The sequence below is a fragment of the Aliiglaciecola sp. NS0011-25 genome (assembly GCF_040370605.1).
GTDB lineage: Bacteria > Pseudomonadota > Gammaproteobacteria > Enterobacterales > Alteromonadaceae > Aliiglaciecola > Aliiglaciecola lipolytica_A.
In genome coordinates, this window is the sequence record NZ_BAABWR010000023.1 from 1 (window position 1) to 57,671 (window position 57,671).

49 protein-coding genes and 1 other RNA gene (1 of these 50 running past the window's edge) are annotated in these 57,671 nt (G+C 41.5%); 23 read left to right on the top strand and 27 right to left on the bottom strand.

Annotation, left to right across the window (positions count from 1 at the left end; translation table 11 throughout):
• Nucleotides 1–11: 11 nt before the first annotated feature.
• From ABWV72_RS17555 to gcvT, 4 genes are all read right to left on the bottom strand, one after another.
• Nucleotides 12–2,216, bottom strand: coding sequence for a hypothetical protein (locus tag ABWV72_RS17555; protein WP_353372097.1), 2,205 nt, complete (start codon nucleotides 2,214–2,216; stop codon nucleotides 12–14).
• A 260-nt stretch (nucleotides 2,217–2,476) separates the two neighbouring features.
• Nucleotides 2,477–5,377 carry an aminomethyl-transferring glycine dehydrogenase gene (gcvP, locus tag ABWV72_RS17560; RefSeq protein ID WP_353372099.1) on the bottom strand — a complete coding sequence of 967 codons (2,901 nt, stop codon included), beginning with the start codon at nucleotides 5,375–5,377 and terminating at the stop codon, nucleotides 2,477–2,479.
• 161 nt (nucleotides 5,378–5,538) lie between these two features.
• Nucleotides 5,539–5,928: a glycine cleavage system protein GcvH gene (gcvH, locus tag ABWV72_RS17565; protein ID WP_216047182.1), complete on the bottom strand. Its 390-nt coding sequence runs from the start codon at nucleotides 5,926–5,928 to the stop codon at nucleotides 5,539–5,541.
• Nucleotides 5,929–6,002: 74 nt separating this feature from the next.
• On the bottom strand, nucleotides 6,003–7,082 hold the full coding sequence (gene gcvT, locus ABWV72_RS17570; protein WP_353372101.1) for a glycine cleavage system aminomethyltransferase GcvT: 1,080 nt from the start codon (nucleotides 7,080–7,082) through the stop codon (nucleotides 6,003–6,005).
• A gap of 154 nt (nucleotides 7,083–7,236) precedes the next feature.
• On the opposite strand from gcvT, the gene ABWV72_RS17575 reads away from it, so the two are divergent.
• Complete coding sequence (locus ABWV72_RS17575) at nucleotides 7,237–8,085, top strand: LysR family transcriptional regulator (RefSeq protein ID WP_216047184.1); 849 nt, start codon at nucleotides 7,237–7,239, stop codon at nucleotides 8,083–8,085.
• Nucleotides 8,086–8,544: 459 nt separating this feature from the next.
• On the opposite strand, the gene ABWV72_RS17580 is transcribed toward ABWV72_RS17575, so the two are convergent.
• Nucleotides 8,545–9,825 carry a M24 family metallopeptidase gene (locus tag ABWV72_RS17580; protein ID WP_353372104.1) on the bottom strand — a complete coding sequence of 427 codons (1,281 nt, stop codon included), beginning with the start codon at nucleotides 9,823–9,825 and terminating at the stop codon, nucleotides 8,545–8,547.
• 253 nt (nucleotides 9,826–10,078) lie between these two features.
• Here ABWV72_RS17580 and ABWV72_RS17585 point away from each other — a divergent pair, with 253 nt between their 5' ends.
• Nucleotides 10,079–11,278: a hypothetical protein gene (locus ABWV72_RS17585; protein WP_353372106.1), complete on the top strand. Its 1,200-nt coding sequence runs from the start codon at nucleotides 10,079–10,081 to the stop codon at nucleotides 11,276–11,278.
• 35 nt (nucleotides 11,279–11,313) lie between these two features.
• Here the strand turns inward: ABWV72_RS17585 and ABWV72_RS17590 are convergent, their stop codons facing one another.
• From ABWV72_RS17590 to ABWV72_RS17605, 4 genes are read right to left on the bottom strand one after another with little or no spacing between them, the layout of a single operon-like run.
• Complete coding sequence (locus tag ABWV72_RS17590; protein WP_353372108.1) at nucleotides 11,314–12,543, bottom strand: FAD-dependent oxidoreductase; 1,230 nt, start codon at nucleotides 12,541–12,543, stop codon at nucleotides 11,314–11,316.
• On the bottom strand, nucleotides 12,530–13,795 hold the full coding sequence (gene ubiH, locus ABWV72_RS17595; RefSeq protein ID WP_353372110.1) for a 2-octaprenyl-6-methoxyphenyl hydroxylase: 1,266 nt from the start codon (nucleotides 13,793–13,795) through the stop codon (nucleotides 12,530–12,532). Before ubiH ends, ABWV72_RS17590 begins: the two co-directional genes overlap by 14 nt.
• A 5-nt stretch (nucleotides 13,796–13,800) precedes the next feature.
• Nucleotides 13,801–15,120, bottom strand: a complete 1,320-nt coding sequence (gene pepP, locus ABWV72_RS17600) for a Xaa-Pro aminopeptidase (RefSeq protein ID WP_353372112.1) — start codon at nucleotides 15,118–15,120, stop codon at nucleotides 13,801–13,803.
• Nucleotides 15,120–15,689, bottom strand: a complete 570-nt coding sequence (locus ABWV72_RS17605) for a UPF0149 family protein (protein ID WP_216047189.1) — start codon at nucleotides 15,687–15,689, stop codon at nucleotides 15,120–15,122. Before ABWV72_RS17605 ends, pepP begins: the two co-directional genes overlap by 1 nt.
• Before the next feature lie 241 nt (nucleotides 15,690–15,930).
• Between ABWV72_RS17605 and ssrS the strand changes: the two genes are divergently transcribed.
• From ssrS to ABWV72_RS17650, 9 genes are all read left to right on the top strand, one after another.
• A non-coding RNA gene (ssrS, locus tag ABWV72_RS17610) (6S RNA) lies at nucleotides 15,931–16,112 on the top strand.
• Nucleotides 16,113–16,376: 264 nt separating this feature from the next.
• Nucleotides 16,377–16,802: a hypothetical protein gene (locus tag ABWV72_RS17615; RefSeq protein ID WP_342804992.1), complete on the top strand. Its 426-nt coding sequence runs from the start codon at nucleotides 16,377–16,379 to the stop codon at nucleotides 16,800–16,802.
• 171 nt (nucleotides 16,803–16,973) lie between these two features.
• Nucleotides 16,974–17,870, top strand: a complete 897-nt coding sequence (locus tag ABWV72_RS17620) for a ribokinase (protein ID WP_216047192.1) — start codon at nucleotides 16,974–16,976, stop codon at nucleotides 17,868–17,870.
• A gap of 30 nt (nucleotides 17,871–17,900) precedes the next feature.
• Nucleotides 17,901–18,842 (top strand): nucleoside hydrolase, encoded by a 942-nt coding sequence (locus ABWV72_RS17625; protein ID WP_216047193.1) that lies wholly within the window; start codon nucleotides 17,901–17,903, stop codon nucleotides 18,840–18,842.
• A 224-nt stretch (nucleotides 18,843–19,066) separates the two neighbouring features.
• On the top strand, nucleotides 19,067–19,651 hold the full coding sequence (locus ABWV72_RS17630; RefSeq protein ID WP_342804993.1) for a 5-formyltetrahydrofolate cyclo-ligase: 585 nt from the start codon (nucleotides 19,067–19,069) through the stop codon (nucleotides 19,649–19,651).
• Nucleotides 19,652–19,762: 111 nt separating this feature from the next.
• Nucleotides 19,763–20,419, top strand: a complete 657-nt coding sequence (gene rpiA / locus ABWV72_RS17635) for a ribose-5-phosphate isomerase RpiA (RefSeq protein ID WP_353372116.1) — start codon at nucleotides 19,763–19,765, stop codon at nucleotides 20,417–20,419.
• A gap of 124 nt (nucleotides 20,420–20,543) precedes the next feature.
• On the top strand, nucleotides 20,544–21,773 hold the full coding sequence (serA, locus tag ABWV72_RS17640; RefSeq protein WP_216047196.1) for a phosphoglycerate dehydrogenase: 1,230 nt from the start codon (nucleotides 20,544–20,546) through the stop codon (nucleotides 21,771–21,773).
• A gap of 232 nt (nucleotides 21,774–22,005) precedes the next feature.
• Nucleotides 22,006–22,650 (top strand): methylamine utilization protein, encoded by a 645-nt coding sequence (locus ABWV72_RS17645; RefSeq protein ID WP_342804994.1) that lies wholly within the window; start codon nucleotides 22,006–22,008, stop codon nucleotides 22,648–22,650.
• Nucleotides 22,651–22,796: 146 nt separating this feature from the next.
• On the top strand, nucleotides 22,797–23,930 hold the full coding sequence (locus ABWV72_RS17650) for a hypothetical protein (RefSeq protein WP_353372119.1): 1,134 nt from the start codon (nucleotides 22,797–22,799) through the stop codon (nucleotides 23,928–23,930).
• A 70-nt stretch (nucleotides 23,931–24,000) separates the two neighbouring features.
• On the opposite strand, the gene ABWV72_RS17655 is transcribed toward ABWV72_RS17650, so the two are convergent.
• The 3 genes from ABWV72_RS17655 to ABWV72_RS17665 form a co-directional block, all read right to left on the bottom strand.
• Nucleotides 24,001–24,768 (bottom strand): DUF481 domain-containing protein, encoded by a 768-nt coding sequence (locus tag ABWV72_RS17655; RefSeq protein ID WP_216047198.1) that lies wholly within the window; start codon nucleotides 24,766–24,768, stop codon nucleotides 24,001–24,003.
• Between the two features lie 144 nt (nucleotides 24,769–24,912).
• The gene (locus tag ABWV72_RS17660; RefSeq protein ID WP_342804996.1) at nucleotides 24,913–25,716 is read right to left on the bottom strand and encodes a DUF481 domain-containing protein; all 804 of its coding nucleotides are present in this window, start codon (nucleotides 25,714–25,716) and stop codon (nucleotides 24,913–24,915) included.
• 182 nt (nucleotides 25,717–25,898) lie between these two features.
• Nucleotides 25,899–26,729 carry an HDOD domain-containing protein gene (locus tag ABWV72_RS17665; protein ID WP_353372122.1) on the bottom strand — a complete coding sequence of 277 codons (831 nt, stop codon included), beginning with the start codon at nucleotides 26,727–26,729 and terminating at the stop codon, nucleotides 25,899–25,901.
• Between the two features lie 212 nt (nucleotides 26,730–26,941).
• Between ABWV72_RS17665 and ABWV72_RS17670 the strand changes: the two genes are divergently transcribed.
• From ABWV72_RS17670 to ABWV72_RS17680, 3 genes are read left to right on the top strand one after another with little or no spacing between them, the layout of a single operon-like run.
• Nucleotides 26,942–28,390 carry a WS/DGAT/MGAT family O-acyltransferase gene (locus tag ABWV72_RS17670; RefSeq protein WP_342804998.1) on the top strand — a complete coding sequence of 483 codons (1,449 nt, stop codon included), beginning with the start codon at nucleotides 26,942–26,944 and terminating at the stop codon, nucleotides 28,388–28,390.
• Nucleotides 28,391–28,427: 37 nt separating this feature from the next.
• Nucleotides 28,428–29,231, top strand: a complete 804-nt coding sequence (locus tag ABWV72_RS17675) for a lipase family protein (RefSeq protein ID WP_303501347.1) — start codon at nucleotides 28,428–28,430, stop codon at nucleotides 29,229–29,231.
• Nucleotides 29,232–29,233: 2 nt separating this feature from the next.
• Entirely contained in the window at nucleotides 29,234–30,133 is a 900-nt protein-coding gene (locus ABWV72_RS17680; protein ID WP_353372125.1) for an alpha/beta fold hydrolase, read from the top strand.
• Nucleotides 30,134–30,171: 38 nt separating this feature from the next.
• Here the strand turns inward: ABWV72_RS17680 and ABWV72_RS17685 are convergent, their stop codons facing one another.
• The 8 genes from ABWV72_RS17685 to ampD form a co-directional block, all read right to left on the bottom strand.
• A complete protein-coding gene (locus ABWV72_RS17685; protein WP_216047203.1) occupies nucleotides 30,172–30,417 on the bottom strand; it encodes a DUF1289 domain-containing protein in 246 nt (81 codons plus the stop codon).
• A 116-nt stretch (nucleotides 30,418–30,533) separates the two neighbouring features.
• Nucleotides 30,534–30,944, bottom strand: a complete 411-nt coding sequence (locus ABWV72_RS17690; RefSeq protein WP_353372127.1) for a GFA family protein — start codon at nucleotides 30,942–30,944, stop codon at nucleotides 30,534–30,536.
• A gap of 168 nt (nucleotides 30,945–31,112) precedes the next feature.
• Nucleotides 31,113–32,534 (bottom strand): dihydrolipoyl dehydrogenase, encoded by a 1,422-nt coding sequence (gene lpdA, locus ABWV72_RS17695; protein ID WP_216047205.1) that lies wholly within the window; start codon nucleotides 32,532–32,534, stop codon nucleotides 31,113–31,115.
• A 151-nt stretch (nucleotides 32,535–32,685) separates the two neighbouring features.
• Nucleotides 32,686–34,680: a dihydrolipoyllysine-residue acetyltransferase gene (aceF, locus tag ABWV72_RS17700; protein ID WP_342805000.1), complete on the bottom strand. Its 1,995-nt coding sequence runs from the start codon at nucleotides 34,678–34,680 to the stop codon at nucleotides 32,686–32,688.
• Between the two features lie 15 nt (nucleotides 34,681–34,695).
• Entirely contained in the window at nucleotides 34,696–37,368 is a 2,673-nt protein-coding gene (aceE, locus tag ABWV72_RS17705) for a pyruvate dehydrogenase (acetyl-transferring), homodimeric type (protein WP_216047207.1), read from the bottom strand.
• 134 nt (nucleotides 37,369–37,502) lie between these two features.
• Entirely contained in the window at nucleotides 37,503–38,258 is a 756-nt protein-coding gene (pdhR, locus tag ABWV72_RS17710) for a pyruvate dehydrogenase complex transcriptional repressor PdhR (RefSeq protein WP_216047208.1), read from the bottom strand.
• 287 nt (nucleotides 38,259–38,545) lie between these two features.
• Complete coding sequence (gene ampE / locus ABWV72_RS17715) at nucleotides 38,546–39,370, bottom strand: beta-lactamase regulator AmpE (RefSeq protein WP_303501359.1); 825 nt, start codon at nucleotides 39,368–39,370, stop codon at nucleotides 38,546–38,548.
• 72 nt (nucleotides 39,371–39,442) lie between these two features.
• On the bottom strand, nucleotides 39,443–40,018 hold the full coding sequence (gene ampD / locus ABWV72_RS17720) for a 1,6-anhydro-N-acetylmuramyl-L-alanine amidase AmpD (protein WP_342805001.1): 576 nt from the start codon (nucleotides 40,016–40,018) through the stop codon (nucleotides 39,443–39,445).
• Between the two features lie 57 nt (nucleotides 40,019–40,075).
• Here ampD and ABWV72_RS17725 point away from each other — a divergent pair, with 57 nt between their 5' ends.
• The 8 genes from ABWV72_RS17725 (at nucleotide 40,076) to yacG (ending at nucleotide 46,303) form a co-directional block, all read left to right on the top strand.
• Nucleotides 40,076–40,600, top strand: a complete 525-nt coding sequence (locus tag ABWV72_RS17725) for a retropepsin-like aspartic protease family protein (protein WP_216047212.1) — start codon at nucleotides 40,076–40,078, stop codon at nucleotides 40,598–40,600.
• Between the two features lie 60 nt (nucleotides 40,601–40,660).
• Nucleotides 40,661–41,500: a carboxylating nicotinate-nucleotide diphosphorylase gene (gene nadC / locus ABWV72_RS17730; protein ID WP_353372132.1), complete on the top strand. Its 840-nt coding sequence runs from the start codon at nucleotides 40,661–40,663 to the stop codon at nucleotides 41,498–41,500.
• A gap of 205 nt (nucleotides 41,501–41,705) precedes the next feature.
• Nucleotides 41,706–42,116, top strand: a complete 411-nt coding sequence (locus ABWV72_RS17735) for a pilin (RefSeq protein ID WP_342805003.1) — start codon at nucleotides 41,706–41,708, stop codon at nucleotides 42,114–42,116.
• An 81-nt stretch (nucleotides 42,117–42,197) separates the two neighbouring features.
• Nucleotides 42,198–43,406 carry a type II secretion system F family protein gene (locus tag ABWV72_RS17740; protein WP_353372134.1) on the top strand — a complete coding sequence of 403 codons (1,209 nt, stop codon included), beginning with the start codon at nucleotides 42,198–42,200 and terminating at the stop codon, nucleotides 43,404–43,406.
• A gap of 117 nt (nucleotides 43,407–43,523) precedes the next feature.
• Nucleotides 43,524–44,402, top strand: coding sequence for a prepilin peptidase (locus tag ABWV72_RS17745; RefSeq protein WP_353372136.1), 879 nt, complete (start codon nucleotides 43,524–43,526; stop codon nucleotides 44,400–44,402).
• Nucleotides 44,399–45,016, top strand: a complete 618-nt coding sequence (coaE, locus tag ABWV72_RS17750) for a dephospho-CoA kinase (protein WP_216047217.1) — start codon at nucleotides 44,399–44,401, stop codon at nucleotides 45,014–45,016. The genes ABWV72_RS17745 and coaE overlap by 4 nt, the downstream gene beginning before the upstream one ends.
• Nucleotides 45,017–45,301: 285 nt before the next feature.
• A complete protein-coding gene (gene zapD / locus ABWV72_RS17755) occupies nucleotides 45,302–46,054 on the top strand; it encodes a cell division protein ZapD (protein WP_303501372.1) in 753 nt (250 codons plus the stop codon).
• Between the two features lie 15 nt (nucleotides 46,055–46,069).
• Nucleotides 46,070–46,303 carry a DNA gyrase inhibitor YacG gene (gene yacG, locus ABWV72_RS17760; RefSeq protein WP_353372139.1) on the top strand — a complete coding sequence of 78 codons (234 nt, stop codon included), beginning with the start codon at nucleotides 46,070–46,072 and terminating at the stop codon, nucleotides 46,301–46,303.
• Here the strand turns inward: yacG and recJ are convergent.
• From recJ to ABWV72_RS17795, 7 genes are all read right to left on the bottom strand, one after another.
• Nucleotides 46,293–48,020, bottom strand: coding sequence for a single-stranded-DNA-specific exonuclease RecJ (gene recJ / locus ABWV72_RS17765; RefSeq protein WP_353372141.1), 1,728 nt, complete (start codon nucleotides 48,018–48,020; stop codon nucleotides 46,293–46,295). The two genes, yacG and recJ, sit on opposite strands and share 11 nt — an antisense overlap.
• Before the next feature lie 87 nt (nucleotides 48,021–48,107).
• Complete coding sequence (locus tag ABWV72_RS17770) at nucleotides 48,108–48,941, bottom strand: thioredoxin fold domain-containing protein (RefSeq protein WP_353372143.1); 834 nt, start codon at nucleotides 48,939–48,941, stop codon at nucleotides 48,108–48,110.
• Nucleotides 48,942–49,166: 225 nt separating this feature from the next.
• Nucleotides 49,167–50,072 carry a site-specific tyrosine recombinase XerD gene (gene xerD, locus ABWV72_RS17775; protein WP_353372145.1) on the bottom strand — a complete coding sequence of 302 codons (906 nt, stop codon included), beginning with the start codon at nucleotides 50,070–50,072 and terminating at the stop codon, nucleotides 49,167–49,169.
• Between the two features lie 22 nt (nucleotides 50,073–50,094).
• A complete protein-coding gene (locus ABWV72_RS17780) occupies nucleotides 50,095–52,785 on the bottom strand; it encodes an SEL1-like repeat protein (RefSeq protein ID WP_353372147.1) in 2,691 nt (896 codons plus the stop codon).
• 1 nt (nucleotide 52,786) lies between these two features.
• On the bottom strand, nucleotides 52,787–53,641 hold the full coding sequence (djlA, locus tag ABWV72_RS17785; RefSeq protein WP_216047224.1) for a co-chaperone DjlA: 855 nt from the start codon (nucleotides 53,639–53,641) through the stop codon (nucleotides 52,787–52,789).
• Nucleotides 53,642–53,643: 2 nt separating this feature from the next.
• Complete coding sequence (gene murU / locus ABWV72_RS17790; protein ID WP_342808310.1) at nucleotides 53,644–54,309, bottom strand: N-acetylmuramate alpha-1-phosphate uridylyltransferase MurU; 666 nt, start codon at nucleotides 54,307–54,309, stop codon at nucleotides 53,644–53,646.
• 8 nt (nucleotides 54,310–54,317) lie between these two features.
• Nucleotides 54,318–55,319: an aminoglycoside phosphotransferase family protein gene (locus ABWV72_RS17795; protein WP_353372149.1), complete on the bottom strand. Its 1,002-nt coding sequence runs from the start codon at nucleotides 55,317–55,319 to the stop codon at nucleotides 54,318–54,320.
• Nucleotides 55,320–55,496: 177 nt separating this feature from the next.
• Between ABWV72_RS17795 and ABWV72_RS17800 the strand changes: the two genes are divergently transcribed.
• Nucleotides 55,497–57,671 carry the 5' portion of an LPS-assembly protein LptD gene (locus ABWV72_RS17800; protein WP_342805011.1) on the top strand. It continues 48 nt past the right edge of the window, so 2,175 of the gene's 2,223 nt are visible here — the first part of the coding sequence; it begins with the start codon at nucleotides 55,497–55,499; its stop codon lies beyond the right edge, outside the window.

Genomic DNA, 57,671 nt, shown 5'->3' on the forward strand with positions numbered 1-57,671 from the left:
ATTAAGACCATTTAAAAATCCATCTCAAGCACATCCTTAACAAAAAGTTCAGAATTGCCGCTCGACAAGACTCTTTCTCCGTTGTATTTGAATTCTCTGAATGCTCTTAAAATTTCAGTCTCCCGCCTTCTGGCGTAAACTCCAACTTCATAACGCCATAAACGCACTACTTTTATTTTTTCGAGATCAAAGTTCGTAAAGCGCTCATTTACCGTGCGATTAGTAATGCCAATTTTGTATATGTACTCGCGGGGTGAAAACTCAACTCTAAGATAGTATAAAATTCCAGATTTCGTGCTATCAAATCCTGTTATTGCGCAGCCGGGGCAGCCAGTTCCTGCCCAATAAGTACTGGGAGAAGTCCAGTTTTCACCATGTTTTGAACATCTATGAAGCCGCGGAATCAAAGCACCTTCATAGTTGCCGACCGGCGGGTAATATTTGAAATTTGGAGAACTTGAGTCTCTAAGTGTGATTTCTTCAAAAGTAAGAATACGACCTTCCGCATTCCTTTTAATACCACAGATTTTGCAGCCAGTTCCCGACCAGAAACTACATGGTGCAGTCCAGTTTTCTCCATGGTCGGCACACTTATGAAGACGAGGTGTCAATGCATTCGTGTACCCTCCAACCGGCGGGTATTCACTAAAGTATGTTGATGCAATATCTTTTTCTCTAATCTGCTCACTTGAGAATACATGTAATAATGCGATTCGTTTTTCTGCACATTTTGGGCACCCTACGTCTTTTTTCCAATAGTTGTAAGGAGACATCATGCCTGTAAAGTTGCAATTTGGTGTGGTACACATATGTTTGCGTTTTACATCTATTCCTAAGTATTTCTGGCCATTTATCGGCGGGTAAGTAGTTGCGTGAAGTGCTTCGCTGTCTCTTCTAAAAGCCTCTTTCTCACCTATTTGGAAGTTGCAGTTATTGCAACCAGTTCCGCTCCAAAAAAGATTAGGTGTCATTATGCCTAAGTGGCCACATTCATTGCACTCATGAAGACGATGAATGTTTGTTCCTTCAAATCCAGTTTGAGGTGGGAAAGTGCTGAAATGAGTAGATTTACGATCTCTTTCTTTGACTATTTGAGCCGAAAGCTTTCGACTATTGCATTTAGGACACCCTTTTTTCTGTTGCCAAAATTCTTTTGGTGTCAATTCCCCCAAATGACCACACGCCTTACACTCGTGGATCCGAAAAGTATGATTGTTGAAGTATTCTTCACACTCAGCAGGAGGATATGATTCGGCATACTTTGCGTTTTCATCGCGCTCTAGGACAGTCTCAAGTGCTAAAGTAGATCTTCTTTTTCTTGAAGTTACTTTTCTCTCTTGTTTTGAACATATAGGGCATCCACCGCCACGCCAAAATTGATCTGGTGTCATTTTTTTTTCAATATGGCAGATTAAGCAGCTATGCTTTCGATGAATTTTTATCGCATCATAAGGTCCTACAGGAGGAAAGGTCAGATAGTGCAAAGCGTTTGAGTCTTTATGCGCAACAATTTCGGGATCTAATTTCTGACGCAGTACTTGTATAACCTTACTGCATTTGGGGCAACCTGTATCAGATCTCCAATAGCTAGCTGGCGTCAGCCTTCCCTTGTAGCCACAAACCCTGCACTCGTGAAGTCTTTTGGTGTGCAATCCATGATACAAATCTAGCGGACAATAGGTGTCAGCATACTTTGCGTTCTTATCGCGATTCGATATTTCATCCGATGTTAGCTTTCGTTGGTCACCTCGACTAGCCTTAGCACATTCTGGACAACCTGTACCATTGCTCCAATACGCTGATGGGGCCAAATACCCTTTATACCCGCACTCTGAGCAGCGATGTAATCTCTTAGTGTGATTTCCCGAGTATTTTCCTACAGGAACATAAGATTTTGATTTGGCAGCACGGTCCCGTTCTTCTACTTCTTTTTGTGTTAATGACTTTGAAACTCCGCGTCTACTTGGTCCGCATTTAGGGCAGCCTCTTCCAGAACCCCAATACTTGTGAGGTGTTAAATTTCCTTTATGCCCACAATCCGCGCAATGATGAATACGAGCAACAGTTACTCCTTCAAATGGAGTAGTAGGTTTGTAATTTTTTGCTGTAGCTTGCGAGTCTCTGCTCGCTGCCACCTCTGAGGTGATCCGCATTAACAGGCTTTTTGGACTAAGTTTATAAGGTAAATAATTTTCATCGCATAATAAATTCCGCATCAATGTTCTGCGATTTAGTAGGTTCGATTCAGTTTAAATTTATTTGATATTATCTTCCCATGTACAAACGATATCAACCCTTACCAGCGCTGTCGTAAAAACTGTGAAATATTCGATAGTATATAGATCCCTTAAATCAGACATAAAATAAAGAAAAGCCCACATCAAAGTGGGCTTTTAGCATCCTCGTAAACATCTTATTTACTGTAAACGTCTTATTTAATCCCCGTAAACACTTTATTTACTGAAAACAAAAAAAATCAATCTTCCATATAGGTCTCAATGCTTGGGCATGAGCAGATCAAGTTACGATCGCCATATACGTCGTCGATGCGGTTAACGCTTGGCCAAAATTTATTTCTAGCCACTGACGGCACTGGGTATGCGGCAGTTTGTCGGTCGTAGGCACGATTCCAGTCGCTGTCGCAGATGTCGTCTAGGGTGTGTGGAGCGTTGTGTAATGGGTTGTCGGTTGCATCCCATTCGCCGCTTTCCACTTTTGCCATTTCAGCGCGTATGCAGATCATGGCTTCGATGAAGCGGTCTAGTTCTGCTTTTGCTTCAGATTCTGTTGGTTCGATCATCAGCGTACCAGCTACTGGGAAGCTCATAGTTGGCGCGTGGAAACCGTAGTCGTTTAGGCGTTTAGCCACATCCATTTCAGTTACACCTGAGGTTTCCTTAGCTGGACGCAGGTCGATAATACATTCGTGAGCAACACGATTGTTACGACCTTTGTAAAGCACCGGATAATGCCCTTCGAGTTTCTGGGCTACGTAGTTGGCATTTAGCATTGCCACTTCGGTGGCTTTTTTGAGGCCTTCGCTGCCCATCATTTTGATGTACATATAGCTGATTGGCAGAATCGATGCACTTCCCCACGGCGCGGCTGAAACAGCGCCGTTTCCAGCAGTGGTATTACCGGTATCGACTACTTTGTGATTCGGCAAAAATGGGGCTAAGTGGGCTTTTACGCCGATAGGTCCCATACCTGGGCCACCGCCACCGTGTGGAATACAGAAGGTTTTGTGCAAGTTTAAGTGCGACACATCACCACCAATTAATCCAGGTGAGGTTACCCCAACTTGGGCGTTCATATTGGCACCGTCCATGTAAACCTGACCACCAAACTCGTGCACAATGTCGCACATTTCTTTGATGGTTTCTTCGTAAACACCGTGCGTAGATGGGTAGGTGATCATTGCACAGGACAGATTTTCAGCCACTTCTTCGGCTTTCTTGCGCAAGTCAGCTAAATCGACATTACCGTTTTTATCGCAGTTAACCACCACTACTTTCAAGCTCACCATTTGCGCTGAAGCAGGGTTAGTTCCGTGGGCTGAGCTTGGGATTAAACATACGTTTCTGTGCCCTTCCCCACGACTTTCATGGTAATTTTTGATGGCGATTAGGCCAGCATATTCACCTTGCGCACCAGAGTTAGGTTGCATCGACATCGCATCGTACCCGGTGATGTTAATTAACCAATCGCTCAGTTCGTCAATCATCTGCTTGTAACCTTGCGCCTGTTCAATTGGCGCAAATGGATGCAGTTTGCCAAATTCTGGCCAAGTTACCGGGATCATTTCCGCAGTCGCATTCAATTTCATGGTACATGAACCAAGGCTTATCATTGAATGGTTTAAGGCTAAATCTTTGTCTTCCAAAGATTTAATATAACGCAACATTTCGGTTTCTGAGTGATAAGAGTTAAACACTGGGTTAGTTAAAATCTCATCAGTGCGCAGTAAATGCGTGGGTAATGATTTCGAACCTTGGGTGGTAATTTCTGCGTCCATCATTTCAATATTGAAACCATGAGTATCACCACAGAATAAATCGATAAGCGCTTTTAAGTCGTGACGGGTGGTGGTTTCATCAACAGAAATTCCCACTTCGTTTGCAGCTAGATCTGAACGTAAATTCATACCCGCTTGTGCAGCACGAGCAATAAGGGCGTCTTTGTCTTCAACTAACACAGTGATGGTGTCGAACCAGCTATTATGCTTTAACGCATAACCATGACGGGTCAATGCTGCAGCTAATAAATCGGCAAAACGATTAATCCGAGTGGCAATGGTTTTCAGACCTTTAGGACCATGATAAACCGCGTAGAACGAGGCCATGTTTGCAAGCAATACTTGAGCTGTACAAATGTTTGAGTTAGCTTTTTCGCGGCGAATATGTTGTTCACGGGTTTGCAACGCCATGCGCAGTGCAGGACGTCCGCGAGTATCTTTAGATACACCAATGATGCGGCCAGGTAGCGAGCGTTTATAAGCATCGCGAGTGGCAAAAAAGGCGGCATGTGGACCACCGTAGCCCATTGGAACGCCAAAGCGTTGAGCAGAACCTAGAACAACATCCGCGCCCATATCACCAGGCGACTTTAGTAAGACTAAGCTCATAATGTCTGCGGCTACCGAGACTATCGCTTTGTTGTCATGCAGGGCGCTGATGATATCGGTCAGATCTTTGACTTCACCAGTAGTGCCTGGGTATTGCAACAAGGCGCCGAATATATCGTGAGAAACGGCCTCTGAGTCTTTGCCAACGATAACATCAAATCCGAACATTTCTGCACGGGTTTTAATCACATCCAATGTTTGTGGATGCACGTCGTCTGCCACAAAAAAGCTATTGGCTTTACGGTTTTTAGATACACGCTTAGCAAGCCCCATGGCTTCTGCAGCGGCCGTTGCTTCATCTAATAAAGAGGCAGAAGCAAGTTCTAATCCGGTTAAATCAATTGTCACTTGTTGATAGTTCAACAGCGCCTCTAAACGACCTTGGGCGATTTCAGGCTGATAAGGCGTATATGCCGTGTACCAACCTGGATTTTCCAATACATTACGTAAAATCACATTTGGCGTGATGGTATCGTTATAACCCATGCCGATAAAACTGCGTTTAATCTGATTCTTACTCGCAATTTGCTTGAGCTCTTGTAATGCTTGTACTTCGGTTATGCTGTCGCCAATGTTTAAGGATTCTGGTAAACGGATCCCAGCAGGAACAGTCTGCTTCATCAAGTCGTCTAATGACTCAGCGCCAACAAATTCGAGCATTTCTGCCATTTCGCTTTCGCTTGGGCCAATATGACGCCTTACAAAATCTTCGGTCTGTTCTAACTGAGCGAGTGAAAACGGAGTATTAGCCATGAATGAGTGCCTTTAATTTGAACAATGTGATACTGGAAATAGAAATGCAAAAGCTCTCTATATATTTGAATTCAATACAACTTGTTTGCTATCAATAGATAATACTCGCCACCTGTAATTACGAATAATTACAGTTGCGAGCATTCTACTGATAACGAGTATTAGTCTTCGTCGATACTGTTTGAGTAACCTTCAGCATCTAACAAAGATTCCACTTCAGCTGGATCTTCAGCTTCTATGCGGAACAACCAACCGTCGCCAAAAGCGTCACTATTAACAAGTTCTGGTGTGTTTTCCAAATCTTCGTTAATGGCTACGATCGTTCCTGTGATAGGTGCATAAACATCAGAAGCTGCTTTTACTGACTCAGCTACAGCTACGTCGTCTCCAGCGCCTACCGCGTCGCCAACTTCTGGCAACTCAACAAATACCATATCACCCAAAAGCTCTTGAGCATGCTCGGTGATCCCGACGGTAAAAGTGCCATCACTTTCAGGTCTAACCCATTCGTGAGTTGATGCATAACGTAATTCTGATGGAATGTTGCTCATAATCGTTCCTAAATATTGGTTTTTATTAAACTACTTAATCGAAATTTCATTTAAGGTGATGTTATCTCACCTTTTTAAAGAACACTTTTTCCGTTTCTAACAAAGCTAGGTTTAACGATGTTAACGGTTACCCACTTTTTACGCATTTCTACTTCAGCGGTGGTATCTGCAGTAGCAGGCAATCTTGCCATGGCAATACTATGTCCTAGGGTTGGAGAAAATGTACCGGAAGTAATCACGCCTTCCCCTTCAGACACCTTCACTTTTTGACCTGTGCGCAAAACACCTTTGTCAGTCATCACCAAGCCCACTAACTTCTGAGTGCCTTCAGCCTTCTGTGTTTCAAGTGCTTTACGGCCCATGAAATCACGATCTGCTGGTTCCCAAGTTATAGTCCAAGCCATGTTTGCGGCTAGCGGAGAAATCGTTTCGTCCATGTCTTGGCCATATAAATTCATACCTGCTTCCAAACGCAAGGTATCACGAGCACCTAAGCCGCATGGAGCAACACCAGCTTCGATCAGACGTTGCCAGAAATCACCCGCCATTTCGTTAGGCACCATAATTTCGTAACCCGCTTCGCCAGTATAACCGGTCGTAGCGATAAACAAATCTTCTGCTTGCACACCAAAAAACGGCTTCATTCCAGCAACAGCCTCTTTTTGTGCGTCTGAAAACAAAGTCGCGGCTTTTTGTTTAGCGTTCGGGCCTTGCACAGCGATCATTGCATAATCAGGGATTTCAGTAATAGTAACCTCAAAACCATCAGCTACGCTGTTCAACCAATCCATGTCTTTTTCACGAGTGGCTGAGTTAACAACCAAGCGATAATTTGTTTCGTCGAAGTGATAAACAATCAAATCATCTACCACACCGCCTTCTTCATTTAACATACCGCTGTAAAGGGCTTTACCTTTTTCGGTCAATTTGGCTACATCATTAGCCAATAGTTTGCGTAAATAGCCTTTAGCTTCACTGCCTTTTACATCCACAATCGTCATATGCGACACATCGAACATGCCAGCATCTTTTCTCACTGAATGATGTTCTTCAATTTGTGAACCATAATTAATCGGCATTTCCCAGCCATGGAAGTCCACCATTTTTGCGCCAGCTTCAATATGCTTGGGGTGTAAAACTGTTTTGTTGGTCATTTACCTTCACCTGATTGAGTCACTTAGAATTAGCAGTATAGAAATCACTCGGCGCTGGGACAAATTGATAATTCAAATGCTTACATAATTTTTTTAAATGTATTAAATTACTTAAATTAGTAATCCTAATGAATTTATAAGCTGAATATCTTTTATGAGACAACTGTCTTTAGACCAATTGCGTACTTTTGTAACTGTCGTAGAGCTAGGCGGCTTCGCTAAAGCGGGTGACATGCTGGGCCGTTCGCAGCCGGCAATCAGTTTACAAATTAAGAAATTAGAAGAACAACTTGGACGTCGCCTATTTGATAAAATTGGCCAGCGCCAGTTAGTCAACCAAGATGGTCAGGCGCTATTGCAACAAGCTAGAACCATGCTGAGTATCAACGACGACATATTCCGTCAATTCGAACAATCGTCTTTACGAGGCCGACTGCGACTAGGCATACCTAGCGAATTTGCTACTACCCTACTCCCCAGTATCATCGGAGAATTCAGTAAACAATATCCAGATGTCGCCCTAGAAGTCACCTCTGAACTGAGCCGTAGTTTACTCAATGATAAAAATCACCGTGACTTTGATTTAGTGCTGGCACTAGTGCATCCAGATCAACAAACCGAAGGTGAAGTGGTGTTAGAAGATGAGTTAATTTGGGTGGGCGATGCAAATAAAGCCATAAGCGCTAACAAAGTAGCACTGGTTTTAGCTCCAGATGGCTGTGTTTATCGCTCCCGTGTAATTGAAAAACTTAAACAACAAACCACCAGCTGGCGAATCACCTATACCAATGCCGATCTTTATGGGTTGATAGCAGCAATACAACAAGGTTTAGGCATCACCGCGTTAGCAAGGTCTAGTTTACCCAGTGCCTTACAGGAAATTCGCCATAAGTCGTTGCCACAATTAGGCAAAATCAAAATATGCCTATTCAACCTCGATACCCAACACCCGCAAATTAGTCGCGCCTTAGCCGATTTCATCATGGCCAGGTTGAAATCGTAAGCCCCGCGCAAAATCCACCCTGTAGGCGGTGGCTTTAGCCCCGCGTTAGGGGAATTCCATGGCCTAAAGACCATGCTACAACCTGCGCGAAAACCTCGTTGGGAGGTTAACCATCTCCCATGACCTAAAAACCATGCTACAAATAAGATGATTTCCCCTACCCTGTAGGCGGTGGCTTTAGCCCCGCGTTAGGGGAATTTCATGGCCTAAAGGCCATGCTACAAATAAGATGATTTCCCCTACCCTGTAGGCGGTGGCTTTAGCCCCGCGTTAGGGGAATTTCATGGCCTAAAGACCATGCTACAACCTGCACGGAAACTTTGGTGGGAGGTTAACCACCTTCCATGGCCTAAAGGCCATGCTACAAATAAGATGATTTCCCCTACCCTGTAGGCGGTGGCTTTAGCCCCGCATCATCGGAACATAACAACAGGCTGAAGCCCGTCCTACAGTGGTGGATTAAACCGAAAGCGGGACTAATCGACCTAGTGGTTCGTCTAATGATTTAGGGGGTTCGGTGAACCAATGGGCTTGTTTATCCCCCATGTAAAGACAATCCTCTAAACGCACACCAAACTCGCCGGGGATATAAATTCCGGGCTCATTTGACAAGCACATACCTTTATTTAGTGGCGTTGTTTCACCTTTAACAAAGTTGACACTTTCATGACCTTCCATGCCGATGCCGTGCCCTGTTCGGTGTGACAAACCAGGTAGCTTGTAAAGTGGCCCATAACCTTGTTTTTCGTAATACGCTCTCACCGCGTCGTCCACTTTACCCGCAGCAGTGCCAACTAGAGCGGTTTCGTATGCTATTTGCTGGCCTTTTTTGACCGTTTCCCAAACTGCGCGCTGCTTTTTAGATGCTTCGCCAAAAACCAAGGTTCGACTGATATCTGATTGATAACCATGCACACTGCAACCGCTGTCCATTAAAATGACTGAGCCTTGTTTAATAACCTGCGACTGCCCAGTGCCATGTGGATATGCACTTGCTTCATTAAACAGCGCTAAACACCAAGTATTTGTGCCGCCAAGCTGTGATTGAGTAGCGTCCATCAATTGTTTTACATCGTGTTGCGTCATGCCCAGTTGAAGCTGAGAAAACACATGTTCATAGGCCATCAAGGTCACTTCATTGGCTTTATGCATAAGCGTCAATTCATGTGCAGATTTATACATGCGGCAAGCTAAGGTGACCGGTTCGGCGCTGACGTGATTCATATCAGGTAGCAAAGCCATTACGCCATCAAGGACGAAGTATCTAAGCGTAGACTCAAAACCCAACTTGCCTTTTCTTATGCCTCGGTCTTGCAAAACCTGTTTGATTAGCTCAAAGGGACTTTCATGCTCTTGCCAAACTCGAACATCATCACCAAGTTTTAAAGACTCACGAATACTTGGCTCTTCAAAAAAGGGACAAACAACGGCAATATCACCGCTTTGAGGAATGACAACGCCGGTAAGCCTTTCACTTCGCCACCACTGAATTCCAGTAAAGTAATCCATAGCCGCACCAGGCTCTAGAATAATGGCATCTATTTTTTGTTCTGCCATATGCTTCTGCGCCGCAGCAATACGCAGCTTTCTCTCTTGCACTGAAATCGGTTGAACGTTGCCAGTAACCTTTGACAGTTTGGTTGATGTAACAGGTGATGCCGCGGTCTCCAACGACAAACCATTGAATGCTATAGATGCCATTCCGAAAGAGGATAATTTTAAGAAAGTTCTTTTTTGCACAATGATATAAGCCCAAGACGTTTTTAATTATAATATGTGCAAAAAACACGCAACACAATATTGCTACTCTAGACTTCCTTCAATCTCTATCGCGAAGCCCTGCTATGAAACGTTTAAGGCAAATAACTTATCGAAAAGCATACGGTCTACAATATTTGAAAACGATTCAGTCATGTACAAAGCATAACTTTATCGGCAAACTCAATTAGGTACACCTAAAATTAAAACTAAAAACGTAAAATGGACTTATTTTATGAACACTGATTCAATCTCAAAAACATATGCATTTTTTATTAAAAATACGTTTTTCATTCTTCTGTTAAGCGTATTTTCAAATTTGAGCAACGCCCAACAAATGGGTGGGAACAACGAAAACTCGGTTTTCGCACAACAATCCGCACAGAGCGCCATTAAATTTGCTGAAGCACTGAATAATCACGATATAGATAGTTTAGGAGAAATGACCGACACGAAAAATTTAGGGCAAATTGTTGGCAGTGCGTTATTTTCCAAACAAAGTGAAATAAATGATTTTGTGCGTGGATTTTCGGCGGAACGCACACGGAAAACCTTAATCAATAATCTTTTTGCACAATTTTTCAATGAAGAATCAAGCTCTAGCTTTATACGCATGCTTGACGAGCAAGGTGCCCTGCGCCCCCTTGTCCGCATCGACTACGCGACAGGTGGGCATGAATACCTCATTTTATTTCTCAACGAAGAACAAAAAGTTTTTGATTTCCATATCGCCAGCAAAGGCGCTCAATTTAGTGACTCCTTAACCCAAGCAACGGCATTGATGATATCTACTGATGATTCTTTTTTTGGCAAAATGTTTGGTAAAGAAAAAATTAACAAAGATGTGGTGGAGAAATTCCAACGAATTGGCAGCTTACGTCAATCAGGGCAATTTCTAGAAGCTTATAAATTGCTTTTAAGTATGCCGGAAGATATGAAAAAGCAACGAGTCATGATTGATACTGGTGTTGGCCTTGCGCAAAATATTAATGATCAAGAATATCTCGCACAACTTAGTTTGTTAGACAAATACTTTGGTCACCTACCCTCTACCCAATTTATGCTGCTAGATTATTATGTGATGACCGAGAATAACGTCAAAGTCATGCAAGCGATGGAGAACGTCATTAAACGCTTTGGAATGGATGGAGCCCTTGGCGAGCTGAGTGCAAATTTATATTACAACGCGGGAGAAATGAATGAAGCATTAAAATATGCCTACCTAGGTGTCAATGCTGAGCCAAATTTTGAACCTCCCTACTGGACCTTGTTAACCATTTATAATGAACAACAAAACTACCAAGGAGTAGCTGATACATTGAATCTGATCAGTGAACGATTGTATTACGAATTTACTCCTGAGAGTTTGGGAAGTGAACCCGCGTTTGCCGGATTCCTAGCCTCAGAAGAATACCAAGTGTGGTTACAAAACTAACTAAATAACCGATAAAAACAGCAAATTAATAAGTACTAACTTGCTGAATCTAAGCTGGTATCTATATTTGCCAGCTTAGGTAAATTGCCCTCAATTCCAACTGCTTGTTTAATAATATCGTTTTTTAACGGCGATAACTGATTTGTCGCTGATAACCCTATATCTCTGATCAACTTTTTCACCGGGTTGGCACCACTAAAAAGTCGCTTGAAGCTCTCCATGACGGCAATCATTTGCAGTGCTTCTGATTTACGCCAACGCTCAAATGAACGCAGGTTTTTAGCCAAACCTATATCTTTATTTTGCTGTTGCAATTCAACCAGCACTTCGGCTAATGCAGCTGCATCAGCAATACCTAAGTTTGCGCCCTGCCCTGCTAAAGGATGTATGGTATGAGCAGCATCTCCAATCAAAACAATACGGTCACTCACCCACTTGCGACAATAACGCATTTTTAACGGATAACTGGCTCGTTTACTCACAAGCTTCACTTGTCCTAAACGCGTGTCACTGGCGGCACTCAAGGCATGATTAAATGCTCGATCATCCAATTTTAACAGAGACTCTGCCTTTTCGACTCTTTGTGACCAAACAATTGAGCACAAGTTTTTTTCATACAATGGCAACAACGCCAGAGGTCCGTCAGGGGTAAACACTTGTCGCGCCACATTTTCGTGCGCGAATTCTGTTTCAATAGTGGCAACGATAGCAATCTGATCGTAATCCCAAAAAGTCAGCGGTAAATTTGCCACTTTACGCACCAACGAATTCGCGCCATCAGCACCAACCACTAGTTTACTGCTGACATGATTGCCATTTTCTAGACTAATAAAACTTTCTGATTGACCAATGGAAATATTGGCGATTTTGGCACTAGCCGCAATTTCTACATTCGCGACTTGTTTGAGTTGTTGCATCAAACCTAAGCGGATGGCTTGATTTTCAATAATACTCCCTAGGTGTGTTTGCTGAATATCCGATGCCCAAAAATCAATTTTGGCAAAACTATCCTGTTCCCACACTTGCATGTGTTGATAAGGCTGCAATCGTTGCTCGCAAATGCCTTGCCAAGCCCCTAAATTGCAAAAAATGTTCTGACTAGCAAGATTAATTGCACTTACTCGTAACTCTGGTTCTTGACCCAGAGGCTGATCCGCCGGCTCAGAATCGATAACCACAACACGCAAATCAGTATTCTGCAACGCCAGTGCAGCCGTTAAGCCAATAATGCCTGCGCCAATAATTGCTACGTCATAATTTTGCATGGAGTTTTCCTGATGTGCCGTGAAAGCCCATGGCATGGTGAGCTAAAATTTGTTTTATCCTAGGATGACAATCTAAAATACCAAGGGCTAGATTACGCCCTAAAACTAACGGAGGATAAAGATTAGAAAAAGTATGAACCAATAAATCCGTTGCACTAATTAAGCGGCCTTGGTCATTTTTGCGATTTTGTTGGTAGCGCTGTAGAGTTCGATATTGACCGATATCCAGAGTTTCTTCAGCTAATATAATATGCACAAGTTCATCAACATCTCTTAGCCCCAAGTTCAATCCTTGCCCTGCAATGGGATGTAAGGTTTGGCAAGCATTTCCCAATAACGCGGTGCGATGGTGAATGTGTTGTAACGCTTTACTTTGAATCAATGGAAAAGCACTGCGCCTACCGACGGCTTTTATTTTCCCTAATCGATAACCGAACTCATCTTGTAAACGCGCAATAAACTCCTCATCGCTTAACGCCAATACGTCCTCACATTGCTTTTGCGACAACGTCCAGACTAACGAACTTCGATACGAATCGGCTTGTTGCAATGGAGTCGTTAAAGGTAACAAAGCCAAAGGGCCATATTGGGTAAAACGTTCGAATGCAGTGTTGTTATGGTCTTCATACAGCGCAACATTGGCTACGATCGCTGATTGCTGATAATCTTTGAGCTGAATTTCGATGCCTGATTTTTCGCGAGTTGGGGAATTCCCTCCTTCCGCAATTGCCAATAGCGACGCACTCAATCGTTGTTCATCACCTAGAATTACATCTATCTGCCCCGAAGATTTATGAAGCTGTTCAATTGTTTGACCATAAAAAAAGGTAACTTGTTTTGCGTATCGGTGGATTTCGTTTTGCAATAAATTCACCAACACGGGTAATTCAATCACCTGCCCCAAAGCATCCAGTTGGTATTCTTGCGCAGCTAAGGTACTGCTCCCCAAATGACCTTGATCTGACACATGTATATGCGAAATTGGGCAAGCAAATTCAGATAATCCCGTTAAGCCTAACGCGGTTAACATCTGGTTTGACTGGGCAGAAAGAGCAACACTGCGCAAATCTAAATAGCTTGAATCGTCACCGCTAGAATACTCTGAACGGGGCGTCGCCGCTTCAGGGCTCTGATTAGCCTCTATCAGGGCAACCTTAAGCTGACTTTGTTTCACAATCGCCAACGCTAAGCTAAGACCCACTGCCCCGCCACCAGCGATCACCAAATCAAATGATTGTTCAGCTTTGTTCATTATTGCTAGTTCGCCATCAAATTTTCAATATCTGCAATGGTCTTTGGCACTTTATCGGTTAACACTTCATACCCATCTTCGGTAATCACAATATTATCTTCAATACGAATACCAATGCCTTTCCATTTAGGATCAACCTCAGCCGTTTCAGACACATACAAACCAGGTTCAACAGTCATAACCATGCCAGGTTCAAACTCCCGATCTGCACCTGCCACTTTATAGTTACCCACATCATGTACATCCAAGCCAAGCCAATGTCCAAGTCCATGCATGAAGAACTGACGGTAATTTTGTTGTTCAATGTTGTCTTCTAAGTCACCACTCAACAATCCCAATTCAATTAGTCCCCTCGTGAGGACTTCAATGGCTTTATCAGATGCGGCTTTGAAGGTACTTCCAGGTTTAAACATGGCAAAAGACGCCAATTGTGCATCCAACACCAGTTGATATAACGCTTTTTGTGGTTCGCTAAATCGACCATTTACCGGAAACGTGCGAGTAATGTCCGCTGCATATCCTTGCAATTCAGCACCGGCATCGATCAGCACTAAGGTATTGTCTTGTAGCTCACAATTATTTTCGGTGTAATGCAAAATACACCCATTGTCGCCGCTACCAACAATAGTTGAGTAAGCAGGTGACTTTGCACCATGCATGGCAAAATGGTGATGAATCGTGGCTTCTAAATGAAATTCATTTTTGCCCACTTCGCTGAATTTCATTGCGGCGATATGCGCATCACAAGAAATTTCGGCAGCTTGGCGCATAATTGAAATTTCAAAGTCAGATTTAAATAGGCGCATTTCATGTAGCAGTATGCGAATATCGAATTCGCAACTAGGAGCGATTTTCGATTGTTTTGGCGCATTGCGTAAGTTGACGAGTACTTCATCCATTAACGCATCACTAGGGCCATGATGACCGCGAGCGAAATACAGATTTTCGTGACCATTTAGGTAACTTGTTAAACCTACTAGGATATCGTCTAGGGGGTGAGCTATGTCGACTTCATAATCAGCTGGTGCCGCCTCAGCTCCAATCCGTCTACCTTGCCAAATTTCTGCTAATTCATCTTTAGGTAAACAAAATAAAGCGCTGAATACATCGCCCATCAATGGACTATTACTAATCACTAAATAGGCATCTGCTTCCGGAAAGCCTGACAAATAGTGAAAATCGCTGTCTTGACGAAAAGGAAACTCAGTATCATTGCTGCGGGTTACCATGTTTGCTGCAGGTATGACAGCAATACTGTTTGGCAACATTCGCTCACGTAAAATTTGTCGGCGTTTAGTGCACTCTTTAATTAATTCTGATGACATCAATGTACCGTCTTAGGTTCAGTTTGTGCTTGGTCAGCTGAATGACCCAATTCGTTGAAACATAACATGCAAGAAACTCGAACGTATTCGATGACTTCGAACAAGGCTTTTTCTGCTTCCTCATTTTCTGGCATGGTTTCGTCCATACGAGAAATCTCATAAAAATCTTCTAACGCTTCTTTCACGTCGGCAGAACAGGCAGTTAAATCAGCTTGGTGCAAACCAAACCCCAACATAAAACCTTGAATCCAATTGATTAATGCTTTGCCTCTTTCGTTAATTGGAGCTGAGTCATCGGGCATACATAAGGTTAAAGTGAAATCGGTTTCTAATAACTGTTGGCAGGTATCATTGTAAAGCGCGGTTAATTGCACTTGAACCTCATTAGGTAAAGCGTCACCTTGATTTATTGAATCATTAAGCGCAACTGACCATTCCTGACTTTCTAACGCCATTCCACCCGATAACATACCGCAAAAAATGCCATGTACTTCAGATGCATCAGTGAGAATATTGTGCTGTTCCAATAAAGTAGACAACTCTTCATAATTTAAATGCGATGGATTCAATTTTGTTTCCTTTATTTTCCATTAGTGCCATTTCCACTCAAGAACTGACACAAGATAGGGCTTTGAGATCGTATCACTACCAAAGGTGCCTGCCTAGAGCATGATGAGGCTTTAGTAAAGCTTTGTCATTTTGATAGCGGTGACTGTGTTGAAATTTCGCCATTTAGTGCAGTTTATAAGCAACTAAAAATGAATTACCAGTTTTCGATTTTATTTTAGCGCCGCTATGCTAAAATTCGTAATTCTCCTGGGGTGTTTGCCAGTTCAGTTTTGTCCCTGGCCGATGCTATTTAACCTGGAAATTGATTCCACTACTATTGTGCAAGCTTGGCTAGTATCAAGACGCCTACGGTAGTGATGATGTTTCCGCCCTGAACTTTCGGTTCACGGGCCCACACCGAACAGCGGCATTTTGGGAGATTCTAATTTCATAGGGCGAGGTGTCAATTTATTTGACACCTCGCTTTTTTATGCACCCTCCAAAATTCACAACCCATTGTTTTATAAGAATATAAAAGTTTTCGGTTCATAAATTGCAGGTTATTCTAATACTGTTGATTGGACGGAAAACAGGCGTTATACAAAATACTTCAGGCACACAGGGAATTGGCCGATACAGTGCGCTAACAGTTTCTTAGTGAAAACCACTAAACTTTTAAAATTAACGTTGAAAAGAATAATAATGTGATGAAAGTGCCACCGACTGAACAACAGGCAATGCGTGAAGCTTGTCCTGAATTTTTTGAAGACCTAGACCATCAAATCGAATGGAAGTGGGACGAGCATTTTGGCTGTCTTCTGGCTGAGTTTTCCGTGGACCATGCACAGCACGTTTATTCAATAGCCAAAAAACATTTTCCCCATATTTGGGATAAGAAGCAGTTTAAAAAAGCCAATCCGTTTCTCAAACACCGCGCAGGATTTTTCGGCATTCTCGAGAAAAAACAACAATTGCTTACCAAAGATGACAATGGGCAAAATGACTTAATGCTGTCTTGGTGGCCCTGGGGACACGGTGCGACTATATCTGTTCGTTTGTTTCAAGCTAACGAGCAACCATTTGTGGAAACTCAAGGTTTATTCGACAAAATTGCGTCTATCTTTTCTCGATAGCCTAGCAATCTCGAAGTGCAGAAATTTTCAGCAATAAGTTATCAATAGTTAAAAAATAACCGTTAGGCCGTCAAAGTTGACCAAATGGTCAGGTTAAACTGTTCTTTTTAGCGTTAACTTATGGTACAAACGCATTTCTTTGTAATCTCATAGCGCTAAATTGGAACTTTTATGGCTGTTATTAATTTCGGTTCAATCAATATTGATCATGTTTATCAGGTCGATCATTTTGTTCAACCCGGTGAAACCTTATCCTCAACAGATTATCAACAATTATTAGGCGGCAAGGGAGCAAACCAGTCGATCGCACTAGCGAAAGCGGGTTCCGATGTTAGGCATGTGGGAAAAATTAACGAACATGACGCCCATTTTAAGCAAGCAATGATTAAACAAGGTGTTGACTGCAAATATGTGCAGTGCACCGACTCCCCTACTGGCCATGCAATAATTCAAGTGGCCTCTTCAGGTGAAAATGCCATTGTTTTATTTGGTGGCGCGAACCTTGAAATTGAAAATCAGGATGTTCTCAAAGCCCTTGATGGCGCTGATGAATCTGCTTGGGTACTAACTCAAAATGAAACAAGCTCCATAGACATTGTGTTTCAAGAGGCTAAAAAGTTAGGGTTAAAAGTGGCTTTTAATCCAGCGCCAATGACTGATTCAGTGAAACAGCTCCCCCATGACTGTATCGATCTACTGATTGTTAATGAAGTGGAAGCAGCTGCAATTAGCGGAGTCGACGATATTGATCAAATGGAAGAATATTTCCGTCGCGAATGGTCCCATGCAGAGGTATTAATTACCTTAGGTAAACAAGGAGTGCGATTTGTATTGGCTGAAGAAACCATCACAGTTCCTGCATTCTCGGTTGAAACAGTAGATACGACCGCAGCTGGTGATACGTTTATTGGTTATTTTCTAGCGGCATACAGTCGACGTCATAAACCCAAGGATGCGTTAGTGCGCGCGTGCGCAGCTTCAGCAATAGCAGTGACACGTAGTGGCGCTGCCCAATCAATTCCGAATACTGAAGAGGTTGATCTTTTCCTCAGTCAGCATCAAGCTTAACCACAATTTATCATTAAAGAGAACGATTATATGGCTCATAAAATAATTCTCGATACCGATCCAGGTATTGATGACGCAATGGCAATATTTTTTGCCTTTCAATCTCCTGATATCGAGGTATTGGGATTAACCACAGTATACGGAAACGTACCTGTTACTATGTCGGCTCAAAATGCACTCACGTTATGTGAATTAGCTGATCAAGACATTCCAGTAACCAAGGGTGTGGGTATGCCTTGGGTTGGTCCTGAGTCAGGTTACGCACATTTTGTGCACGGTGATGATGGTTTTGGCAATATCGATTTTCCATCTTCAAAGCGCGAACTCGATCCTCGCAGCTCAGCCCAATATATTGTCGATATGGCTCGTCAACATCCAGGTGAAATCACCTTAGTGGCAATTGGCCCGCTAGGTAATCTGGCCTTAGCATTGCGTTTAGAACCTGAACTCCCCAACTTGGTAAAAGGAGTGGTCATTATGGGTGGCGCTGCTTTTGTGAAGGGTAATGTGACTCCTGTAGCTGAAGCTAACATATGGAACGATGCGTATGCCGCTGAGATAGTGTTTGCAGCGCCATGGGATCTGAAAATGTTTGGTTTGGATGTGACTAATGATGTGCCTTTCACGTTAGATTTTCTTGATGAATTAGAAATCAAAAACCCTAAGCTGGGTGGATTCGTCAAAAAGTCATCTCAGTTCTACGTGGACTTTTATTCACAAGATAGAGACGACCGTGTTTGTTTCTTCCATGATGCGATGCCACTGGCTTATTTAGTAGACCCCAGTTTATTTGAATTTACTCGCGGTCATGCCAGAGTTTCCACTGATCCACTTAACCGCGGACAGACAACAGTAGCACCAGAAGGTAGTACTGCCAGCCCTCTTTGGTTAGACGCCCAGCAAATCGACGTTGCCACCAAAGTTGATCATGATCGACTGCGTAAATTGTACATCGACACCTACTCGCTGTAATCACAATATCCCCTATCGAAAATGGTAATTAAGGTTACCATTTTCGTTTTAAACGCTTAATTTATCGATCTTAAGCTCTGAATACACAACTTCACCTGTGTCTCATCATTTAACTAAATTTAATCCTAAAATTTACTCACCAAGCTGATAGAAAAGAACCGAGTTATTGGTATACTGAACAGATATTGTTGTGCTTAATCTGTGTTTTCAAAGGTGTCTTTGCGTTGTTAGAAAACAAATCCCATTTACGTAAACAATTTCGTCAATTGCGCCGCAACCTATCTGCAGAGCAACAAAAACTAGCTAGTCGAGACGCGCTTCAGACTGTTATCAAACACCAAATACTGGAGCATGCCAATCACATTGCACTTTACCTTGACCAAGACGGAGAGTTGTCTTGTACCGACATTATTGATTGGTGTTGGCAAAATGGTAAAACAACCTATTTACCTGTTTTAGATCCATCCCGTGAGAATTATCTAATATTTATTCGATATGCTGCGGATACTAAAATGCGTAAAAATCGATTTAATATTCCTGAACCAGTTATCTCATCATCACAAGTTAAAGCAGTGCCACAACTCGATTGTATATTTTTACCTTTAGTCGCGTTTGATGAAACTGGCAATAGGTTGGGTATGGGCGGTGGATTTTATGATAGAACACTTGCTGAAATAACCTCCTCTCCGGTAAAACCGCAGCTTATTGGATACGCCCATGACTGTCAGCAAGCGTCCAATTTAAGCACCGAAAGTTGGGATATTCCGGTCCACAAAATAGTCACCCCCAGTCGCGTTATTTCAACCTAAATAACCTCAAATCAAGATATACAGTGTTTGTAGCCGCGTGGGAGCTAAGTGCGGTATACTCTGCGCAGATTTTTTGAATGTATTAAACATTGCCAATGAATAGGATCAAACATGACTCAAGATGAAAAAAAACGAGCCGCTGCCGAAGCCGCGATCAAATTTGTTACTGACGATAGTGTTATTGGTGTAGGCACGGGATCAACCGTGCATTATTTTATAAGCGCACTGGAAAAAGTAAAATACAAGATTAAAGGTGCGGTTTCTAGCTCTGATGATTCAACGGCAAAACTGAAGGCAATGGGAATCGAAGTGTTTGATCTCAACTCAGTAGACAATTTTGACATTTATGTTGATGGGGCAGATGAAATAACCAAACATAAACATATGATCAAAGGCGGTGGTGCAGCGTTAACAAGAGAAAAAATTGTGGCCGCTGTAGCTAAAAAGTTTGTCTGTATTATTGATGACAGCAAACAAGTGCCGGTTTTAGGTGCCTTTCCATTGCCAGTTGAGGTAATCCCGATGGCACGTTCGTTTGTTGCCCGAGAATTAGTAAAATTAGGTGGCGATCCTGAATACCGTCAAGGTGTGATTACCGACAATGGTAATGTCATTCTTGATGTGCACAATTTAAAAATTCTTAATCCAGTTGAATTGGAAAAACAAATTAATCAGATTCCAGGGGTTGTCACCAATGGACTGTTCGCCATGCGTGCAGCAGATATCGTATTAGTCGCCACAGACACCGAAGTAATTGAGATTGATTAGACCAAATAAATATAACAGGCTCTTTCTTATTTGAAAAAGTTCTGGTATTTTTCACATTCAAATAGACGTCCAGATGTCTCTTAATTCGGATATCTTTAACTAACGATCATGTACGGGAACATTAATGAGCAAAGTATCACTGCCCAAAGAAAAAATTAAGATATTGTTGCTTGAGGGTTTACACCAAAGTTCAGTGGAAACCCTTGAAGCCAATGGCTATACCAATATTGAATATATTAAGACGTCGTTATCGGAAGAAGAGTTAATCGAAAAGATTGCAGATGTTCACTTTATTGGTATTCGTTCTCGTACACAGCTCACTGCAAATGTTATAGATGCTGCACAAAAACTCGTAGCGGTTGGTTGTTTTTGTATTGGTACTAATCAAGTCGACCTTAAAGCAACACAAAAACGCGGTATTCCGGTGTTCAATGCGCCCTTCTCTAACACCCGTTCAGTTGCAGAGTTGGCCCTAGGCCAAATCATTTTATTACTTCGTGGTGTACCAAGTAAAAATGCCAAAGCCCATCGCGGTGTATGGGAAAAAAGCGCAGTAGGATCATATGAAGCGCGAGGCAAAACCTTAGGTATTATTGGTTATGGCCACATTGGTACTCAGCTAAGCATCTTGGCAGAGCACTTAGGTATGCGAGTCCAGTTTTTTGATATAGAAGATAAATTGGTTTTGGGTAACTCAACTCAAGTTAAAACCCTTAAGCAATTACTCAGTACTTCAGATGTTGTTTCTTTGCATGTGCCTGAAACTGAACAGACGCAAAATATGATTGGCAAAAAAGAACTGGCGATGATGAAAGATGGCGCTATCTTAATGAATGCTGCCAGAGGCACCGTAATTGATATTGATGCATTGGCAGAAGCCATGGAATCAGGCAAGTTGAACGGCGCTGCTATTGATGTTTTCCCAGTAGAGCCAAAATCAAATGACGAAGAGTTTGTTTCGCCTTTGAGAAAATTTGATAACGTGATTCTTACTCCTCACGTAGGTGGAAGTACCCAAGAAGCACAACAAAATATCGGTATTGAAGTTGCGGGTAAATTGGCCAAATACAGTGACAACGGGTCGACGCTTTCAGCGGTTAACTTCCCTGAAGTATCCTTGCCATCACATATAAATCGTTCTCGTTTATTACACATCCACGTCAATGCGCCTGGTGTTTTAACTCAGATCAACCAAGCATTTGCAGCTCACAACATTAATATCGCTGCACAATATCTACAAACAAATGAAAATATTGGTTATGTGGTAATTGACGTTGAGACAGACGATGCGAAAGAAGCATTTGAGCAACTCACTAAAATCGACGGGACAATTAAAACTCGTATTTTACACTAATCGTTTAACACTTCCCGATAGCCACTCTATCGGGAAGTGCTGTTTATTTTATGCGCCATTCAACGTCACCTTAAACGGGTTTCATTTGCCCCTCATAACTGAACAACCAATCAAGCCATCAATTAAAATGTAACCTTGCCCATAACAAGGTATATTAATAAGAAATTTATTGGTTAAAAACTCGTTCTACTGGTATTAATTATAATGCCAACGAGATTTGGGAAGTACTTAGATGCATAAGATATTCTGGGTTTGCACTGTGTTTGTTAGCCTTAAAGCGTTCGCGATACCGGTAACAATTGACGTTGTGAGTCATAACAATACCCCTGTTTTCCAAACTGTCGTTTACCTAGAGCCTGAAGACGATGTTGCGGTTGCTGAAATTAGCAAAGATATTGCGGTCATGGATCAAGTAGACCGTCAATTTATGCCACACATTTTAGCGGTTCAAAAAGGCAGTAAAGTAGTATTTCCTAATTCTGATTCAATCAAACACCATGTTTACTCCTTTTCTCCAGCTAAACAATTTGAATTAAAGTTGTATAAAGGATCAAACGCCGACCCATTGCTATTTGAGAATCAAGGTGAAGTAGAACTCGGTTGTAATGTTCATGATTGGATGCTTGCTTATATTTGGGTGGTAGATACGCCTTATTTTGCAAAAACCAGTCAAGATGGAAAAGTAACAATAGACGTTCCTAAAGGTCATTACAAAGTCAAAATTTGGCATCCTAGAATTCAAGATGATTTCGACGCTTTGACCCAAATGATTAATGTTGATGCTCCAACTAGTGCGCGCTTTTCTCTAAAAGAAAAGCTATTACAAGACCTTAGTTTTTATGAGCAACAAGCAGATAAACTAACCGATTACGAATAGAGTGTAATGCTAATCAACATGGAACTTTGCTATTGATAGTTAAAAATTACCTTTTGTGCAAAACGTTGATTGCCAACTTTGTGTTTAGCTTGTTGGTATGTATAAGTGTTGTAACACCAGCCGTGGCAAATCAGATTGGCGGCCTAATGCAAATTTACCTTGCTGATGCTGACAGTTGGCAATCGTACCAACATCAAGGTACCGGTATTCTTCGTCACGATGAAAGTAAATTAGGTATTCAACAAGCTCTGTTGCACACAAATTTAGACATAACCTCCAGCGTAAGTGTAGATGCCGTGGCGAATTATTATGCTGACGGTGAACAACATTTCGGGTTTTCTCAAGCGTTTTTAAACTATAAACCTTTAAGCCCTGAAAAAATCAAATTCAAAGGGCGAGCTGGCTTTTTTTACCCACGCTTGTCATTGGAAAATGTCGATGCAGGCTGGCTATCTCCCTACACCTATACCCAATCGGCAATCAATAGCTGGGTAGGAGAAGAAATGCGAACGCTAGGTCTAGAGCTATCATTTTATAGCCCTGGCAGAGCAAGAAGAAGCCCTTGGACGTGGGAGATTGTTGCGGCGACTTTCAAAGGTAATGATCCTCTTGGTACCTTAATAAGTTGGCGCGGCTTTGCGATGCACGACCGACAGTCTCTTAACAATGACAGAGTCAACTTTGCAGCCTACCCGACGGTGATTGATACTGACTTTATATTTCATCCTGACTATGTAGAACCTTTCCATGAACTAGACCGACGTTGGGGGTTTTATACAGGCTTGCATCTGAGCTATTTCAACCAATCAAGCTTTCGTTATTATTATTACGATAATCAAGCTGATCCGTTAGCGGTTAACAGTCAACGACTTTATGGTTGGCGCACTAAATTCCATTCGTTTTCCATGCAACATAAATTAGACGCCAATACACGGCTGATTAGCCAAATTATAACCGGCAGTACTGTAATGGGCGTTAAGTATGTTTACGTGGATTTTGATGCTTGGTATTTAATGCTTAGCCATACAGTATCACAGCACCGAATAAGCCTGCGTTATGACAGGTTTATAGTATCTGAAGATGATGTTTTCCCCACCGACATGAATAACAGTGATGGCTACGGGCTAACTTTAGCTTGGCGCTACGATATTGATGAAAATTGGCAGTTAGGTATAGAGCAGCATTTCAACAAGAATACAGCACAAAACAGAGCCCAATTAGACCTTCCGATAGATGCAAATCAGCAGCAAACTCTATTGGTGGCGCAATTTCGTTGGTAAACGCCTTGCGTAAAACATAAAAAAGCCGGCGTAAAAAGCCGGCTTCAAGCAAATATCAAACAAGCAGGGATTAGAAAAAGGTATAAACCAAAGTGACTGCAGTTTGTGTATCTAGTTTTTCAGTATCATCAGATGCACCAGAGTTATGATCCAAAGTCACACTGAATTTCATAGACAAAGAACCATTTATTGCTGCAGATAACGACGTCACAGATTTAGATTTTGTATTATCTTCACCAACTTCTGTTGATAACAACTGTTTAAAAGTAGCGGTATCTGAGATTTTCCACTGATAATCTAATGCACCACGTACAATCAGACCTTTCTCAGTCTCACCCGCTACAAAATTTCCATCCGCGTCTTCAGTGCTCTGAGTCTTAGAATAAGAATAACCAGGACCGATACTGTATTCAAATGACGACGTTTCGTCTGCCCACAATTTTTGGTTCCAACCTACAGCGACGGTAGATTGATAATCATAACTGCTAAAACGGTCATCTTCGTAAGAACCAAAACCAAATAAACGATGGTCTGGGTTTTCTAGTTTATAGTTAGCCTGACCAGATACGAACCACTTCTGTGCCGTGGTTTGTGTAACAGTTTCTTCATCAACTGTTACTTGGTCTTTTTTGTATAACCCTTCAATAATGAAGTCGTTACTCCATTCTTCTAGTTCTTGATGAGCAGACAACTTACCTTTAACGGAAGTAGTTTCAGTATTACCAGAAGTGACGATTAAGCCAAACTCGCCATCCATGGTAAAAGGTTTAGTTTCTTCTGCGCTTACATTTGCTGCTAGGGCGCAAAATATAACTGAACATAAAACTGATTTTTTCATTCGACTTTCCTGATTTTAATTAAAATAAAAACAGCTGATATTATTATTGTTTTACTGAATATTGTTTGAAACGTTTCAAACCACCAAGTTGGTAAACACAAAATGTACCAAGTTGCTGATTCATGGTTATTTTTAGCAATTCAATTAAAAAAACTGATATACCAATGTGACGGAAGTTTGAGTATCTAGTGGTTCGTCCAACTCTTGAGGTGAACGATTATGGGTCATATTAAAAGACAACTTCATAGCCAAAGAACCATTAATTTTTGCCGCCAAAGAAGTTTCCGAAAAAGAGCGTGAAAACTCATCGTCGGTTTCAGTGCTTAAATATTGCCTGAACGTTGCCATATCATTGAATTTTTTCTCGTATTCCATTGCCGCGCGGATTATAACACCAGTTTGATCTAACACATCAGTATTTTCTTTGGCAATCGAGCGCGCATACCCTGGCCCGACACTGTAGGTAAACTCACTCTCTTTATCAGACCATAATTGCTCTGTATAACCCACAGCTAAAGCGGCTTGGTAACGATATGAATTAAATCGATCATCTTCGTATTCACCGTACATGAATAGACGGTTAGTGGGATTTTTTAATTTAAAATCTGATTGCATTGAAACGAAAACATTCTGTGCGCTGGTAACTAATTCACTATTTTCATCAATAACTTGTTCGTTTTGTTTATACAGTACTTTTGCCACGTAACGGTGATGCCATTTAAGCAGATCTTGTTTAGCATTTAACTTACCGGTAACCGTAGTACCTGTGGTATTTCCATCGGCATAGATAACTCCGAACTCACCGTTCATGGTGAAAGAGTCGTGATGTTCAGCAGTCGCATCACCATGAAAAGGTGCATCAGCGAGAAAAAGTGCTCGAATTACATCAGTGCGTGCACAACTGGAAAAACTGATGAAAAGGCAAATGGTGGCGCAAATTAACTTCATATAAACCGATCTAAATTAGAATTTGTTCTATTTTTGCGACATTGTATATAATAACGTAACAATATGCAGCACTAAAATAGATTAAAAATCAAACAAATGCTACTTTCAACCCGTTCCTACATTGCATATCAAAGATATGTCTGCTTTTAGCGACAAGCTTGACGATGTTTAATGCTAGCGAGTTAGTAAGGACTGAAGATAGACATCATTTGGTTTATTTCCTGCTTACTGAAAGTGATAGCATCAACAAGTACTTCAACATCCAAATCTACACTTGCTAAGATCGCTGGATTAATTGTTTCAGGCAGGTTTCCTGGGAAGTTCGTCGCCAGCATATATCCTGCAATGGCAGCCACATGCATAATAGCGACCTCTTTGTTACCCATAGCATAATCTTCATCGGTGATATGCATGATGGGCAATGAAATTTGCGTCGGCAGTTGCCAAAGTTGCAAAATCGTTGAGCTACATTGTGGATAAGTAAATCCGAGTATATTTTTTTGCAGCGCAAATGGCACTGTTGCCTGATCTACTGGAATACATTTAGCAGCTAACTCAGGACTCTCTTTCGTCACCACCAATTCTGCTAAATTATGCAGTAAACCCAACAAAAAGAACCGATCAGAACCTCTAACTCGCGCTAATTTGGCTAAATGCTTAGCCACTAAACCAGTGAATAAACTCTGTTTCCAAAATCGCTTCAGATCCACATTTTCATCACTCAAAGAGTCGAATGCATCTTTCGCAGTTTCAGCCATAACTAAATTATATAGTGCTTCGCCACCTAGTATGTTTACTGCTTTACCAATGTTATCGACCTGAGAGCGGAATCTAAACAATGGACTATTGGCTAATTTAAGTAATTTGGATGCAAGTGATGGATCTAAGCTAACAAGGTTTCCGATATCTTCGACGTCTGATTGATGATCATCTAACATTTGCCGAATACGCAGACAAATGTCTGGCAGGGCAAATGAGGTGCTAGCTTTTTTTGCGTAATCAATTGCTTGCATAAATACGAATACTTTTGGATGAGATGTGATTGATAGTAGTGGACATTATAGTCATGCTGAACTCAAATTGCGGTTTTTTTTGTGCATAGTTATGGGTTTTCATATTTAACCAAGGCTTCAGCCGCACTGCTTATCCAACCACAAAAAAAAGTTGATATTTACGTTGTTAGGCGTACGGTATGTTTATAACGGTTTGTTAACAGGGAAGCAGGATGGAAGAACTCTCAGGTTTAGATGCAACTTTTCTATTTTTAGAAACTGAAAAAATCCCGATGCATATAGGTGGCGTATGCATAATGGAAGGATCGATGAAATTCGAAGAGTTTTACGAATTTATGGAAAAACGTATCCATCTAGTTTCAAAGCTCACCGAAAGACTGGTTACCGTTCCCCTAAGCCTAGATAGACCTTACTGGATTGAAGATCCCAATTTCGATTTAAGTTTACATATACGACACATGAAATTACCTGCGCCGGGTTCTTGGAAGGAACTGCGTTATGCTGCATCTCAGCATTTTTCAACATGTCTAGATAGGAGCAGACCGCTTTGGGAATTTATTTTTGTTGAAGGCTTAGACAACGTATCGCAAGTACCGAAAGGATCTGTCGCGATAATAACTAAAGTACACCATTCTGGTTTCGATGGTAAATCAGGTGCAGATTTAATGGCCATGATGTGGGATGTCACTCCCAAACCTCGGCCGGTCCCCGCGAAAGTATCCAAACCCCAAGAAAAGATCCCTGGCGCGATGAACCTTATGGCTCGTAGTGCGTATAACTTAGTTACTATTCCGGGAAAATTGCCGGGATTGTTATGGGATACAGGCAAGGCCACCTTAAAAGCCAGTTATCTGTCCCGTGTACATGGCATTAAAATGCCAACCCTGCCCTTCCGCGCTCCAAAAACGCCATTTAATGGGGTGGTTGAGCAAGAACGTAAATGGAATTCCGCTTTACTCGAAATTGATCGGGTAAAGGCAATACGTAAAGTGGTTGATGGGGCTACCCTAAACGATGTGATATTGGCTATTTGTGGCGGTGCGTTGCGCCAATACCTATTAGCTAAAGGGGAATTGCCTGAGCAACCATTGGTAGCTATGGTGCCTGTCTCAACCCGTTCGAAAGATGAAAAGAACGCGATGGGAAATCAGGTATCAGCCATGTACATCCAATTGGCTACAAATGAGGCAGACCCGATTAAGCGTTTGGAGAAAATCCATGTTAATACCCTAGTTGGTAAGCTGTACCAAGAAGCAATTGACGCTAAAAGTCTAATGGGATACGCAGACTTAATTCCATTCGGTTTAGCTGGTGTAGCTTCACGATTTTATACACGATCAGCGTTAGCCAAGTGGCATAAACCATTTTTCAACTTGGTAATTACAAATGTCCCGGGGCCAAATATTCCGTTGTATCTAGGCGGACACAAGTTACTTACCAATATGGGAACCGGGCCCATTTTTGATGGTATGGGGTTAATTATGCCGGTGCTAAGCTACGACGGGACGATCACAATCAGTCCAACAAGTTCAGCCAATTTGATGCCCGATATAGATGTTTTAACTAAATGCATATTAGATTCCGCTAATGAATTGGAAGCTGCCGTGCAGAAGAAGCAAGCCAACATGGCTGCGTTTAACGCTTTGTTAAATGAAAAATAAAGCACGAAGTATATAACCAAAGAAGTAGAGAGTTTATATGAATAACGAAATAGCGACACTGCCAAACAATCGTCCCAAAAAGCGCCATATGCTCTCGGAGGGCAGATCGCTTTTCGAATTCGGTACAACCAGTTTATTGATGCCTTTATTGCTGCAAGCTCCTCGTGGTGACAAACATCCTGTGATGGTTTTGCCTGGTTTCTTAGCGTCGGATATTTCGACTAAACCTCTACGTACCTTTCTCAAAATGAAAGGTTATAAACCTCATGGTTGGGGCTTAGGAAGAAACCTAGGCACCCACATTGTAGGTGGACAGCATATAGTGAGTGACCAGTTACTCAATAAAGTCATTGAATTGCATGTCAAACACGATGCCAAGGTCAGCCTTGTGGGCTGGAGTTTGGGTGGCATTTTGGCAAGAGAAATTGCCCGTGCAATTCCTGATTGTGTAAGACAAGTTATTTCGTTAGGCAGTCCATTTAATGGCCCTCAGGGTTCTGCCCCCGTAGCGGCTAAAATGTTTGAGATGATAAATGGCGATTTAAATCAACGAGAACCAGATGCAGCACAACGAATTATTCCCCCACCACAGGTTCCAAGTTCAGCTATTTTTTCCCGTAGTGACGGCGTAGCTCACTGGCAATCATGTATCAACTCAAATGAACATTTGCATCCACAATCGGAAAATATTGAGGTGAAAGGTAGCCATATGGGCTTAGGACATAATTCTCAGGTATTATGGATTGTCGCCAATCGATTAGCGCAAAAAGAAGGCCAATGGCAGCCATTCAGACAAAAAACCTTACATAGAGTTCTGTATCCAAATCCTGATAGGGCATAAATTTGAGTGAAGTAACTAATAGCGAAGAGCTGTTCGCGGACGTAAACGGAATTACGTTGTGTTACCAAACCTTTGGTAACCCAAAAGACAAACCCCTATTGTTGATAATGGGCCTAGCAACTCAAATGATTCATTGGGATCCACGATTTTGTCAAAAATTGGTGGACCAAGGGTATTGGGTGATCCGTTTCGACAATCGCGACATTGGCAGAAGTACCTTATTACAAGGTCAAAAAAAGCCAACCATTTTTTCAGTCGCGGCCAATCAATTGTTTGGTAAAAAGCTGCACGTTCCTTACGATTTACATACGATGGCCGGTGATGCAGTTGCATTATTAGATCATCTAAACATTGCTACCTGCCATTTAGTAGGAGTATCTATGGGTGGAATGATCGCCCAATGTATCGCCATAGATTATCCAAATAGGGTGGCCAGTTTAACCTCTATTATGTCTACTACCGGTAACCGATCGCTACCTAAACCCAAAAAGTCGGTAATGTTAAAAATCATACAGCCGCCGCCTAAAGATCCTAAAGCTTACCTACATTATTCTTTAAAATTATGGAAAATGCTCAATGGTGACTATTTCAATTTTGATAAAAAGAAGATAGCAACACTTATGCAGCACGCCAGAGAACGCTCATTTAACCCTGATGGCGTGTGGCGACAGACCTGTGCAATATTAGCCTCACCTGATCGAACCTCAGCGTTACATAAGATTAAATTACCGAGCCTGGTGATCCATGGTGATTGTGATCCGCTTGTTCCCGTCGAGTGTGGGATAGCCACAGCCGCAGCCATCGAAAATTGTGAACTAGTTATTATTAAAGGTATGGGGCACACATTGCCTGAAGAGGCTTGGGATCAAATCATCAGCAGTATCGCTAAGTTAGCCAATTAACATACAATTACCGCAGTTGAAGTCTGTGGGAAAGGCCGTTACTCATCAAACATGTCTGTTTGCTGAGGTGTTGTTGTTTTAGCATCGCCGTTTTTCCTGCGTGAGGCTATGGCTTTGCGTCTCTGACAAGCTTTTATAATAACCCTTTTGGCATAAGGTGTAGTCTGATTCCAATACAGCCTTTCGTCCCTGCTGCGGAAACATCCCGTACAATAGCCCCCTTTACCTGATTGGCAAACACCGATGCAGGGGCTAGGGATGTCAAAAAACTCGAGTTGATCCACAGTGGCGACTTTTATTCATAAATTCAGATCATTTCCTATAGTTTACCCCCTTATTCAAAAGTAGGCGAAATACCAATTATGATTTTAAAAATGATCTGAATTCAATTAATCCAATACTATTCTGGATATTGGGCAAATTTAGGTGCCGCTTGGCCATCATCGTACCAAGCGAATTTTTCTTCCCAAAATATATTCGCTTGGGGCGTAATATCTGGAACGCCATCTAAGAAGCCAGCAGGTATGCACAGCATACTGCCATCACGGGTTAAATAAGGCACTTGTGAGCCGCAATCAGAGCAAAAAACATTACTAAAGCGCACCGCATTTGGTAGATCAAAACGTTTTATTTTATCTTCACCACTGTGCCATTGGATATTTTCAGGATCGGTAAATATTAGTGAAGCGAACGCTGAGCCAGTTTTCTTTTGACAGCGATCACAATGACATTGATAAAAACGTTTGTAAGGTCCATGAACCTGACCGGTCACTGCACCACATAAGCAGCTACCTTTAATTTCTTGCGGCATAATAATTCCTCTTATAATAATTTTATTTAGCAAAACGAATCTAGCTCATCCCCCCGCCTAATTATAGAAGCATAAGCTCAGGTGATGATAAAACCAGATAAAACCTGCAGACATAAAAAATGCCAGTTTGCTCAACGCAGACTGGCATTCTTTGTATCGTTCAGAGAATTACTTTTTCTTTGCTTTTGGGTTTGGCAAATCAGTAATACTTCCTTCAAATATTTCAGAAGCTAAACCAATTGATTCATTTAACGTTGGGTGAGCATGAATTGTCAAAGCAACATCTTCAGCATCAGCGCCCATTTCAATGGCTAAACCAATTTCACCTAACATTTCACCCGCATTGATACCGATAATTGCACCACCGATTACACGGTTAGTGTCTTTTTCGAATATCATTTTAGTCATACCTTCAGTACGACCAGAAGCAATAGCTCGGCCTGAAGCAGCCCAAGGGAAAGAGGCAGTTTCATAACTTACGCCTTGCTCTTTAGCTTCTTTTTCAGTTAATCCTACCCAAGCGACTTCTGGGTCAGTGTAGGCAACTGAAGGAATACATTTAGGATCAAAGTAATGCTTCTTACCAGCAATCACTTCTGCAGCAACATGACCTTCATGTACCGCTTTGTGAGCAAGCATAGGTTGTCCAACAAGGTCACCAATCGCATAGATGTTGCTAACGTTAGTACGCATTTGCTTATCAACGTTAATGAAACCGCGCTCATCTACTTTCACGCCAGCTTTATCGGCTGCAACTAAACTGCCATTTGGACGACGTCCAACTGCCACTAGTACTTTATCGTATCTAACTGGCTCAGCAGGTGCTTGTTTACCTTCAAAAGTAACGTATAAACCGTCGTCTTTAGCTTCAACAGCTGTTACTTTTGTTTCCAACATGACGTTAAATTTGTTTTTAACGTATTTTTGATAAATTTTGATGACGTCTTTGTCAGCAGCTGGAATCAACTGGTCTAAAAACTCAACCACATCAATTTGCGAACCTAGAGAACGATAAACAGTCCCCATTTCCAAACCAATGATACCGCCACCCAAAACTAACATTTTTTCAGGGATATCTTTCATTTCCAACGCGCCTGTAGAATCGATTACTCGATCATCATCGTTTGGAATGAAGGGAAGTGAAACTGGCTCTGAACCAGCAGCTATAATCGCGTTATCAAAAGTAATGGTTGTTTTACCGTCTTTCCCTTCTACTTCAAGGGTATTAGAACCGGTGAATTTACCGTAACCTTGCACAAATTTAACTTTGCGCATTTTAGACATGCCTGACAAACCTTTAGTAAGTTGCCCTACTACACTGTCTTTCCAGCCACGTACTTTATCTAAATCAATTTTAGGCTCACCGAACACAACGCCGTGTGAAGCCATTTCTTTCGCATCATCAATTACTTTAGCTACGTGAAGTAACGCTTTAGAAGGGATACAGCCTACGTTAAGACATACTCCACCTAAGGTTTCACGGGAGTCAATGATGACTGTTTCAATACCTAAATCGGCAGCTCTAAACGCTGCTGAATAACCACCAGGTCCTGCACCTAGCACAACCAGTTGAGTTTTAATTTCGCTCATTATGACCTCAAATTTCGAATTCTATTCTGACAGACCTGTAAAATACTACCTTTGCGACTTTATGTTAGCAAAGTAAAGCACGACTAAACACGAAAAATATCAAAAAAGTGCGCTTCAACATGATTTAAGCAAAAGCGCACTTAATTATGACCTAAAGTAGAATTTGGCGAAGATCAGCCAACACGTTGCTCAAATGAACCGCAAAACGTGCAGCTACAGCACCATCAATCACACGGTGATCGTAAGATAATGACAGCGGTAACATGAGTCTTGGCTCAAAATCTTTACCATTCCACTTTGGTTTCATTTCACTTTTCGAAACACCTAAAATAGCCACATCAGGCGCATTTACGATAGGCGTAAATGCAGTACCACCAATGCCGCCTAAACTAGAGATAGTAAAACAGCTGCCCTGCATATCCGGACCTTTAAGTTTTCCATCTCTGGCTTTGATACTAATTTCAGTAAGTTCTCGAGAAAGTTCGACAATACCTTTTTTATCCACATCACGTACTACAGGAACAACAAGTCCTCCTGGAGTCTCAACAGCAATACCAATATGGTAATACTTTTTCTGGATAAGTGATTCGCCAGATTCAGACAAAGACGTATTGAATACCGGATACGCTTTAAGCGCATCGGCTACCGCTTTCATCATAAAGACTAAAGGTGTAATTTTAACCCCTAGTTTACGTTTTTCAGCGATGACGTTTTGCTCTTTACGGAATTTTTCCAATTCCGTTATATCGGCTTCTTCAAATTGCGTAACATGTGGAATCGTTACCCAATTGCGGTGCAGGTTTGGTCCAGAGATTTTCTGAATTCGCGTTAGTGGAACTTCTTCCACCTCACCAAACTTAGCAAAATCAACTTTCGGTGGAGCTAGTACTTGCAAACCACCTGAACCACTTCCAACAGATGACCCAGGGGTCATTTTAGGACGTGATAATTCGTATTTAACAAAAGATTGCACATCTTCTTTTAAAATACGTTTTTTAGGACCGCTACCAGCAACCTGTGTTAAATCTACACCAAATTCTCTCGCTAAGCGACGCACCGACGGTGAAGCATGAACTTTACCACTGGATTTTTTGTCGGCCGCAGATGGATGATGTGGAACCGGTGGCTTACGGGTATTCTCAGCTCTGGCAGGTGCTGCAGGTGCCGCTGCTTGTTGAGCAGGGGCAGGTGCTGGAGCAGCTGCTTTGGGTGCTGATTTTTCAGTTACCTCTAATGTGATAACCAAACTACCTTCTGATACTTTATCGCCAACCTTTAATTCGACACTTTTAACCGTACCACTTTTCGGTGACGGTACATCCATGGTGGCTTTATCGGTTTCCAAAGTCACCAAGCCTGCTTCAGCTTCTATTTCATCGCCAACCGCAACCAATACTTCAATGACATCAACATCAGTATCACCACCGATGTCAGGTACTTTTACATCAATCACTGAGGTGCTCTGTTCACCCGAGTCAGCTTCTTCAGCTGCAGGGGCTTCTGGCGCAGATGCTTGTTGTGCTGGTGCTGGCGATGGTGCCGATTCAGCAGCGCTAGGCGCAGTATCCGCGGCAGAATCTGATGCACCTTGAGTTTCTAATTCAAGTATCAAAGTTCCTTCAGAGACTTTGTCTCCGACTTTGATTTTAAGCGACTTCACCACACCTGCAGCAGGCGAAGGTACGTCCATGGTCGCCTTATCAGTTTCCAAGGTGATTAAACCCGTTTCTGCATCAATCTTATCGCCTTCGGCGACCAGTACCTCAATCACATCAACATCAGTGTCACCACCAATATCAGGCACCTTAACTTCAATCACTTCACTGCTAGCACTTGCAGCAGCGGCTTTAGGTTGTTCTGCCGTTGGTTCTGGTGCTGACTCTGAAGCAGCCGCTTCAGAGGACGCGCCCGCAGCGGCAAGTTTCATGATCAAAGTGTCTTGACTGACTTTGTCACCTACCTTCACCAAAATATCTGCAACCGAACCTGCAAACGGCGCCGGAATATCCATACTGGACTTATCACTTTCAACCGTTATCAGCGACGTTTCTGCTTCGACATCGTCACCTACAGAAACACAGATTTCAATGACTTCAACTTCTTCACCGCCCACATCGGGGACCAATACATCTTTTAAATCTGACATTTTGAGTCCTCCCAATTACGCGTAAAGCGGATTAAGTTTATCGCCATCAATACCAAACTCTTTGATAGCATCTAGCACAACTTTCTTATCAATATCACCGGCTTTGCTTAACTCAGTTAACGCTGCAAGGGCGATAAACTTAGCATCAACCTCGAAATGATGACGCAAGTTAGGACGACTATCAGAACGACCGAAACCGTCGGTCCCTAGTACTTTATATTGACCTGGCACAAATGCACGAACTTGGTCAGCATAGTTTTTAACGTAGTCGGTCGCAGCAATAGTCGGGCCGTCAAACCCTTCTTCAAGCACGCTAGTGATATAAGGTACTTTGGCTTTTTTGTCTGGGTTTAGCATATTAAAGTGTTCGCAGTCTAAACCATCACGAGCCAATTCATTAAATGAAGGTACACTGAATACTTCAGAGGCAACTGAGAACTTATCTTTCAACAGTTGCGCAGCTTCACGAACTTGCAACAAAATAGTACCAGAACCAAGCAACTTAACTTTCTTCTTGCTCTTAGCTGTACCTACTTTTTCAAGAGAATAAATACCTTTAATAATTCCCTCTTCGGCACCCTTAGGCATTTCTGGCTGAACGTAGTTTTCGTTCATTACGGTTAGGTAATAGAATACATTCTCATGATTCTCACCCATGCGACGTAAACCGTCTTGCACAATCACAGCTACTTCATAACCATAAGTTGGATCGTAAGTTACACAGTTTGGAATCAAAGCCGCTTGTACATGGCTGTGTCCATCTTGGTGTTGCAGACCTTCACCATTTAGTGTGGTTCTACCTGCTGTTCCACCAACTAAGAAACCTCTAGCCTGACTATCACCCGCAGCCCAAGCCATATCACCCACACGTTGGAAACCAAACATGGAGTAATAAATGTAGACCGGAATCATAGGTAGGTTATTGGTTGAATAAGAAGTACCGGCAGCTAACCAAGATGCCATAGCACCAAGTTCGTTAATACCTTCTTGTAACACCTGACCTTTTTTATCTTCGCGATAATAGGCTACTTGATCGGCATCTTGAGGAACGTATTTTTGTCCCTGACTAGAATAGATACCTACCTGGCGGAACAAACCTTCCATACCAAAAGTACGGGCTTCATCTGGAATAATTGGTACGATACGGCTACCAATTTGTTTGTCTTTGAGCATCACGGTTAATACGCGAACAAACGCCATAGTAGTGGAGATTTCACGCTCCCCTGACCCTTTAGTGATTGCTTCAAACGCTTTTAACGGTATCGCTGGTAAATCTTCAGTACTGTCCGCTAAACGGGTTGGCATATAACCAAACAGCTTTTCTCTGCGGCGTCTGAGGTAAGTCAATTCAGGGCTATCTTCAGAAAACTTGTAATAAGGTAAGTTTTCAAGATCGTCATCAGCAACTGGAATATTGAAACGGTCGCGATATTGACGAACCGCATCTATGTCCATTTTCTTGACGTTGTGAGCAATGTTTTTGCCTTCACCAGCTGAACCTAAACCGTAACCTTTAACGGTTTTAGCTAGGATAACCTGAGGACGACCTTGTGTTTCTGAAGCACGTTTGTATGCAGCATAAACTTTTACTGGGTCGTGTCCACCACGATTCAAGCGCCAAATATCGTCATCTGACATGTTTGACACCATGTCTTTTAACTCTGGGTACTTACCAAAGAAGTTTTCGCGAGTGTAAGCGCCACCTTTGGCTTTGTAATTCTGGTATTCACCGTCGACGGTTTCATTCATTACATCGAGTAACTTGCCAGAGGTATCCCGTGCCAATAGAGGATCCCAATAACGTCCCCAAATGACTTTAATCACTTCCCAACCAGCACCGCGGAAAGTCCCTTCTAATTCTTGGATAATTTTACCATTACCACGAACAGGACCATCAAGACGTTGCAAATTACAGTTGATGACAAATGTTAAGTTATCTAGCCCTTCACGAGAGGCTAGACCAATAGCACCTAAACTTTCAGGCTCATCAACTTCACCATCGCCCATAAAACACCATACACGCTGTTCTGAACAATCTTTTAGTCCACGATTTGTGAGGTATTTTAAGAAGCGAGCTAGATAGATAGCCTGCATTGGACCTAAGCCCATAGATACAGTTGGGAACTGCCAAAAATCAGGCATTAACTTAGGATGAGGATAAGAGGAAATCCCCTTGCCATCCACTTCCTGACGGAAACCATCAAGCTGATCTTCGGTTAAACGACCTTCAATGTATGCGCGAGAATAAATTCCAGGAGAAACATGGCCCTGAACAAATAAATAGTCGCCGCCATCTTTTTCGTTTGGCGCACGGAAAAAGTGGTTAAAACCGACATCATAAAGCATAGCTGAAGATGCAAAACTTGATATATGGCCACCTAGCTCCAAATCTTTCTTAGAGCCGCGTAAAACCATCATCATTGCATTCCAACGAATTGCTTGACGAATTTTAGCTTCAATCGTTTGATCCCCAGGCATGGTCGGTTCTTGACCTGCGGGAATGGTGTTTATATAGGCAGTGGTAGCTGTGTACGGCAGGTAAGCACCATTACGGCGAGCCTTTTCGATCAAGCTTTCTAATAAGTAGTGAGCGCGTTCCACACCCTCTTCTTCAAGTACTGCGTCTAGTGCTTCTATCCATTCCTGGGTTTCTTGTGGATCCACATCCGGATGCATCATATCAGCCATGGTGCTTTCCTTTAGTTAGTTTAAAGTTAAAATTTACTGACCGAGAAAATAAAGAATAGTTTAAATTTATATTCTTTTCTTTCAGTTCAGTAAGTAAATTACATAAATTAGCAATATTAACAATGCCAATAAGGTTATTTCTGTATTTCAATTCTTCTAAGTGCCCGTTGAATTCTGGTATCTTGTCGGTTTATTTCTAACAAGATATCTTCAATGAACGCCAAGTGTTCATTGCTTGCTTGCCTAGCAGTTTCCGGGTCACGAGAAACTATTCCAGCCAATATTTTTTCACGTTGTTTATGAATGATGTCAGTGACATCGTCTCTAATCGCTAGCATTTCAAAGTTAGCTTTAATATTTTCCTGCAACATCGACTTCAAGCTACGCATAACGTGCACTAACACCAAATTGTGTGAGGCTTTAGCCATGGCGAGATAAAAATCTACCAAGGCTTTAGATAAATCTGTTTTGTCTGATTTTTTAGAAAGCTCCGAAATGGACGCTAGTGCTTCTTCTAATTTAACGTAGTCTTCTGGCTGGCCTCGCAGCGCAGCATAATATGCAGCCATGCCTTCTAAAGCATGACGAAATTCGAGTAAATCAAATTGAGTTTCAGGTCGTTTAGCAATTAGATCCAGAAGAGGATCGGTAACCGATGCAGTAAGATTACGCTTAACAAAGGTACCACCGCCTTGCTTGCGTAACAGCAAACCGCGAGCTTCTAAATTTTGAATCGCTTCACGTAATGACGGTCTAGATACGGCGAAATTCTCGGCGAGCTCACGTTCCGAAGGTAACTTTTGACCAGCTAATAAACGCCCATCAATGATCATCGATTCAAGCTGTTCAGTGATCACATCAGAAAGTTTTCTCGACTGTATGCGTTGCATATTTGCGTGTGCTTCCTCAAAAAATGTTAGGACCTGCCATATTTTTAGGACTCGCCATAGTGTTAATTAGCAAAAAACTTAGTTTGCTACACCCCACACTGCAAATTGGTAAGACCATTTTACCTAATAGGTTAGACTAGTTATTTAATTACGTAAACCTTTTACCTAAAAAACTTGTTCAATGATTCTGTTAATTAAATTCGAAAATTGTTAAACAACGTATTTTTAAAGGCCTTTAAAGCGAGGTCAGACCATTACATTCAATGATAGCATTTAGGGTGTTTAATTTACCTCAACCAACCAGAAAGCGATAACACTGATATTAAGACCACTAAAAACATCACATTTCGTTTGGCTAAACGCACCAAAGTGCAAGGCTCTTCAGTATAGTCCTCTTTGTTAATATCGACTTCTTCTGCGGCGTCGGCGACTTTGCATAAAAGTTCTTTTGCCGAAACATTAAGGTCAAATAAATACTTCAACCAAATTGGCAATGCGCGAGAAAAGTGCCCCATTAATAATAAACCTAAAGCGGTAATTCTTGCAGGTAGCCAATCAAGAATAGCCATTAATTGTTGGGCTATGCTTAATTCATTTTGAAACTCTGTTTTGTAAGCATGAGTTGTGCTTCTTGCCAAAACATACATAACCGCACCCGCAGGGCCAAGCAACGCGAACCAAATAATCACCGCCGCATAATGTTGATAGTTCAACCATACCAATTCTTGGCCAAATGAGCCTGGGCTGTCTCCACTGTGGCCCAACTGATCGGCATACATAGTACAAGCCTGAAAATCACCTCGATTAGCCGCTTGCAGATAACATTTGTACACATCTCGCAAATTGGGACAGCCTATACATACCATCAAAATCGCGGTATCAAGAATGAGTCTAATCAAAGCGTTATCAACGCTATTGATTAATATTAGAAGGATTAGCGCAGGAAGAATAACCACCGCTAAAAAACTGGCAGTGGACATATCTTCAGAAAAGATATTTTTTCTCATTAAAAAACGTTGATAAAGGCCATTATAGAAACTCTCTCGCCAATACTTGGTTTGAGTGGCTACACGTTCTGCCATCAAAACCACAATCAAGCTAATTAATGTCATGTAACTTCCTTCTATTTATTATATTCATTATAAAAAAGTGTTTGCTGCAAAAAAGCGCTGCAGGCCTCGGCCTTATATGCTCTTGCTGAAACTAATCTGTTGCCTAAAGCCTGGCCAATCAAAACTCACCCCAGGATCAGTTTTACGTCCTGGAGCAATATCATTATGGCCGACGATTCTACCTATAGTAATTAATGGGTATTTTTCAACAATAACGTTAGTGACTTGAACCAATGCTGCATATTGCTGTTCACTATATGCGGTATTATCTGTCCCTTCCAACTCAATGCCAATTGAAAAATCATTGCATCTGGTACGACCTTGAAAGGACGAAACACCAGCATGCCAAGCGCGTTCTTCGAATCCTACAAATTGGATAATTTGACCGTCTCGTCGAATCAACAAATGAGATGACACCCGCATCTGATATATTTGTTCAAATATAGGATGGCTGTGAGGCTGAAGTTTTCCAGCAAAAAAATCTAAAATATGCGGGCCGCCGAATTCACCGGGAGGCAATGATATATTGTGGATTACCAATAGACTGATATCATGGTCCGCTGGTCTGCAATCAAAATGCTCACATTCAGAACGTTGAACCGAATCTAGCCAACCCGCGTTTATTTGCAATCTGGTGTCTGAGACCATATATAAAAATAGCCGTTAATATATAAGCGATAAAGAAGCAGCATAGCAGGGTATAGAATGGAACAAAATCAATCACCAGCGGAAAACTCCACTAAAATAGGAAAATGGATGTTTTTTGCGTTTTGGATAGTCGGTCTGTTGCTGCTATCGCTATTTTTTGGTGATCGTTTAGAAAAACAAAAAAATCCAAATCAAAATCCGCAAAGTCAGCTAAACAACGGTGCCGCTGAAGTTAAGCTCAAGCGCAATCGTATGGGCCATTATGTAGCCAGTGGCCTGATTAATGGACAACCTGTTACCTTTTTATTAGATACAGGCGCAACCAATGTATCTGTTCCAGCTCATTTGGCCAATGAATTAGGTTTAGTCGGTGGAGCTAGATACTCCGTTTCAACCGCTAACGGCAATGTGACTGTAGCGCAAACTAACATCCAACAACTCGACTTAGGCTCGATCCGAATAAACGACGTTCGTGCCAGTATCAACCCCGGTATGTTAAGTGATGAAATTCTGTTAGGTATGAGTGTACTCAAACAGTTGGAATTTACTCAACGTGGAGATTGGTTAATACTGCGACATTAACAATATTAAATAGATTACCTCTTGGCTAATCTGCGATTACTTTACTTGTGTGACTTATATATGAATCAAAACTCGATAATAAAAGATGTTGAGCAAGCGCTTGACGAGGATTTAAATGGCTTAGGCCCAATAGATGGAGACATTACCGCGGCATTAATTAGTAATGATGTGATGGTAAAAGCATCTATTCTAACCCGAGAAGACTGCACAATATGCGGTATACAATGGGCAACTGAAACATTCAGACAAGTAAATCCTGAAATCAAAGTCAATTGGTTAGTGGCGGATGGCGATTTATGTAAAGCCAATCAAATATTTTGCGAACTCGCTGGCTCGGCGCGCTCCATATTGACTGCAGAGCGCACCGCCCTCAATTTTTTACAGACATTATCTGGAACTGCAACCACGGCGAATGCCTACGTTGATTTACTCGCGGGTAGCGGTATCACCTTATTAGACACTCGCAAAACTATACCAGGCATGCGCTTGGCACAGAAATATGCGGTAAAATGCGGTGGTGCCGAAAATCATCGTATTGGTTTATTTGATGCTTTCCTTATAAAAGAAAACCACATATTGGCGTGCGGCTCTATTGCCAACGCAGTTAAACAAGCACGCCAAAATATGCCGCAAGCCAAGGTGGAAGTGGAAGTGGAAAGCCTCGAAGAGCTGCAACAGGCGATAGATGCAAGGGCAGATATTGTGATGTTGGATAATTTTGATCACGAAATGCTTAGTCAAGCAGTATTGATCAATCAAAAAACAGTGAAATTGGAAGTTTCGGGCAATATAACCGAAGAAAAATTGCATAATTTGCGGGGAATAGGTATAGATTTTGTGTCATCAGGGGCTTTAACCAAGGATGTCAAATCAATTGATTTATCTCTTAGAATCAATTAGTTAACTATTTATAGACGGCAAAATTGTTTGATGAAAGAGACTTGAGTATATTTCTGCATACTTGTCAGTAACGGATCTCGTTCTATACTGATTATGAATTCAACGAGGACGCCATCAAACGCAAACGTAGTTGTGGCAACAAACAACTTAACTAATTATTTTACAGTAACTTAAATCGCACTCAATGGTGCAGGAGATAAATACCATGAAAATGACTCAAATGACTAACAACAAAGGTTTTACACTAATTGAATTGATGATCGTTGTAGCGATTATCGGTATTCTTGCAGCCATCGCATTACCTGCTTACCAAGGGTACACGCAAAAAGCGAAGTTTACTGAAGTAACTAATGCGACAGCAGCAGCGAAATCAGCGGTTGAAGTATGTGCACAGGTTAACAATGCATTGACTGATTGTGACGGTGGTTCAAATGGTATCCCAGCTAACGTAACAGTATCTGCAGCAGAAGTAGGTTTGACTACTACTGACGGTACTATCGTAACTGAAGGTAAGACTGGTAGTGATTTGGCAGGTAAAACCTATACTTTAACTGCTGCATATGCGGCTGGCAAGGTAACTTGGACTCCAACTTGTAGTGATACTACTCTTTGTTAATACTTAGCTAAGAAAATAATATTTAAAGCCCAGGTTAACTGGGCTTTTTCGTCTAAACAGATAGATAAATAGGGTTTAACGATGGCTAAAACAGCAGAAATGTATACCTGGGTTGGAGTCGACAAAAAAGGCAACAGTCGTAAAGGCGAGATCAGTGCTATTTCGTTGTCGGAAGCGAAAAACATGCTACGCCGCCAAGGTGTTTCTGCCACTAAAGTTAAGAAACTCGCCAAGCCACTATTTGGTAGAAAAGACAAAGTTTCCGCTCAAGATATTTGTGTGTTATCTCGACAAATCGCCACCATGCTTGGGGCGGGTGTTACATTAATTCAAACCATCGACATGATCGCCCAAGGTCATGCAAAACAAAGCATGCGCCGAATGCTTACCGAGATTGCCAATGAAGTCAAAGCCGGCAATCCGCTATCAAGTGCGCTGCGCAAACATCCTGATCAATTTGAAGACCTATATTGTGATTTGGTTGAAACCGGTGAACAATCCGGTGCCTTAGAAACAATCTATGATCGAATCGCGACTTATAAAGAAAAAGCCGAAGCGTTAAAATCGAAAATCAAAAAAGCCATGTTCTATCCAATTGCGGTAGTAGTAGTCGCCTTTATTGTAACCACTATCCTATTGATATTTGTAGTACCGCAGTTTCAAGAAATATTCAGTAGCTTTGGAGCTGAATTACCCGCCTTTACCTTATTTGTATTAGCTATTTCCCAATTTGTGCAAGATTTTGGCATTTTCATCGCGGCGGGCACAGCGATTGCTGCGGTTTTATTTATGCGGGCCCACAAAAAGTCAAAAAACTTACAAGATAAAGTGGATATGCTAATTCTCAAAATACCCATTATTGGTGAAATTTTAAAAAAAGCCTCAATCGCTCGATTTACCCGTACACTTGCAACCACCTTTGCTGCTGGTGTGCCTTTGATTGGCGCATTGGACTCAGCCGCTGGCGCTTCGGGCAATGCAGTTTTTCGGGATGCTATATTATTTATTAAGCGGGAAGTTGCTGGCGGTATGCAAATGAACACCGCGATGCGCGCAACAGGCGTGTTTCCAGACATGGTGACGCAAATGATTGCCATCGGTGAAGAGTCTGGGGCAGTGGATGATATGCTCAGTAAAATTGCTACTATTTACGAAGCCGAAGTAGATGACATGGTTGACGGCTTAACCAGTTTGTTAGAGCCGATGATTATGGCTGTTTTAGGGGTGGTCATTGGTGGTTTGATTGTCGCTATGTATTTACCAATCTTCCAAATGGGTAACGTGGTTTAGCAAAAGCCAGACTCACGTTATATAATTCGTATTATGATTGCTAGAAAGGTTTCTACCTAAAGACTTTTCTGGCAAGCTTAAACAAAATGATTTTTCATAATAATAAAGTGCCTATATATGCCTGCGATGTTTGAGCTCTTAGCCGATTCACCCCTATTTTTTGTTAGTTTTGTCTTTGTCGTCAGTTTATTGGTAGGCAGTTTTTTAAATGTGGTTATTTACCGCTTGCCGGTAATGATGGAAAGAGGTTGGAAACAAGAGTATCAACAATATTTCCAGCCAGAATCAGCAGAACAAGCCTCTTCAGAAACGTTCAATTTAATTAAACCTGACTCAACTTGCCCTAAGTGCCAACATAAAATAAGAGCTTGGGAGAATATTCCAGTGATTAGCTGGCTTTTTCTTAAGGGAAAATGCAGTCAGTGCAAAAATCCAATTTCATTTCGCTACCCTGCCGTTGAGTTGCTGACTGCTTTAGCCAGCATGGCAATAGCCTGGCATTTTGGTTTCGGATGGCAAGCCGCCGCCGCAGTGTTACTGACTTGGTGCCTGATTGCGTTAATTTTTATTGATCTCGATAAAATGTTGTTACCGGATCAAATTACCCTGCCAGTTTTATGGTTAGGTCTAGTATTCAGTACCACGGGCTTATTTGTAAGTCCTATCGACGCCATAATTGGAGCGGCAGCAGGTTACCTAAGTCTGTGGAGTGTTTACTGGCTGTTTAAGTTACTCACAGGCAAAGAAGGAATGGGTTACGGTGATTTTAAATTGCTCGCAGCCTTAGGTGCTTGGGTGGGTTGGCAATACCTTCCGATCATCATATTACTTTCATCTTTTGTTGGTGCAATTATAGGAATTAGCTATTTATTGATCAAAGGAAAAGATAAAGGCAGCCATATTCCTTTTGGTCCGTACTTGGCGATTGCCGGTTGGCTGACGTTAATTTATGGCAAAGATATAGCTAACTGGTATTGGAGTTGGGCAATAGCATGAGTGATTACGTAGTTGGATTGACTGGCGGAATTGGCAGTGGCAAAACCGCCGTTTCAGATTTATTTGCTGATTTAGGCATCGATGTAATAGACGCTGATGTGTTGGCCCGTCAAGTGGTTGAACTAGGTAGTCCGGCTTTGCATTTGATTGCGCAAAAATTTGGGAAAGATTCGCTTTTAAGTGACGGAAATCTAAACCGCCAATATATTCGAGAGATAGTATTTTCTGATCCCTTATTGAAAACTTGGTTAGATAACCTACTGCATCCATTAATTCGCCAAAATATGCAACGTCAATTAAAACAGGCTAAGTCTCCATATTGTATCCTTGCCGTTCCCTTGTTGATCGAAAATAACATGATGGCAATGGTCAATCGGGTTTTGGTGGTCGATGTTAGTGAAGACATTCAGTTGCAACGGGCAGCAAACCGAGACCAACAGTCTCAACAGCAAATTAAAAACATAATGGCTAACCAAGTCTCTCGTAAGGTGCGGTTAAAGCATGCCGACGATGTAATCGATAATAATGGCCCAGTTGATAATTTAACAAACCAAGTAAGCCAATTGCACAAGCAATATTTATTGCAAGCGAACAATCAACTGGCCTTGATTTAAACAAATAAAACATTGACGGTACTGTGTATTAAAAACCAAATATTGACTCAGACCAATTTTGTTATGTTATTCTTCTAACTGCTGCTTTACCAATTGACCCCCAAATTATCTAATGGCGCTAATGTGACTTGATGGCAACTTTATTATCTTGGGGTTGAAATCTGATGCGTTTTGCGGTGTAGTTCCGGTTATAATAATCATTCAATAGTCAGTTCTAACTATTTGATTTACTATTTTTAAGAACATTAAATCTTCCGTCTGCGTATAATTTCTTTAGGATAATCAATGTCATTAGCTGTTTATGAGTTTCCATTAAACGAAAAAGTCAGGACCTATTTGCGTCTTGAACAGTTGTTTATACAACTCAAACAAAGCGCACAAGCCCAAGAAGATTGGCAGTTTATGAGTTTTTTTGAGGCCCTATTCACTTTACTTGATCTTTTAGAACGACTGGATATTCGTAGTGACATTCTAAAAGACATCGAAGTTCACGAAAAAAACTTAGTATTTTGGTCGCAACATCCAAAGATTGATTCAGAAGCATTGCAAGCTGCGTTACAAAAAATACTTCGCCTTCGAGACCAACTCAAACACTCTAAAAAAGTCGGAGCGAGTTTAAAAGAAGACAAATTTTTAAGCTCGATAAGACAACGTTTTTCCATTCCAGGTGGTACCTGCAGCTTCGATTTACCCAATTTACACTATTGGATCAAACAACCGTTGGATTTAATTCGTAGCGATATTAATAATTGGTTATCGGAATTCGATTTGATCAACGAAGCTATCGATATTACTTTAGCCTTTTTGCGAGAAAGAGGCCGATTTACCGCTATTACCGCAGAAAATGGTTTTTACCAAGGCATCGCTGATGACAAAAGTGAATTAATACGCATTCAGAGTCTTACCGATGAGGGCTACTACCCAATGTTGAGTGGTAACAAATACCGCTATGCAATCCGATTTATGTTATTTACAGCCAATGAAAATGGCAGTACTCAAGTCAATGAGTCAGTTCAGTTTAATATTGCCAGTTGTTAGGAGTTTAACGTTACGATGGAAGTATCCTGCCCCACTTGTGCAAAAAAAGTAGAATGGAATGAAAAAAGTCTGTTCCGACCATTTTGTTGTAAGCGCTGCCAACTGATTGATTTGGGCGAGTGGTCGAATGAAGAAAAAGTTATTGCAACTGAAAACCCAAATAATAATGATGCAAATACCTCACTTCCTGATATTGAAGACATAGAGGCGATGTTGGCTCAGCAGAATCAAGACTTTTTTAAAGAATAGGCTCTAATGCTTCTACCATCAGTTGCAAACTAACTCGTCCTCTAAACTCATTGATATCCAACTTGTAAGCAATGTGAATTTGCTTGCAACTAGGGTTGGGCCAAAGCTGCGGATCAATATTAAACGCAATTGCATCCACTAATACGCCCGATTCTGCCTTCAACATTAGTTTGAGGTGTTTACCGCCCAATAACTTTTGATCTACTGGCGTAAAAATGCCATCAAAAATAGGCTCAGGAAAGCCCTGTCCCCATGGACCTGAGTCTTTAAGTTGTTGCGCAAATTCAAGTGAGAATTCTTGATGAGAGAGCTCACCATCACTTAATATCTGCCCACTTAAATCACGATCTTTTAAAAGTTCGTGGCTAACTTGCTCAAAAACACGCTTAAATGCAGCAAACTTGTCAGCATGAATGGTTAAGCCTGCGGCCATAGCATGACCACCAAATTTGACTATCACATCGGGATAGCGACTGTTGATCTCTTCTAATAAATCGCGAATATGCAGACCAGCGATTGATCTTGCTGACCCTTTGAGAGTGTGATCGTCTTGATGGGCGAAGGCGATAGTTGGACGATTGTATTTTTCTTTGATTTTACCTGCAACAATACCAATAACCCCCTGATGGAAGTCAGCTTGATAAACAATAATCCCATTTTTAGTTTGATCGCCATCAATCGCTAACGTTTCTAAACTGGCTAACGCTTGGTCTTGCATGGACTGCTGAATTTCTCTGCGCTCTCGATTTAATGAGTCGAGCTCCACGGCCATTTGACGGGCTTTGCTATGGTCTGCAGCTAACAGACATTCTATTCCCAAAGACATATCATCTAGCCTACCCGCCGCATTGAGTCGTGGACCGAGTACAAATCCCAAATCACTGGACACCATTCTTTCGGGACTTTTACCAGCAACTTCCACTAAAGCTTTGATACCGGGTCGACATTTACCACTACGAATTCGTTGCAGTCCTTGATAAACCAACACACGATTATTACTGTCTAACGGCACCACATCAGCAACTGTTCCCAAAGCGACAATATCTAAAAACTCAGCTAGATTGGGTTCCGGAATGGCTTTTTTGTCAAACCACTGGGTTTGTTTAAGGTGATTTCTCAGGGCTAACATCAAATAAAATGCCACCCCAACACCTGCCAAATTTTTCGATAAAAACTCACAACCAGGTTGATTAGGATTCACGATCGCGTCAGCTTGAGGTAAACGGTCTGCAGCTAAATGGTGGTCGGTGACCAGCACTTTTATCCCCAGTTCTTTGGCCTTATCTACACCATCAAAACAGGCTATGCCATTATCGACAGTGATAATCAGTTGCGCACCTTGTTGATGAGCCACTTGTACTATTTCTGGACTTAGACCGTAACCAAAATCAAATCGATTAGGTACTAGGTAAGAATGTCCACTGGCACCCATTTTAGCCAAGCACAACATTGTCAACGCGGTACTGGTGGCTCCATCGGCATCGAAATCTCCAACGATGATAATTTTTAACTGTTTTTCAAGCGCTTCACTCAGCACCTGAACCGCAGCATCCATTCCTGAAAGGTGTTGATAATGTAATAACGCTTTAGCACGTTTATCTAACTGACTCGCATCTTCTATTCCGCGACTAGCAAAAATTTGTCGAATAATAGGCTGGGAAATATGTGATAAGTGGGAGTCAGATACGGTTTCGCGACGGACAATTTTGGCAGACATATGATATCGTTTTTTGAGGTGAGCAGAGTGACACTGGAAAATAAAAGGCTCAAAACAGTTTATGTTTCGAGCCCAAATTTCTTCAACTTATATTTGCGATAATTTCTCTAGTAACGCATCTGCAGGCATGTAGCCACCAACCAATGAACCATCGGGTAAGATGATATTTGGGGTACCATTGACGCCGATACGAGTTCCAAATGCATATTCATCAGCAACTTTGTTACTACAAGTGCTGCCATCAACATCAGCCCCTGTTTTTGCCGCGGTTAGTGCACCTTGTTTATCATCAGCACACCATACTGCAACCATATCGTAATAAGTTTGGGTATTAAGACCACCTCGAGGAAATGCTAAATAACGAACGGTAATCCCTTTGTCATTGTAATCGTCAATTTCACGATGCAGTTTACGGCAATAACCGCAAGTAATATCAGTGAAGACGTTAATCACATACTTTTCATCTTTTGCCTTGAATTCAATGACGTCTTCATCAGAAAAATCAGAAATACCTTCTATACGCAATTCAGCTAATTTTACATCAGTTTCGTTACGCATTCCGGCATCGACATTGAAAATTCGACCACTTACTAGGTATTTACCGTTTTCACTGGCATAAAATAGACCTTGATTGGTCGACACCTGAGCTAAGTTAGGCACTGGCGAATCACCAATAGCCAACACTTTAAGGCCCAAAACACTTTCTAATTTTTGTTTAGTCTTGGCGTAGTCTGGACTACCCACATCTGCTTTTAGTTTTGACCCTACTTTGGGAGTAGTGTCAGCCTGATCTTTGACCATCACTTTTGCAGTATCAAGGTTAGCAGAAGCGCTTTCTTTGTCTGTCATCATTGCATAAGCTGATACGGCAACAACACACAAGGTCACCAAAATTACGGGTGGTTTTATCCAGTTTTTCATTTACCTTCCTATTAATTAACAATTATTAACGGTGTTACTAATTGTTAGACCTGCGAAATGAGTAATAAATTGCATCTAATCAGTTAATTTTACCTTTCAATATTGTTCGTTAGTTTATAACGAATGCGACGCCAATCCAATCAAACCTAAACTTACATAGGCATATATTTTCAGGTTTTCTAATAAAATCATGTTTCTGGAAAGCAAACATTACAGATTAACTAATTAGCCTCTAGGATGGTGCTCTTCCACCAGCATTTGCAATCTTTGTGTGGCCACATGTGTATAGATTTGGGTTGTCGATAAATCGCTGTGACCTAACAGCATTTGCACTACTCGTAAGTCAGCCCCATGATTGAGCAAGTGGGTAGCAAACGCATGGCGTAACGTATGCGGAGACAAATGGGTTTGAATACCAGCAACAAGGGCATAGTGTTTTATCCTGTGCCAAAAAGTTTGCCTTGTCATCATCACACCACGGTTACTTGGGAAGACAATATCCGATTCGGTTTTTAACAAGTTTCCACGCGCTAATTTTATAAATCTCAATAACCATTCAATAGCTTCTTCGCCAAGGGGCACTAATCGTTCTTTATTACCTTTACCAGTGACTCTTATTACCCCTTGTTGCAACCCCATTTGTTCCATTCGCAATGATACTAATTCGGATACACGCAGACCTGTGGCATACAAAACCTCCAACATGGCCTTATCTCTAAACTCAATTGGATTATCTATATTGGGCGCATTGAGTAAATCATCTACCTGCTCTTCACTCAGGGTTTTAGGCAGTGATTGCGGTAACTTAGGATTGCGCATTTGTGCAATAGGGTCATCGTCTCGTAACTTCGATTGCAACAGGTAAATATTGAACATCCGCAAACTACTTAGAAAACGCGCGATACTGCGCTCAGACATGCCTAAATCGTATTGGTGGGCTAAGTATTGGTCTAAATCAGATTTGCTAAAGTGGCTAAGTTCAAAGTCAGCTAAGTGTTTTTCAGCAAAAATAACGAACTTCAATAAGTCGGAACGATAGGCATTTAAGGTATGCTCACTGAGCCCTTTTTCTATCCAAATAGAATCAATAAAGGTCTCGACTAATGCTAAATGATCATCTTGTACTGCCAATTTACTGCTCCTTAAGCATCATTTAACGCAAATTCTTCAGCATCAATTTAGCTTCTTTTGAGCCTTGTTCTACCGCTTTTTTGAGCCATATTTTGGCCTTTTTAGGATCAGATTTAGTCCCAAGACCTTGTATATAAGCTTTGGCGGTTGCCACCATCCCTTCTACCGATCCCCATTTAGCACTTTGTTCATAATAAACCGTGGACAAAACGAGATCTTTTTTAAGACCTTTTTCGGTCTCATGCAATTGCGCTAATCCGAAAGCGGCATCGGGATTTTGCATCGCATAGGCAATAATGTAATAGGATTCTGATTTTTGTGGATCTGCAGCAACCACCTCGCCACTGGCGTATATATAACCGAGTTCAACAAGGGCATTTTGATTATTTTTTGCAGCGCTTTGTTCAAATAATTTTAGGCCTTTATCAATATTTTGTTCACGGCCTTCGCCATAAAAATAACAATATCCAACATCATACAAAACATGCTCAACACCAAACTCAACCGCTTTTTCATAATAATCACAGGCTTGTTTGTAATCGGACTCCCCTAACTCCCCAAAATAGTAAATATCCGCTAAGTTCTCCGCGGCATAACCATTTCGTTGACTGACGGACTTTTGATACCACTCGACGGCGGCCTTAAGGTCTTTCTCTACACCATTTCCGTATCGCAACGACGTGGCGTAATTGTTCTGTCCGGTAGAATTGCCTCCGTTGGCTGAAAATTGGTAAAAACTCGCCGCTTTTTCATAATCCACCGCCACACTTTCGCCATGCTCATACATATAACCTAAATTCGCAGCGGCTCGAAAACTTCCGTGATTGACAGCTTGTACATAATACTCAATCGATTGAGACATGCTTTTCTCAACAAGCTCACCTTCACGATAAATAATACCCAATTCAAACATCGCGTCTTTGTCGCCTAAACTCGCTGCTTGTTTAAAGCGATTAATTCCTTGCGCTATATCCTGGTAATGATCAATCTCAATAAATGCCAAACCATAGGCACAACTGGCCACTTCGTTAGCATTACTTTCAGGATCATCAATGACTTGCTTATAAAATTGGGTAGCTAAATCATAATTGCGGATTTCCACCTCATCGGCATACAGATCACCTAAGCGGCAACCGGCCAAGTGAAACCCCGCGTCCATCGATTTTTGAAAGTATTCAATTGCTTGTGACAAGTCTCTGCTAACCCCTCGAGCAAAGCGATATGCAAGAGCCACATTATAGAGTGCGTTGGGATCACCTTGCTCTGCTGCTTGTTGATACCAATAAAAAGCTTTATCTCGATCTTTAGCCAAACCAAAGTGAGAAAACGTATATAAAATCCCATAATCTAATTGTGCACTGGCATAACCTTGCTCGGCCAGTTGCGCGATAATGGCTAATCCAGCGTCGCTATCTTGCTGATTATTCCAACCACCTTTCAATAAAATATGTGCATAATCTAATTTTGCTCGAGGATATCTTTCACCTAAACGCTGAAGCAAATACGTTAGCTTTTGATTAACTAATGGGGTTATCAAACCAAAGGTGGTGTTATAACGATTGATAGCATTTCGCCAATAGCTAAAATACTCATCATTCAAATTATCTAATAATAAATCGAATAATGGACCGTTATTAGGTTGATTTAAAAAGCCGTCTAACCAAGCATTAGTTGCCTCTTGGGCCCCTAAATTTTTGACATTATATCGATATAGCTGTGCCGCTTCGCTCACCTCAAAAGGGTCTTGGGTTGACAACATATACTGTCCAAAGACCGCGCTAGCATCAACAAATCCATTTTCAGAATAGGTGAGTAAGTCATCAATTCTAAATTCGAGTTCATCGGTGTTTTGGGTATGTAAGTAAGCGTAAGCTAACGCAACAGAGGCTACCGCGCCTAGATTGTCGGAACTTTCCAATGACTGAATAACCAACTCTGGGTGATCATTTCTAAGCCAATTGCCAAATTGCCAAAGAAAAGCCGCTACGCTTCCAGTCTGAAAACGGCTTTCCATTTGAATTTTAGCGAGCTGTTTGCTTTTTCCATTTTGCGGGATCAGAAGATTACGTTGGCGCGCGAAAAACTCAGTATTCTCTACGTAGTACACTGAGTATTTAGAATTTAGCGTATCCATTGTATGTACTTTGTATACGACTTGATTCGCTAGACGAACCATTTCCATATCGAATACGCTGATACCAACCCAATTAAAAATAATTTGAGCTTCGTAAAGGTCCCTAATTTTAATTGCTTGTTGCGGCGTTTCGCCGTTTCCGGATTGCAGTAAAAGACCTGAAATGAGGTCGATTTTGTGTTTAATTTGCTGGCTTTTCTCGTCATTTGAAGCCATATCTGCACAATGAAGCGCAACCCGATAAGCCATTAAACTGGTATTATTTAACGCCAAAGTATCGTCGATGATTTGCTGATGTGCTTGACTGCAAAAATCGGCTTCAGGCCAAGAATTCAAGCTCTCTAACAGGGTTGTGTAGGGTGTGACAACCGAATCAACATCAGCGATGAAAAACTGGTTTATTTGCTGCAACCAATATTTTGTATCCGCATCCATATTAGAAGTATCAAAATCCAAGACAATGGGCGGTTGAATATCTTGAGACTGTTCCTTTGTCGTAGTTGCACATCCTGTCAACCCTCCACCAATTAACAAGATGGAAGATAAAATACTCAACAAATATACCCTATTTTGTTTCATATCATTTGAACCCTTTGACTTGTTTAACCAAATCATATGCTGATTGAATATCTTGGGCCTTATTTTTTGCGATCTCAATAGCTTGTTTCGGTAAACCTTTGGAAACTAATTTATCCGGATGGTATTCGGTCATAAGTTTACGATAAGCCTTTTTGATAGTCTTGCCATCATCACTTTCTTTCACCCCTAAAATCTTATACGCATCTTGAAGCGATTGCTGTTGCGAATAGTGAGGTTGTTGCGAGTGTGAGCGCCCGCGGTTGCCGTTGCCGCGTCCTTGACCGCTACGAAAGCGAATTTCCGCTTCGTACATGGAAAGTAAATACAGAAATTCATGCTCTTTGAATCCCAAATGACGAGCGGCCTTTTCCAACAAATGCTGCTCTTTTTTATCTAATTTTCCATCAACAAAAGCGGCTTGGATAAGAATTTCTAAAAACACCTGCAATACATCGCGTCTGCCATGGCAAGAAGCTTTAAATTCGCGCAACACTTCATCCACAGGGAAATCATTTGCTTTACCTTCACGAAAAGCTTGCTGCGCTTCTTTACGAGTATCGCCCTGCAGATTCATTTGGTCCATCAAAGCGGTTGCCATGCGTATTTCCGAATCAGTTACCTGACCGTCTGCTTTGGCTATGTGTCCCATCAGGGAAAACAAAGCATGAAAAAATATGGCTTGGGACTTCAGCTCATCTTGACTGGTAAAAAAGCGGCTGAACCCTCCCATTTGATTAAAATCGCGACTGTACCCCTTATCAAAAAAGTGACCTATTATAAATCCAATCACAGCTCCAATTGGGCCACGGAACATAAACCCAAACACAGTTCCTAATACTTTTCCCCAAATCGGCATTGTTAACCTTCCATCTTATTAATTTGTTCTAAACGTTGCGGAGTACCTATATCAAACCAAATGCCTGTATGGTGCTGACCAGTAAGTTGACCTTTTTCTGCTAAATCAAAAAGTAGTGGTGCCAATGGTGATTTTCGCCCATCAAGATTAGCGAACAAACCGACATCATAAACAGCTATTCCACTGAAGGTGAATTGATTTTGTGGCTGACGCACGACTTTGTGGTCAATTAAATTAAAGTCGCCCTTTAGATTATGTGGGGGGTTATTAACTAAAACCAAATGCCCTTTGCTGCCATCTAACTCATTAGGTAGGCAACTAAACTCAAAATCTGAATAAATATCAGCATTTATAACGGTAAAGTAACGTTGCTGTTGTAAACACGACTTCAGCAGTGGCAAGGCATTGATAATTCCACCAGCGGTTTCTAGTGCGCTGGTTTCTGCTGAATAATGAATCTGCAGGTTGTAACGCTCACCATTCCCCAAAAATGCGACTATTTGCTCTCCAAGCCAAGCATGATTTATCACCACATGTTGAAAACCAGCTAAGGCCAACTTTTCCAAATGCAATTCAATTAATGCTTTACCTTTTACAGTTAACAGTGGTTTAGGTGTGGTATCCGTGAGGGGGCGCATTCGCTCTCCCCGCCCGGCAGCCAAAATCATTGCTACTTTCACTTAGTCAACTCCAATAATTTGGGTTTAATGGTGTTTTCTATTAATCCAACCAAGTCTGCTAATGCTGGATAATTTGCCCCCACTTCAAGAATATAATCTAAGGTTCGTGGAATGTGTGACAGATAGCCATCTTTGCCATCACGATGAAAAAGCCGACAGAATATCCCGCTAGCCTTGAGGTGTCGCTGAATTCCAGTGAGATCAAACCAATAGGTAAAATCTTGCCATTGATATTGAGAATAAAATTGTTGGTGAAAGTGGCGCAGTAACAATTCAACCTGATCTGGTGGCCATTTTTGATAACAATCTCTCAATAACGAAACTGCATCATAAGTAATTGGGCCGATTACCGCATCTTGAAAATCAATGACACCAATATCGCCGTTGGCTAATAACATCAAGTTTCTACTATGAAAATCTCTGTGTACGCCTGCTTGTGGTTGAGATTTGAATGCTTGATGCAAAAATTCATAGGATTTATCGACGCTATCCATTTGGCTTTTTGTTAGCTTGATGTTTAAATGCACCTCAATTAGCCAATGGGTAAAGATGTACTTTTCTTTCCGCAACAATTCGTCGTCATAAAATGGTAAAGATTGTCCATTTGCAACGACACAAGACTGAATTGCAGGAATTTGATTAAGGGCATTGGTGTATAACACCTGCATGGTATCCGGATTTAATGCTTGACTGAATTGCTCATCACCAAAATCTTGTAAGCAATAAAAACCAAGTTCAGGATTATGCGCTAACACTTTTGGTACTATGACATGATGTTGAAAATAGGCATTGGCAAGATTAACAAATTTTGAACTGTCTTCGTATTCTGGCGGTGCATCTACGGCAATGATTGAGGTATGACTCAATTCATCCCAAAAGCGAAAATAGCGACGAAAACTTGCATCGCCAAAAATCATTTCTATTTTCTGACATCTAAACTCTGTGGAAGAATTTATCCATTGTAACAATGCCTTCTTGGTTTGCACTATTTGTGTCACGTTTTACCTCATATTTGTGGTATAAATATAGCCAATGCGAAAGCATAATAGATCAAAGGAAATCCATTGTGGTGTATTTTTTGGGAAGTTTATTGGTAAATCATGTTCAAGCACTTAAAATTTACACTTTTAATGTCGATTATCGACCTCTACACGGCAATTTAACTTAGACCCTGTATGCAAATTAACCAGATCACTTCTTTACTCCTGACCTGCGCTGTCGGGAGTGTTGCAGCTCAAGTTCAGCCAACCTCCTCCTGTGCAATTAGTACCGAGGATTTTGTTGCTGACCAAACTATTTCAGCCGATCAGATAAGAGTTAAGGCCAATCGTGCCCAAATCAACCAAAATCGCTACGCCACTTTCGAAGGCGATATCACCATTGATAATGAAAAAGCTCGAATTCTGGCCGACAACGCAACAATAGACAAAGACAAAACGGAATTGAAAGCCTCGGGGGATGTTAGCTACAACGATGATTTGATGGTAGTGCAAAGTCGCGACGTTAGATTGAATACCACCTCCGGTCAGTTATCAATGAATGATACTAAATACCACCTCCGCCAATTTGGTGGCAGAGGTTCTGCGGGTGTCATAGATATCGATCAGCAAGTGGGATTAGAATTAACTGACGTGAGTTATACCACCTGCCCTGAGGGTTCTGAGGACTGGAAAATAAATGCCAGCAGCATCAAAATTGAAGAGGATGCACTTTGGGGAGAAGCGGTAAACACAGTTTTTTACTTGAAAGATATTCCTGTTTTTTATTTACCCTATTTCGTTTTTCCAGTCTCAGATCAGCGTCAAACCGGATTGTTGTTTCCCGAAATCACCACTTCGAGCACCACAGGTTTAGATTATGAGCAACCGTTTTATTGGAATATTGCGGAAAATTACGATGCGACTTTGACTCCTCGCTTGATGACAGACTTAGGGTTGATGTTAAAAACTGAATTCAGGTACCTAACTGATAATAGCAACGGACAAATAAATATTGAATATTTGGACGATGACAAAAGCACAAGTGACAGTGACGCTAGATATTTTTATCGATTACTGAACTCCACCAGCATTGGCGATAATTGGAACCTAAATATTGATTACAACGCGTTGAGCGATGATAACTATATCGTCGACTTTGGTTCAGATTTTTACAATCGCGCAGATACTCACTTGTATCAAACAATGGCGTTAAACTACTACAGTGATAACTTAGATTTTTCCCTTAGTTTCAGAGATTTTGAAATAATAGGCGACCATCCGACAAATTATCGTGCAATGCCCGAATTGAAGTTAAACTATCAAACAGATATGTTTGCCGGCTTGGAATTTCGCATTACTTCAGAATTAGCCTATTTTGAGAACCAACAATCTGACTTACCGCAAGCAACAAGATTGCATTTTGCGCCCAGCCTGGCCTTACCGTTACGTGCTCATTGGGGCGAATTTTTAGCAGAAGCTACCTTGTTTAACACCTATTATCGCCAAGATAATATCGAAGGAACCGAGCTTGCAGAGCGCACTAACCGCTCATTAGCCCAAGGGCGTTTATTTGGTGCGTTACATTTCGAAAAAGATATTGAGTGGTTTGACAATGAATTGCGGCAAACATTAGAACCAAAAATTCAGTACTTGTATACTAGTTACGAAGACCAAAACCAAATAGGATTGTATGACACAACTCGCTTACTGAATGACTTTAATGGTTTGTTCCGTGGACAAGAATTTACAGGTCTCGACAGAATTAGTGACAACAATCAGGTAACGGTAGGTTTAACCACTAGAATTTTAGATGAAAATAGTCGGGAACAATTTGCCCTTAGTTTAGGTCAAATTTTCTATCTCAAAGATAACCGTGTTGTCGCGGCCAGCAAAGATGAAGATAAATCTGCGTTGGCATCTGAGTTGGATTGGCAAATTGGCAGTAAATGGTTTGCACATTCAGAAATACAGATTGCGACTAAAACTGATAAGGTAGAGCGCAGCAGTATTTCATTGGAATATCAATTAAGCGAAGATAAAATATTTCAATTGAATCACAGGTTTGTGCGTAATTTATCGGGCGAAAAAATTGATCAAATGGGGCTCACTGCGAGCTGGCCATTAGCAAAAAATTGGCATTGGGTCGGTAGATGGTATAAAGATTTAAACACTCAACGTACCATCGAAACATACACTGGTATTCAGTACGAATCTTGTTGTTGGGCAATTAGCATTGTTGGACAAAGGTACTTAAGTAACCGATATGATGACAGTGGATTAGAAGATACACAGGAATTTGAGACCAGTGTTAATTTGAAATTTAGCTTTAAATTCACCGGTGGTGAAGCACGAACGAGTCGCCGAGATATG

Bases quoted from the DNA above. Each gene is read 5' to 3' on its own strand.
- ABWV72_RS17555 (WP_353372097.1), bottom strand. From the start codon at position 2,216: ATGCGGAATTTATTATGCGATGAAAATTATTTACCTTATAAACTTAGT.
- gcvP (WP_353372099.1), bottom strand. From the start codon at position 5,377: ATGGCTAATACTCCGTTTTCACTCGCTCAGTTAGAACAGACCGAAGAT.
- gcvH (WP_216047182.1), bottom strand. From the start codon at position 5,928: ATGAGCAACATTCCATCAGAATTACGTTATGCATCAACTCACGAATGG.
- gcvT (WP_353372101.1), bottom strand. From the start codon at position 7,082: ATGACCAACAAAACAGTTTTACACCCCAAGCATATTGAAGCTGGCGCA.
- ABWV72_RS17575 (WP_216047184.1), top strand. From the start codon at position 7,237: ATGAGACAACTGTCTTTAGACCAATTGCGTACTTTTGTAACTGTCGTA.
- ABWV72_RS17585 (WP_353372106.1), top strand. From the start codon at position 10,079: ATGAACACTGATTCAATCTCAAAAACATATGCATTTTTTATTAAAAAT.
- ABWV72_RS17590 (WP_353372108.1), bottom strand. From the start codon at position 12,543: ATGCAAAATTATGACGTAGCAATTATTGGCGCAGGCATTATTGGCTTA.
- ubiH (WP_353372110.1), bottom strand. From the start codon at position 13,795: ATGAACAAAGCTGAACAATCATTTGATTTGGTGATCGCTGGTGGCGGG.
- pepP (WP_353372112.1), bottom strand. From the start codon at position 15,120: ATGTCATCAGAATTAATTAAAGAGTGCACTAAACGCCGACAAATTTTA.
- ABWV72_RS17615 (WP_342804992.1), top strand. From the start codon at position 16,377: ATGAAAGTGCCACCGACTGAACAACAGGCAATGCGTGAAGCTTGTCCT.
- ABWV72_RS17620 (WP_216047192.1), top strand. From the start codon at position 16,974: ATGGCTGTTATTAATTTCGGTTCAATCAATATTGATCATGTTTATCAG.
- ABWV72_RS17625 (WP_216047193.1), top strand. From the start codon at position 17,901: ATGGCTCATAAAATAATTCTCGATACCGATCCAGGTATTGATGACGCA.
- rpiA (WP_353372116.1), top strand. From the start codon at position 19,763: ATGACTCAAGATGAAAAAAAACGAGCCGCTGCCGAAGCCGCGATCAAA.
- serA (WP_216047196.1), top strand. From the start codon at position 20,544: ATGAGCAAAGTATCACTGCCCAAAGAAAAAATTAAGATATTGTTGCTT.
- ABWV72_RS17645 (WP_342804994.1), top strand. From the start codon at position 22,006: ATGCATAAGATATTCTGGGTTTGCACTGTGTTTGTTAGCCTTAAAGCG.
- ABWV72_RS17650 (WP_353372119.1), top strand. From the start codon at position 22,797: ATGCAAATTTACCTTGCTGATGCTGACAGTTGGCAATCGTACCAACAT.
- ABWV72_RS17655 (WP_216047198.1), bottom strand. From the start codon at position 24,768: ATGAAAAAATCAGTTTTATGTTCAGTTATATTTTGCGCCCTAGCAGCA.
- ABWV72_RS17660 (WP_342804996.1), bottom strand. From the start codon at position 25,716: ATGAAGTTAATTTGCGCCACCATTTGCCTTTTCATCAGTTTTTCCAGT.
- ABWV72_RS17665 (WP_353372122.1), bottom strand. From the start codon at position 26,729: ATGCAAGCAATTGATTACGCAAAAAAAGCTAGCACCTCATTTGCCCTG.
- ABWV72_RS17670 (WP_342804998.1), top strand. From the start codon at position 26,942: ATGGAAGAACTCTCAGGTTTAGATGCAACTTTTCTATTTTTAGAAACT.
- ABWV72_RS17675 (WP_303501347.1), top strand. From the start codon at position 28,428: ATGAATAACGAAATAGCGACACTGCCAAACAATCGTCCCAAAAAGCGC.
- ABWV72_RS17690 (WP_353372127.1), bottom strand. From the start codon at position 30,944: ATGCCGCAAGAAATTAAAGGTAGCTGCTTATGTGGTGCAGTGACCGGT.
- lpdA (WP_216047205.1), bottom strand. From the start codon at position 32,534: ATGAGCGAAATTAAAACTCAACTGGTTGTGCTAGGTGCAGGACCTGGT.
- aceF (WP_342805000.1), bottom strand. From the start codon at position 34,680: ATGTCAGATTTAAAAGATGTATTGGTCCCCGATGTGGGCGGTGAAGAA.
- aceE (WP_216047207.1), bottom strand. From the start codon at position 37,368: ATGGCTGATATGATGCATCCGGATGTGGATCCACAAGAAACCCAGGAA.
- pdhR (WP_216047208.1), bottom strand. From the start codon at position 38,258: ATGCAACGCATACAGTCGAGAAAACTTTCTGATGTGATCACTGAACAG.
- ampE (WP_303501359.1), bottom strand. From the start codon at position 39,370: ATGACATTAATTAGCTTGATTGTGGTTTTGATGGCAGAACGTGTAGCC.
- ampD (WP_342805001.1), bottom strand. From the start codon at position 40,018: ATGGTCTCAGACACCAGATTGCAAATAAACGCGGGTTGGCTAGATTCG.
- ABWV72_RS17725 (WP_216047212.1), top strand. From the start codon at position 40,076: ATGGAACAAAATCAATCACCAGCGGAAAACTCCACTAAAATAGGAAAA.
- nadC (WP_353372132.1), top strand. From the start codon at position 40,661: ATGAATCAAAACTCGATAATAAAAGATGTTGAGCAAGCGCTTGACGAG.
- ABWV72_RS17735 (WP_342805003.1), top strand. From the start codon at position 41,706: ATGAAAATGACTCAAATGACTAACAACAAAGGTTTTACACTAATTGAA.
- ABWV72_RS17740 (WP_353372134.1), top strand. From the start codon at position 42,198: ATGGCTAAAACAGCAGAAATGTATACCTGGGTTGGAGTCGACAAAAAA.
- ABWV72_RS17745 (WP_353372136.1), top strand. From the start codon at position 43,524: ATGCCTGCGATGTTTGAGCTCTTAGCCGATTCACCCCTATTTTTTGTT.
- coaE (WP_216047217.1), top strand. From the start codon at position 44,399: ATGAGTGATTACGTAGTTGGATTGACTGGCGGAATTGGCAGTGGCAAA.
- zapD (WP_303501372.1), top strand. From the start codon at position 45,302: ATGTCATTAGCTGTTTATGAGTTTCCATTAAACGAAAAAGTCAGGACC.
- yacG (WP_353372139.1), top strand. From the start codon at position 46,070: ATGGAAGTATCCTGCCCCACTTGTGCAAAAAAAGTAGAATGGAATGAA.
- recJ (WP_353372141.1), bottom strand. From the start codon at position 48,020: ATGTCTGCCAAAATTGTCCGTCGCGAAACCGTATCTGACTCCCACTTA.
- ABWV72_RS17770 (WP_353372143.1), bottom strand. From the start codon at position 48,941: ATGAAAAACTGGATAAAACCACCCGTAATTTTGGTGACCTTGTGTGTT.
- ABWV72_RS17780 (WP_353372147.1), bottom strand. From the start codon at position 52,785: ATGAAACAAAATAGGGTATATTTGTTGAGTATTTTATCTTCCATCTTG.
- djlA (WP_216047224.1), bottom strand. From the start codon at position 53,641: ATGCCGATTTGGGGAAAAGTATTAGGAACTGTGTTTGGGTTTATGTTC.
- murU (WP_342808310.1), bottom strand. From the start codon at position 54,309: ATGATTTTGGCTGCCGGGCGGGGAGAGCGAATGCGCCCCCTCACGGAT.